At 69.4% G+C, this 56,081-nt stretch carries 56 protein-coding genes and 1 tRNA gene (2 of these 57 cut by a window edge); 26 read left to right on the top strand and 31 right to left on the bottom strand.

Features of this window, described 5'->3' with window-relative positions:
- On the bottom strand, positions 1-614 hold the start of the coding sequence (gene ilvA / locus IU448_RS22405; protein WP_195057924.1) for a threonine ammonia-lyase IlvA. The gene continues 742 nt to the left of window position 1, outside the view; the window shows 614 of its 1,356 coding nt (coding positions 1-614); its start codon is at positions 612-614; its stop codon lies off the left edge, out of view.
- Positions 615-702: 88 nt separating this feature from the next.
- Positions 703-1,137, bottom strand: coding sequence for a nitroreductase family deazaflavin-dependent oxidoreductase (locus tag IU448_RS22400; RefSeq protein ID WP_195057645.1), 435 nt, complete (start codon positions 1,135-1,137; stop codon positions 703-705).
- Between the two features lie 131 nt (positions 1,138-1,268).
- Between IU448_RS22400 and IU448_RS22395 the strand changes: the two genes are divergently transcribed.
- Positions 1,269-1,496 carry a hypothetical protein gene (locus IU448_RS22395; RefSeq protein WP_195057644.1) on the top strand — a complete coding sequence of 76 codons (228 nt, stop codon included), beginning with the start codon at positions 1,269-1,271 and terminating at the stop codon, positions 1,494-1,496.
- A gap of 145 nt (positions 1,497-1,641) precedes the next feature.
- Positions 1,642-3,042 carry an amidase gene (locus IU448_RS22390; RefSeq protein WP_195057643.1) on the top strand — a complete coding sequence of 467 codons (1,401 nt, stop codon included), beginning with the start codon at positions 1,642-1,644 and terminating at the stop codon, positions 3,040-3,042.
- An 18-nt stretch (positions 3,043-3,060) separates the two neighbouring features.
- On the opposite strand, the gene treY is transcribed toward IU448_RS22390, so the two are convergent.
- Together treY and IU448_RS22380 are read right to left on the bottom strand one after the other, a co-directional pair.
- Positions 3,061-5,463, bottom strand: a complete 2,403-nt coding sequence (treY, locus tag IU448_RS22385; RefSeq protein WP_195057642.1) for a malto-oligosyltrehalose synthase — start codon at positions 5,461-5,463, stop codon at positions 3,061-3,063.
- Positions 5,464-5,688: 225 nt separating this feature from the next.
- Entirely contained in the window at positions 5,689-6,231 is a 543-nt protein-coding gene (locus IU448_RS22380; protein WP_195057641.1) for a cupin domain-containing protein, read from the bottom strand.
- 29 nt (positions 6,232-6,260) lie between these two features.
- On the opposite strand from IU448_RS22380, the gene IU448_RS22375 reads away from it, so the two are divergent.
- Both IU448_RS22375 and IU448_RS22370 read left to right on the top strand, forming a co-directional pair.
- Entirely contained in the window at positions 6,261-6,728 is a 468-nt protein-coding gene (locus IU448_RS22375; RefSeq protein WP_195057640.1) for a MarR family winged helix-turn-helix transcriptional regulator, read from the top strand.
- 350 nt (positions 6,729-7,078) lie between these two features.
- A complete protein-coding gene (locus tag IU448_RS22370) occupies positions 7,079-8,377 on the top strand; it encodes an adenosylmethionine--8-amino-7-oxononanoate transaminase (RefSeq protein ID WP_280457079.1) in 1,299 nt (432 codons plus the stop codon).
- A 509-nt stretch (positions 8,378-8,886) separates the two neighbouring features.
- Here IU448_RS22370 and IU448_RS22365 read toward each other — a convergent pair.
- From IU448_RS22365 to IU448_RS22340, 6 genes are all read right to left on the bottom strand, one after another.
- Complete coding sequence (locus IU448_RS22365) at positions 8,887-11,136, bottom strand: DUF2339 domain-containing protein (RefSeq protein WP_228813926.1); 2,250 nt, start codon at positions 11,134-11,136, stop codon at positions 8,887-8,889.
- 534 nt (positions 11,137-11,670) lie between these two features.
- Positions 11,671-12,336: a response regulator gene (locus IU448_RS22360; protein WP_195057638.1), complete on the bottom strand. Its 666-nt coding sequence runs from the start codon at positions 12,334-12,336 to the stop codon at positions 11,671-11,673.
- Between the two features lie 254 nt (positions 12,337-12,590).
- On the bottom strand, positions 12,591-13,307 hold the full coding sequence (locus IU448_RS22355; protein ID WP_324188675.1) for a GNAT family N-acetyltransferase: 717 nt from the start codon (positions 13,305-13,307) through the stop codon (positions 12,591-12,593).
- A 140-nt stretch (positions 13,308-13,447) separates the two neighbouring features.
- On the bottom strand, positions 13,448-13,885 hold the full coding sequence (locus tag IU448_RS22350) for a DoxX family protein (RefSeq protein ID WP_195057637.1): 438 nt from the start codon (positions 13,883-13,885) through the stop codon (positions 13,448-13,450).
- Positions 13,886-13,958: 73 nt separating this feature from the next.
- A complete protein-coding gene (locus tag IU448_RS22345; RefSeq protein ID WP_324188674.1) occupies positions 13,959-14,348 on the bottom strand; it encodes a DUF5946 family protein in 390 nt (129 codons plus the stop codon).
- Positions 14,349-14,468: 120 nt separating this feature from the next.
- On the bottom strand, positions 14,469-15,404 hold the full coding sequence (locus tag IU448_RS22340) for an alpha/beta fold hydrolase (protein ID WP_228813924.1): 936 nt from the start codon (positions 15,402-15,404) through the stop codon (positions 14,469-14,471).
- 89 nt (positions 15,405-15,493) lie between these two features.
- Here IU448_RS22340 and IU448_RS22335 point away from each other — a divergent pair, with 89 nt between their 5' ends.
- Complete coding sequence (locus IU448_RS22335) at positions 15,494-15,823, top strand: hypothetical protein (protein ID WP_228813922.1); 330 nt, start codon at positions 15,494-15,496, stop codon at positions 15,821-15,823.
- 41 nt (positions 15,824-15,864) lie between these two features.
- Here IU448_RS22335 and macS read toward each other — a convergent pair whose 3' ends face one another.
- The 4 genes from macS to IU448_RS22315 all read right to left on the bottom strand — a co-directional run bounded on the left by macS (position 15,865) and on the right by IU448_RS22315 (position 19,679).
- Positions 15,865-17,079, bottom strand: coding sequence for a MacS family sensor histidine kinase (macS, locus tag IU448_RS22330; protein WP_195057635.1), 1,215 nt, complete (start codon positions 17,077-17,079; stop codon positions 15,865-15,867).
- Positions 17,080-17,088: 9 nt separating this feature from the next.
- Positions 17,089-17,820: a dethiobiotin synthase gene (bioD, locus tag IU448_RS22325; protein ID WP_195057634.1), complete on the bottom strand. Its 732-nt coding sequence runs from the start codon at positions 17,818-17,820 to the stop codon at positions 17,089-17,091.
- Complete coding sequence (locus IU448_RS22320; RefSeq protein WP_195057633.1) at positions 17,817-18,983, bottom strand: 8-amino-7-oxononanoate synthase; 1,167 nt, start codon at positions 18,981-18,983, stop codon at positions 17,817-17,819. Before IU448_RS22320 ends, bioD begins: the two co-directional genes overlap by 4 nt.
- Before the next feature lie 108 nt (positions 18,984-19,091).
- Positions 19,092-19,679: a TetR/AcrR family transcriptional regulator C-terminal domain-containing protein gene (locus IU448_RS22315; RefSeq protein ID WP_195057632.1), complete on the bottom strand. Its 588-nt coding sequence runs from the start codon at positions 19,677-19,679 to the stop codon at positions 19,092-19,094.
- Between the two features lie 147 nt (positions 19,680-19,826).
- Here IU448_RS22315 and bioB point away from each other — a divergent pair, with 147 nt between their 5' ends.
- The 4 genes from bioB to IU448_RS22295 all read left to right on the top strand — a co-directional run bounded on the left by bioB (position 19,827) and on the right by IU448_RS22295 (position 22,541).
- Complete coding sequence (gene bioB, locus IU448_RS22310; protein WP_195057631.1) at positions 19,827-20,855, top strand: biotin synthase BioB; 1,029 nt, start codon at positions 19,827-19,829, stop codon at positions 20,853-20,855.
- Positions 20,856-20,887: 32 nt separating this feature from the next.
- The gene (locus tag IU448_RS22305; protein ID WP_195057630.1) at positions 20,888-21,115 is read left to right on the top strand and encodes a hypothetical protein; all 228 of its coding nucleotides are present in this window, start codon (positions 20,888-20,890) and stop codon (positions 21,113-21,115) included.
- Positions 21,115-21,852, top strand: coding sequence for a DUF2567 domain-containing protein (locus IU448_RS22300; protein ID WP_195057629.1), 738 nt, complete (start codon positions 21,115-21,117; stop codon positions 21,850-21,852). The genes IU448_RS22305 and IU448_RS22300 overlap by 1 nt, the downstream gene beginning before the upstream one ends.
- 158 nt (positions 21,853-22,010) lie before the next feature.
- Positions 22,011-22,541, top strand: a complete 531-nt coding sequence (locus tag IU448_RS22295; protein ID WP_195057628.1) for a DUF1353 domain-containing protein — start codon at positions 22,011-22,013, stop codon at positions 22,539-22,541.
- A gap of 24 nt (positions 22,542-22,565) precedes the next feature.
- Here IU448_RS22295 and IU448_RS22290 read toward each other — a convergent pair.
- Both IU448_RS22290 and IU448_RS22285 read right to left on the bottom strand, forming a co-directional pair.
- Positions 22,566-22,636, bottom strand: a tRNA-Gln gene (locus IU448_RS22290).
- Positions 22,637-22,735: 99 nt separating this feature from the next.
- Positions 22,736-23,497, bottom strand: coding sequence for an NUDIX domain-containing protein (locus tag IU448_RS22285; protein WP_195057627.1), 762 nt, complete (start codon positions 23,495-23,497; stop codon positions 22,736-22,738).
- 61 nt (positions 23,498-23,558) lie between these two features.
- On the opposite strand from IU448_RS22285, the gene nadA reads away from it, so the two are divergent.
- From nadA to nadC, 3 genes are all read left to right on the top strand, one after another.
- A complete protein-coding gene (gene nadA / locus IU448_RS22280) occupies positions 23,559-24,614 on the top strand; it encodes a quinolinate synthase NadA (RefSeq protein WP_195057626.1) in 1,056 nt (351 codons plus the stop codon).
- 492 nt (positions 24,615-25,106) lie between these two features.
- Entirely contained in the window at positions 25,107-26,915 is a 1,809-nt protein-coding gene (locus IU448_RS22275; protein WP_195057625.1) for an L-aspartate oxidase, read from the top strand.
- Between the two features lie 100 nt (positions 26,916-27,015).
- A complete protein-coding gene (gene nadC / locus IU448_RS22270) occupies positions 27,016-27,876 on the top strand; it encodes a carboxylating nicotinate-nucleotide diphosphorylase (protein ID WP_195057624.1) in 861 nt (286 codons plus the stop codon).
- 118 nt (positions 27,877-27,994) lie between these two features.
- On the opposite strand, the gene IU448_RS22265 is transcribed toward nadC, so the two are convergent.
- From IU448_RS22265 to IU448_RS22255, 3 genes are all read right to left on the bottom strand, one after another.
- Positions 27,995-28,492 (bottom strand): DUF4254 domain-containing protein, encoded by a 498-nt coding sequence (locus tag IU448_RS22265; protein ID WP_195057623.1) that lies wholly within the window; start codon positions 28,490-28,492, stop codon positions 27,995-27,997.
- 424 nt (positions 28,493-28,916) lie between these two features.
- Positions 28,917-30,920, bottom strand: coding sequence for a helix-turn-helix domain-containing protein (locus tag IU448_RS22260; protein WP_195057622.1), 2,004 nt, complete (start codon positions 30,918-30,920; stop codon positions 28,917-28,919).
- Between the two features lie 16 nt (positions 30,921-30,936).
- The gene (locus tag IU448_RS22255; RefSeq protein WP_195057621.1) at positions 30,937-31,830 is read right to left on the bottom strand and encodes an SMP-30/gluconolactonase/LRE family protein; all 894 of its coding nucleotides are present in this window, start codon (positions 31,828-31,830) and stop codon (positions 30,937-30,939) included.
- Between the two features lie 234 nt (positions 31,831-32,064).
- Here IU448_RS22255 and IU448_RS22250 point away from each other — a divergent pair, with 234 nt between their 5' ends.
- Entirely contained in the window at positions 32,065-32,928 is an 864-nt protein-coding gene (locus IU448_RS22250) for an arylamine N-acetyltransferase family protein (RefSeq protein WP_195057620.1), read from the top strand.
- A 305-nt stretch (positions 32,929-33,233) separates the two neighbouring features.
- Positions 33,234-33,698: a MarR family winged helix-turn-helix transcriptional regulator gene (locus tag IU448_RS22245; protein WP_195057619.1), complete on the top strand. Its 465-nt coding sequence runs from the start codon at positions 33,234-33,236 to the stop codon at positions 33,696-33,698.
- Between the two features lie 10 nt (positions 33,699-33,708).
- On the opposite strand, the gene IU448_RS22240 is transcribed toward IU448_RS22245, so the two are convergent.
- The gene (locus IU448_RS22240; RefSeq protein WP_195057618.1) at positions 33,709-34,347 is read right to left on the bottom strand and encodes a GNAT family N-acetyltransferase; all 639 of its coding nucleotides are present in this window, start codon (positions 34,345-34,347) and stop codon (positions 33,709-33,711) included.
- A gap of 34 nt (positions 34,348-34,381) precedes the next feature.
- Positions 34,382-35,560: a winged helix DNA-binding domain-containing protein gene (locus IU448_RS22235; protein ID WP_195057617.1), complete on the bottom strand. Its 1,179-nt coding sequence runs from the start codon at positions 35,558-35,560 to the stop codon at positions 34,382-34,384.
- A 364-nt stretch (positions 35,561-35,924) separates the two neighbouring features.
- On the opposite strand from IU448_RS22235, the gene IU448_RS22230 reads away from it, so the two are divergent.
- Positions 35,925-36,899 carry an alpha/beta hydrolase family protein gene (locus IU448_RS22230; RefSeq protein ID WP_195057616.1) on the top strand — a complete coding sequence of 325 codons (975 nt, stop codon included), beginning with the start codon at positions 35,925-35,927 and terminating at the stop codon, positions 36,897-36,899.
- A gap of 266 nt (positions 36,900-37,165) precedes the next feature.
- Here the strand turns inward: IU448_RS22230 and hisH are convergent, their stop codons facing one another.
- The 7 genes from hisH to IU448_RS22195 form a co-directional block, all read right to left on the bottom strand.
- Positions 37,166-37,795 carry an imidazole glycerol phosphate synthase subunit HisH gene (hisH, locus tag IU448_RS22225; RefSeq protein WP_195057615.1) on the bottom strand — a complete coding sequence of 210 codons (630 nt, stop codon included), beginning with the start codon at positions 37,793-37,795 and terminating at the stop codon, positions 37,166-37,168.
- On the bottom strand, positions 37,792-38,427 hold the full coding sequence (hisB, locus tag IU448_RS22220; RefSeq protein ID WP_195057614.1) for an imidazoleglycerol-phosphate dehydratase HisB: 636 nt from the start codon (positions 38,425-38,427) through the stop codon (positions 37,792-37,794). Before hisB ends, hisH begins: the two co-directional genes overlap by 4 nt.
- A 20-nt stretch (positions 38,428-38,447) precedes the next feature.
- Complete coding sequence (locus IU448_RS22215; RefSeq protein ID WP_195057613.1) at positions 38,448-39,596, bottom strand: histidinol-phosphate transaminase; 1,149 nt, start codon at positions 39,594-39,596, stop codon at positions 38,448-38,450.
- Entirely contained in the window at positions 39,593-40,930 is a 1,338-nt protein-coding gene (hisD, locus tag IU448_RS22210) for a histidinol dehydrogenase (RefSeq protein WP_195057612.1), read from the bottom strand. The genes IU448_RS22215 and hisD overlap by 4 nt, the downstream gene beginning before the upstream one ends.
- An 84-nt stretch (positions 40,931-41,014) precedes the next feature.
- Positions 41,015-41,446, bottom strand: a complete 432-nt coding sequence (locus IU448_RS22205) for a hypothetical protein (protein WP_195057611.1) — start codon at positions 41,444-41,446, stop codon at positions 41,015-41,017.
- Positions 41,447-41,485: 39 nt separating this feature from the next.
- Positions 41,486-42,088 carry a maleylpyruvate isomerase family mycothiol-dependent enzyme gene (locus IU448_RS22200; RefSeq protein WP_228813919.1) on the bottom strand — a complete coding sequence of 201 codons (603 nt, stop codon included), beginning with the start codon at positions 42,086-42,088 and terminating at the stop codon, positions 41,486-41,488.
- 46 nt (positions 42,089-42,134) lie between these two features.
- The gene (locus tag IU448_RS22195; protein ID WP_324188672.1) at positions 42,135-43,724 is read right to left on the bottom strand and encodes a serine/threonine-protein kinase; all 1,590 of its coding nucleotides are present in this window, start codon (positions 43,722-43,724) and stop codon (positions 42,135-42,137) included.
- A 196-nt stretch (positions 43,725-43,920) separates the two neighbouring features.
- Here IU448_RS22195 and priA point away from each other — a divergent pair, with 196 nt between their 5' ends.
- The 4 genes from priA to hisI all read left to right on the top strand — a co-directional run bounded on the left by priA (position 43,921) and on the right by hisI (position 46,756).
- A complete protein-coding gene (gene priA, locus IU448_RS22190) occupies positions 43,921-44,652 on the top strand; it encodes a bifunctional 1-(5-phosphoribosyl)-5-((5-phosphoribosylamino)methylideneamino)imidazole-4-carboxamide isomerase/phosphoribosylanthranilate isomerase PriA (protein ID WP_195057610.1) in 732 nt (243 codons plus the stop codon).
- Between the two features lie 100 nt (positions 44,653-44,752).
- Positions 44,753-45,634 (top strand): inositol monophosphatase family protein, encoded by an 882-nt coding sequence (locus IU448_RS22185; RefSeq protein WP_195057609.1) that lies wholly within the window; start codon positions 44,753-44,755, stop codon positions 45,632-45,634.
- Positions 45,631-46,404: an imidazole glycerol phosphate synthase subunit HisF gene (gene hisF / locus IU448_RS22180; protein WP_195057608.1), complete on the top strand. Its 774-nt coding sequence runs from the start codon at positions 45,631-45,633 to the stop codon at positions 46,402-46,404. Before IU448_RS22185 ends, hisF begins: the two co-directional genes overlap by 4 nt.
- A 1-nt stretch (position 46,405) precedes the next feature.
- Positions 46,406-46,756: a phosphoribosyl-AMP cyclohydrolase gene (hisI, locus tag IU448_RS22175; RefSeq protein WP_195057607.1), complete on the top strand. Its 351-nt coding sequence runs from the start codon at positions 46,406-46,408 to the stop codon at positions 46,754-46,756.
- A 379-nt stretch (positions 46,757-47,135) separates the two neighbouring features.
- Here the strand turns inward: hisI and IU448_RS22170 are convergent, their stop codons facing one another.
- Complete coding sequence (locus tag IU448_RS22170) at positions 47,136-48,002, bottom strand: sigma-70 family RNA polymerase sigma factor (protein WP_228814022.1); 867 nt, start codon at positions 48,000-48,002, stop codon at positions 47,136-47,138.
- A gap of 91 nt (positions 48,003-48,093) precedes the next feature.
- On the opposite strand from IU448_RS22170, the gene IU448_RS22165 reads away from it, so the two are divergent.
- Complete coding sequence (locus IU448_RS22165; protein WP_195057605.1) at positions 48,094-48,384, top strand: hypothetical protein; 291 nt, start codon at positions 48,094-48,096, stop codon at positions 48,382-48,384.
- The gene (locus IU448_RS22160; protein WP_195057604.1) at positions 48,381-48,749 is read left to right on the top strand and encodes a DoxX family protein; all 369 of its coding nucleotides are present in this window, start codon (positions 48,381-48,383) and stop codon (positions 48,747-48,749) included. Before IU448_RS22165 ends, IU448_RS22160 begins: the two co-directional genes overlap by 4 nt.
- 153 nt (positions 48,750-48,902) lie before the next feature.
- Here IU448_RS22160 and IU448_RS22155 read toward each other — a convergent pair whose 3' ends face one another.
- Positions 48,903-49,370 carry a MarR family winged helix-turn-helix transcriptional regulator gene (locus IU448_RS22155; protein ID WP_195057603.1) on the bottom strand — a complete coding sequence of 156 codons (468 nt, stop codon included), beginning with the start codon at positions 49,368-49,370 and terminating at the stop codon, positions 48,903-48,905.
- A 146-nt stretch (positions 49,371-49,516) separates the two neighbouring features.
- The gene (locus IU448_RS22150; protein ID WP_195057602.1) at positions 49,517-49,981 is read right to left on the bottom strand and encodes a peroxiredoxin; all 465 of its coding nucleotides are present in this window, start codon (positions 49,979-49,981) and stop codon (positions 49,517-49,519) included.
- 78 nt (positions 49,982-50,059) lie between these two features.
- Here IU448_RS22150 and IU448_RS22145 point away from each other — a divergent pair, with 78 nt between their 5' ends.
- The 5 genes from IU448_RS22145 to trpA all read left to right on the top strand — a co-directional run.
- On the top strand, positions 50,060-51,640 hold the full coding sequence (locus IU448_RS22145; RefSeq protein WP_195057601.1) for an anthranilate synthase component I: 1,581 nt from the start codon (positions 50,060-50,062) through the stop codon (positions 51,638-51,640).
- Positions 51,637-52,908, top strand: a complete 1,272-nt coding sequence (locus IU448_RS29790) for a TIGR02234 family membrane protein (RefSeq protein WP_416383036.1) — start codon at positions 51,637-51,639, stop codon at positions 52,906-52,908. Before IU448_RS22145 ends, IU448_RS29790 begins: the two co-directional genes overlap by 4 nt.
- Before the next feature lie 272 nt (positions 52,909-53,180).
- Entirely contained in the window at positions 53,181-53,999 is an 819-nt protein-coding gene (gene trpC, locus IU448_RS22135; RefSeq protein ID WP_195057600.1) for an indole-3-glycerol phosphate synthase TrpC, read from the top strand.
- Positions 53,996-55,288, top strand: a complete 1,293-nt coding sequence (gene trpB / locus IU448_RS22130) for a tryptophan synthase subunit beta (protein ID WP_195057599.1) — start codon at positions 53,996-53,998, stop codon at positions 55,286-55,288. Before trpC ends, trpB begins: the two co-directional genes overlap by 4 nt.
- Positions 55,285-56,081, top strand: the 5' portion of a protein-coding gene (gene trpA / locus IU448_RS22125; RefSeq protein WP_195057598.1) for a tryptophan synthase subunit alpha. Its footprint extends 4 nt past the window's final position; 797 of the gene's 801 nt are visible here — the first part of the coding sequence; its start codon is at positions 55,285-55,287; its stop codon lies off the right edge, out of view. The genes trpB and trpA overlap by 4 nt, the downstream gene beginning before the upstream one ends.

The following is a 56,081-nucleotide window of genomic DNA, read 5'->3' as shown; positions in this document are numbered from 1 at the left end:
ATTCCGGCGAGGCATCCGCCGCCGCCGACGGGGACGATCACCAGATCGGGCGGTGTATCGAGCTGGTCCAGGATCTCCGCGGCGATGGTGCCCTGCCCGGCCGCGGTACGGGTGTCGTCGAACGGGGGCACCATGGTGGCGCCGCTGCGCCGGACATCAGCGGCCGCGGCCGCGGCTGCGGCGTCGAAGGTTTCCCCGACCGCGATGAGTTCGACGAACTCACCGCCGTGGACCCGGATCCGGTCGCGTTTCTGCTTGGGCGTGGTGGTCGGCACGTAGATCCGGCCGGTGATCCCCATCGCGCGGCACGCGAACGCCACACCCTGGGCGTGGTTGCCCGCGCTGGCGGTGACCACACCGGCGGCCCGCTCCGGCTCGCTGAGTTGCACGACCAGGTTGTAGGCGCCGCGGAGCTTATAGGACCGCACGACGGTCAGGTCCTCGCGCTTCAGATACACCTGCGCGCCGGTGAGCTGGGACAACCGCGGGCACAGTTGTAGCGGAGTGGGCTCGATAATGTCCGCGATACGCTTGGCCGCAGCGTCGATCTCGTCCGCGGTGAGCGCGGGACGGGCTTCGGGCAGATGGGTCAGCACATCGGGCACCCGCCCCATGGTGCCACCCGCCGCTGTCGCGGACTGCGGCGGGTGGTCTGTACTGGGGTTATCGTTCATTTCACGGTGGGTGGCCGCAGCCCCGGCGTCAGCGCGGTGTGAGCACGAACACCGGGATCTGCCGTTCGGTTTTGCGCTGGTAATCGGCGTAGGGCGGGTACGCGGCGACGGCACGTTCCCACCAGACGGCCTTTTCCGCGCCGAATACTTCGCGGGCGGTGTAGTCCTTGGTCACGGTGCCGTCCTGTAGTTCCACATGCGGTTCGGCGACGATGTTGTGGTACCAGACGGGATGTTTGGGCGCGCCACCCAGCGAGGCGACGACGGCGTACTCGCCCTCGTGCTCGACCCGCATGAGCGCGGTCTTGCGCAGTTTGCCGGTCTTGTTGCCGACGGTGGTCAGCACGATGACGGGCATACCGTTCAAGGTGGTGCCCTCGGTGCCCCCCGAGTTCTCGATCTTCTCGGCCTGTTCGCGAGCCCAATCGGACGTGGACGGTGCGTATTCTCCGGTCAATGGCATACCACGGGAAACGTCGGGGAATCCGGCGATTGTTCCCGGGTCGGGGCGCGGTGGCCACGCCGCCGGGAGACGCCCGCGGAAAAACAAAAGTTCGATGGACCGAACATGGGCTGCACGGGTACCCTTACAGGATGACCGCATCGCAGGCTCTCGAAACCCGCGCTCCCGTACGCGCCGGGGCGGAAGTCGATATCGCGGGGACGCGCTGGCCGGTCTACAAGCTGGAAGCGCTGGGTGCGGGGCTGCTGGCCGTGCTGGTCGTGGCGCTCGTTCTCGGTTCGCTGCAGGCCGGAGTGCTGTTCGGTGCGGCTGTGGGCGCTGGGCGGTGGACCTCGGGGTGGTGGCGTACGGCCCGGTAGTGCCCGCGGTGCCCCGTCGCCGGATTCTCGTGTCGCTCCGGCTCCGCGCAAGCCGTACACGTACTAGTCTGGGCCGAACTGAACCTATGTCCAACTTGGCCCGGTCGATCACCCGCCCGGCCCCGAGGTACACGCGAGCCGAGATATGAGCGATCGAGTACATGCCTTCACCGACGATGTGCTGGGCGACCACGACGCGGTGGCACTGGCCGAGCTGGTCCGCTCCGGGGCGGTCCGTCCCGACGAACTCGCGGCGGCGGCGCGGGCCCGGGCGGAGGCGGTCGATCCGCGGCTGAACGCCATCGCATTCGACTGCCCGGCCCCACGGCACGCGGCAAACGATTCCGGCGCCTGGTACGGCGTCCCCGCCTTTGTGAAGGACAACGCCGATGTGGCGGGGCTGCCCAGCTGTCACGGCAGCGCCGCCATCACCCCGCATCCGGCGGGTAAGGACGACCGTTTCACCGCCCAGTTGCTCAGCACCGGCATCACGGTCCTCGGCAAAACCACCATGCCGGAGTTCGGGTTCACCTCCACCACGGAATTCGAGGCCAGCGATCCCACCCGGAACCCATGGGATACCGGGTACACGGTCGGCGGGTCGTCGGGTGGTTCGGCGGCGATGGTCGCGGCCGGCGTCGTGCCGGTCGCGCATGGTAACGACGGCGGCGGTTCACTGCGCATTCCGGCGGCCTGCGCCGGCCTGGTGTCGTTGAAACCCAGCCGGTTCCGGCATCTCGACAATGCGCAGGCCCGGCAGTTGCCCATCAAACTGGTCTCCGAAGGCGTGCTCACCCGGTCGGTTCGTGATCAGGCCGTCTACCACGCCGCCGCGGAAAAATACTGGCGCAACCCGAAACTCCCGCCCATCGGGATCGTCGAGGGCCCACCGGCGCGCACATTGCGGATCGGTTTGCTCACCACCGCGTGCAACGGCCGCGAACCCGATACCGAGACCGCGGCGGCCGTCCGCAGTACCGCCGAGATCCTCGAGGCGGCCGGGCATTCCATCGAGCCGATGGCCTCCCCGGTCGCGCCGAGCCTGGTGGAGGATTTCCTGCGCTACTGGGGTTTTCTGGCGCAGATGTCGGGAACGACCGGCAAATTGAGCCACGGCCGCAGTTTCGACGCCGCCCGCCTGGACGCTTTCACGAAAGGGCTCGCCGCCTCCTTCCGCCGGAAACTACTGGCGACCCCGGGTTCGCTGTACCGGCTGAACAAAGCCCGCGCCGACTACGACGACGTCCTCACCCGTTACGACGTGATCCTCTCGCCGGTGCTCACCCACACCACACCCGAACTCGGGTATCTCCGCCCGGGTGTGCCGTTCGGCGAATTGATCGACAGGGTCACGAATTTCGTGGGCTATACGCCGATCAACAATGTCACCGGATCGCCGTCGATCGCGGTCCCGGCCGGGCTCACCGATACCGGCCTGCCGATCGGGGTGATGCTCAGCGGTGCCTACGGCGACGAACGGACCCTGCTCGAACTGGCCTTCCTGTTGGAGGCGCAGCGTCCCTTCCCGCGGATCACCGAATCCTGACCGGTCGCGCCGAAGCGCTCAGCGGACCAGCAGCGCGACCGGCAGGCGAGCGAACAGTTTCTCGGTCCGGGCGCGGTTCTGGAAGGTGTGGCCGGTGAGCCGGTCGGTCCACGACCCGGACGGCAGTTCGAGATAGGTATCCCCCCAGCCTGTTTCGCCGATGGCCACACTGTGCCGGGTCACCGCCACGAGGATTTCCGGGTCCGCCCCGGCCCGCCCGCGCCCGTAGGCGACCAGATTGCCGGCGTGTTCTCCGTGCCCGAATACCGGCGTATAGCTGCCGCCGACGAAACATTCCGGCCGTTCCCGGCGCAGCCACAGCGCATACGCCACCACCCACATCTTCGCGGCTCCGGTGATATCCAGGGCCGGGGTGGTGGTGAGAGTGTGCAGCATCGCGATGCGGGAGCCGAAATCCACCGGGCGCCGGTTGTCCGGATCGACCAGGGAGTCCTCCCAGATCTCGCAACCCTGGTAGATATCCGGGATACCCGGCGCGCACAGCTGCAGCAGCTTCTGGGCCAGCGAATCCGACCAGGCGTGCGGTGCCAGATCGTGTGCCAGATCGGTGAGCTGGCGGCCCACCGGGCCGTCGATCACCTGGTCCAGCCAGGTGTGCACCGCGTTCTCGAACTCGAGGTCGGGCTCCTCCCAGGCGGTGTGCAGCCCGGATTCGCGCATCGCCTTTTCGGCGAAGCGGTGCACACGCTCGCGCAGCCCGGGCACCGAGGACGCGGGCCGGCCGTCGGCCGGCCACATCCCGAACATGTTCTGGAGTAGGAACAATGCGGTCGCGCCGTCGGGCGGCGGCAGCTTTTCCAGCCACAGGGTCACCGCCCGCGCCCACATCCGCGGCACCTGGGACAGGATCCCGATCCGCGCCCGCACATCCTCGCCGCGTTTGGTGTCGTGAGTGGACAGGGTGGTCATCGAGGCGGGCCAGCGCAGCGCACGCGAGGCGTTGGCGAGATGGAATTCGTTGACCGTACGACCGAAACGGGCCGGATTCCCACCGAGTTCCTGAAGCGAGACCAGCCGCACCGCGCGGTAGAACAGGATGTCCTCCACGGCCTTCGCGCCGATCGCGGTACTCACCTGATGGAATCGGCTCCATGCGGTCGCGCCCCGGGTCAGCGCCGTCACCAGCACCGACAGCGGTACCCGCAGTTCGGCGTTGCGTTTCTCCACCTCGGCCAGCACCGCGCTGATCATGCCCGCGAGCGGGGTGTAGTCGGCCCGCGCCACCGGCAGGAACGACAGCACCTCGATGGTGGCGTTGGTGAGCGCCATGGTGTCGAAATCCGCGGCGCCCGCATCCTGTTTGATCGCGGCGACCAGACGGCGAATCTCCGGCAGGAGGATACTTTCCGCGACCGCTCGTTTGATGCGATGTTCTTTCTCGCCCACCCAGACGCGGTCGCTGCCGTGGCCGGTGATGTGCCGGGACAGTTCGGTGAGGATCGGCTCGCCCGCGGGTTCGAGCAGGACACCGCCGAAATCGGCGAGGGTGTCATAGCCGGTGGTGCCGTCGATCGGCAGGGTGGGGTCGAGCGGTTCGCGGTTGGCGAGTGTCTTCTCCACCAGCAGTAGCCGGTTCGGGCCGATCAGCCGGCGCAGCCGCTGCAGGTACTCTGTCGGATCGGCCAGTCCGTCGGGATGGTCCACCCGGACGCCGTCGATGAGATCGTGTTCGCACCAGGCCGCCAGCTCGCGGTGAGTGGCCTCGAAAACGTGCGGATCCTCCTGGCGCAGCGCGGCCAGACCGTCGATCGACAGGTAGCGGCGGTAGCCGCAGATCCCGGATTTGCGGCTCACCAGCCGGTAGTGCTGTTTGTCGTGGATGCGCAGCGCATTGTCGCCGTCGGTGCCCGGCGCGATCGGGAAGCGCAGATCGTAGAGTGCCAGCAGCGGTTCGGGCCCGGACCGGTCGACGCTCAGTGCGGCCGGATCGTTCTCGCTGCGCAGCACCGGCAGCGCCAGCCGCCCACCGACACCGTTGCCCGGACTCCAGTCGATATCGAAGAAGGGAGCGAACTGCGAGGTACGGCCGTACTGCAACACATGCCACCACCAGGGATTCTGCTGCGGGTCCGCGACTCCCACATGATTGGGGACCAGATCCATGATCAGTCCCATACCGCGGTTGCGCGCTTCGTCGGCCAGGACCTTCAAGCCGACCGGCCCGCCGAGCGCGGGGGAGACGGCGGTGGGGTCGGTGACGTCGTAGCCGTGTGTGGAACCGCGCGCGGCGGTCATCACCGGCGACAGGTAGATATGGGAGACCCCGAGCTGCTGGAGGTACTCCGCGATCGCCGCGGCCTGTGTGAAGGTGAGGCCGTCCGGTCGCAGCTGTAGCCGGTAGGTGCTGCGGACCGGGGTGAATCGCGGAGTGGGGCGAAAACGCGGCGGGTCTGCGGGCATACGGTTCTCGGTCGGGTCTCGGGGTGGCACGGCGGACGGATGTGGGCTGCGCGCTCTTCGGCGGGGTGCGGGTCACCGTGGATGGTAGGCGTGGCCCCGTGGCCGGGTGAGATCCGGCGATTCGGGAGGGGGTGCCGCACGCTCGGGCAGCGGGTCGGACGCGCGCATGGTCAAAACCCTAGCGCGATTCCGGCGAAGTTCCGCCGGGGGCCGCTGGTCGACTGCTCAGTTCGGCTCGTTCGCCATGGGCAGCCAGCGGGCGTAACCGGTTCGCCGGGCGATAGCGGCGAGGGTTCCGAGAGTGGTGCGTTGCAGCCAGGGGGGTATTCCGGCCAGGTATCCATCCTGTAGTTCCCAGAGCAGGGCGAGTGCCAGCGGATTGCGGGGTATGCCGGAACCGGTGGTGGCGCCGGCCTCGTCCAAGGCGCTCCACAAGGTGAACATCTGCCAATGCCGCAGGGGTGGCCGGATCTCGTGGTCGAGCACGGTATCCGGTGCTTCGTTGTGGAATTCGTGCACCGCGCGCGCGGGGGCTGTGACGGTATCGCCCGGTCGCGCGAGGATCTCGTGGCCGTCGATCCGGAATCGCGCCGCGCCCCGGCGCACCGTCCACTCTTCGGTGAGTGTCGGATGCCAGTGGGGTCCGGCCTGGCGGCCGGGTTCGGGAAGGTCGTGGCGCAGACGCAGATACGGGCCGCGGTGGTCGCTTCCCTGATCGACCAGGGTGACGCGATGGCCGTTGCGGAAGGTGAGGGCCGGGGAGCTCATAGAACAATTAGAAAGGTAACCTTTGTATTATGTCAACGCCCGAATCTCCCTCCCTCCTGAAACTGCTCACCCTTGCCGCCAGAGCAGTCGAGGGCGAATTGAACGCCGAATTGCGGGCCCGGCTGTCCGCCGACCTGCGCCCCGCCCACTATGCGGTATTCCGCTACCTCGACCCGGCCGGATCGAGGGTGGGCGAACTGGCGCAGGCGGCGGGGATGACGCAGCAGTCGATGGGCGAACTCGTGGGGCAGCTGGAAAGTGCGGGGCTGGTGCGCCGGCAGGTGGATCCGGTCGACCGGCGGGCCCGGCAGGTGGTGTGCACCCCGGCGGGCCGGGCCGCGCTGGTGCTGGCCGCGGAGCGGATTGCCGGAATCGAGCGGCGTATCACGTGTGCGGTCGGGGAAGTGGGTATGGCCGAGTTGCTGGATCTGCTCACACGAGTTGTGGGCGTTCTCGGCGCTACGCCGGACGAGAGCGCCGGTGAGCCGCAGCGATAAGCCGTCGGTGCCGAGAACTGCCGGTGTCGTGGCCGACGGCGTCGATCGCGGAGGTGGTCGTTGGTCACCTTGTCCCGGCCGGCTGCCGTCGGCGGGGTGGGCTATGCCCGGCGGGAGGTCCTGGCGTCGGCGGGTCGCGGTGGCCGGGCCCGGTCGTGCGGTCACGGTGTGGCCCCCGGTCGGCCGTCGGCACTCCTGACTCGGGAGTCGTGACCGGCCCGCCACCGGATACCGCAGGCGTGCTCGGGCCGGCCTCGTGCGGGGTCGTCGGAACCGTCGATCGACTTTGGTAACTTGAACGGTGTTCAGGTCGCCCGCGGGTGGCCGCCGTCTCCCGGATGAGGACCTTCGTGACCGTTGCTGCCGCGCCGCTCACCGCGGCGCAGATCTCGGCGCTGGATGCGCGCCACGTGTGGCATCCCTACGGCGGATTCCCGGCCGGCACCGAACCCCTGGTCGTCGCCTCGGCCTCGGGTACCCGGCTCACCCTCGCCGACGGGCGGCAACTCGTCGACGGAATGAGCTCGTGGTGGGCGGCCGTGCACGGCTACCGGCATCCGGTCCTCGATGCGGCACTGGCGGAGCAGGCGGGACGGATGAGCCATGTCATGTTCGGCGGGCTCACCCACGAACCCGCCGTCCGCCTCTGCGAACTCCTGGTGCGGCACACCCCCGCCGGTCTGGACAAGGTGTTCCTCTGCGACTCCGGTTCGGTATCGATCGAGGTCGCGGTGAAGATGTGCCTGCAGTACTGGCGGTCGGTGGGCAAACCCGGCAAACGCCGCCTGCTCACCTGGCGCGGTGGGTATCACGGCGACACCTTCACCCCGATGAGTGTCTGCGATCCCGACGGTGGCATGCACGCGCTGTGGACCGACGTGCTGGCCGAGCAGATCTTCGTCTCCGCGCCGCCCCGGGAGTACCGGCCGGACTACGTGCGTGAACTGGAAGAGACCGTCGCCCGCAATGCCGCCGGACTCGCCGCCGTGATCGTGGAGCCCGTGGTACAGGGCGCCGGCGGGATGCGCTGGCACGACCCCCGCTACCTGGCCGATCTGCGCCGGCTCTGCGACGAACACGGGGTGCTGCTGATATTCGACGAGATCGCCACCGGATTCGGCCGCACCGGAACACTGTTCGCGGCCGACCACGCCGCGGTGTCACCCGATGTCATGTGCGTGGGGAAGGCACTCACCGGCGGCTATCTGACACTCGCCGCGGCACTGTGCACCACCGAACTCGCCGAAACAATCAGCGCGGCCCACGGCGGTCTCATGCACGGACCGACCTTCATGGGCAACCCGCTGGCCTGCGCGGTCGCGGTCGCCTCCATCGAACTGCTGCTCTCCCGGGATTGGCGCGGTGAGGTCGCGCGGCTGGAGCACGGGCTGCGCGCCGGGCTGGCACCGGCCCGCGAGCTTGCGGGAGTCATCGACGTGCGGGTACTCGGCGGGATCGGGGTTATCCAGCTCGACCGCCCGGTGGATATGCGCGCGGCCACGGCCGCGGCTGTCGACGCCGGCGCCTGGATCCGGCCGTTCCGCGATCTCGTCTACGCCATGCCGCCGTTCATCAGCGATCCCGCGGACCTCGGCACCGTCACACGCGCGATGGTCGCCGCGGCGCGCACCGGGGACGTGCGATCGTGAGGGAACACCTCGATACCGGCCGGGCGGCGTACCCCGGCTTCCAGCTTGACACCGGGTGCGGGAGGCGAGACCTCGTGCCGGGTGAGGAGCAGTACGGCCGGCGGCCCGCAAGCGCTGCCGCCGGCTCGTCGAGCCCGCGTGCCGGTGGCTGGCGTTCGTCGCGACGGGGCTGCCGATTTCGGTTCGCGCCCGGCTTCGCTTCGGGCGTCTGTACCGGGCAGCGCCGGCGGAGGTCGTGGATCACTGGTTCCGTCGTGCCGAGACGCCGGTGGCCATGGGAGTGACGTGCCGGTAGCTGTCACAAGGTAGCCGAGGAGGGACAAGGGCGATGCGGTGGCGAAAGCGTGCGCCCGTCGCTCACGAGATGGGCCCCACACAGCCGCGCGAATCGCGGCGGCCACGGCCCACGAAACGGCCGCCGCTGCGGACCCGGAGGGGAGTGCGCAGCGGCGGCCGCGGCCGGGCCGGGCCCGGAAAACGGTCTGCGGACCGTCCGAGGCGGGGTCGTGCTACGCGGCCCCGGACTCCCGCGACCCCGTTTCGGCGAATGCCCGGGCATAGCGTGTTCCGGCGACCAGCAACAGGATTCCGACCATCAGGAAGGCCGCTACCCGGATCAGGCCGTCCAGCGTCGCCAGGTCGAACAGGAACAGTTTCGCCAGGGCCGCGGCGGTGACCAGCAGCCCGGAACCCAGCGCGACCTTCACCGTGGCCGAGGCCTCCGCACCCAGATGCCGCAGGCCGTACAGGAGGGCGGCCAGCGCTGCGGCCATCCAGACGATGGTGGATACGCAGTGGCCGACGATGAATCCGTCCGCGGCGCCGGCGGCGACACCCAGCGCGACCGCCGCCGTGGTCACCAGGTAGAGGGCCGCCCCGCTGGCACCGATCCACAGCAGGGTGATCACCGATTCGTCGGTGGTCGTGCCGAATATCCGGCGCAGTGTCCACAGCGCCACCGCGAGTACACCCAGGCCCGCGATCGCGGCCGCGGCGGTCGGAGCACTCAGCTCTTCGACGGCCCGACGGGAAACGGACAGGGTTTCCGGATCGGCGACGGTGAACAGGCCGATACCGCCGAGTACCGCATAGCAGCTGCCGAACAGCGCCGCGACTCGGTTCCGCGCCTGGCCTGCGACGCCCAGATAGCACGCGGCCACGAGCAGGAGCCCGAACGGCAAGGTGGACCCGGTGGTGACGCCCCAGACGGCTTCCAGTGCAGCGAAGGAGCCGCCGGTGCCGGCCACGATCGCGGTATGGCCCGGGATGCGGGCGATATCACGCAGTTTCGGGACCAGCGCGGTCGCGGCTACCGCCAGCAGAACCACCGCGTAACCCGCGGACAGGATGGTCGCGGCCGGCCGGTCGACCAGGGCGGGTGCGGCGAGCAGCGGTGTGATGGCCAGCGCGCAGGTCAGGCTCGCGACGAGATCGCCCGGCCGCTGCCGTGTCACCAGGATCGCGCCGACCAGGCCGGCCGCCGCCACCGCCGTCGCCGCCGCGAGGACCAGCGTCCTGCGGTCGCCGGGCTGTTCGATCACGAACGCCAGAATCGTGAGGTGGATGGCCAGCACCGCGGGCACTGTGCGCACCAGATGGAGGAACGGCCAGTCGTACCGCATCTGCACCGGGACGCAGGTCACCTGCAGCACGATCAAGAAGGCGAGCAGGGCGAGTTCGGTCGTGACGAACGGCGCGAGCACCGCAGCTCCCGCCACCACCAGCACGGCCAGCGGTTGTGACCGCCACTGCACCGCCAGCCCGACCCCGGCCGCCGCGATACCGAGGGCAGCAGCGAATCCGGGCACCGGGTGCAACCAGTCGTAGATCGTGGTCATCGCCACGACGTCGAGGTAAGCGCCCGCGAACCCGGTGGCCGCGAGCGCGATCGCGCCCACCCGGCCGCCGGGCCGCCGGAACACACGCATCCCGGCGCCCACCAGCGCGACGGAGAGAACCCCGCCGGCGACCACCCGCGGCACCGGTCCGAAGATCCCGGCCTGCGCCGCGAGAACCAGCAGCATCACGACACCGATGAGCGTGACCGCCACCCCGGCGACCGCGAGCAACCGGCTGATGACGCCCTCCCGCTGCCACCACGGCGGGGACGGTGGGCCGGAGCCGGGGACATCGCCGCGCGGCGGGACCGGGCCGCGCGGCGGGGGAGTGGTACGCGGGGGCGGAACCTGGCTCATCGCGTGCCGGTACATTCCGGCTGTCGTGGTGGGCCGGCCGTGCTGCCACGCAGCGCCGGGTGGCTGTGTCCACGGGGCGCGCGGTTCCGGTGCCGGCTGTGCGTGTGTGCTCGCCGGAGTCGCTGTGGTCGCCGGTGCGGGTGGTGCAGCCCCGGCGCCGGACGCGGCCTCTCCCGCAGAAGAGGCCGGGTCCGGCTGGGCCGGTGTGTGCACCCCGCCGACGCCCACACCGGACGACGGCACCCTGCCCGGCGGAGCGCCGGATGATGCCGCGGTCTGTTCCGTTGCATGACCGATGCCTGCCGCCACCCCGCCGGGCTGATGACCGGTGCCGGTCGTTGCGCACTCGGGCAGATCGCTCTCGCCGGGAACCGGCCGGGGCGAGGCCGCGGTACCCGGCGAATCGGTGCGCGCCGACGCCACCGACTGCACCTGCCGGTGCAGGGAGGCAAGGTCGCGGCCCAGGGTGTTCATCTGTCCGCCGAGTGCGGTGAATTCACCGGCAAGGGAGTCGAACTCGCCGGACAGGCGGGCAACCAGCGCCGGGTCGATCGAAGTCGTCATACTTCGATGGTCGGCCGTGCGGTTTCTCCGCGGATGAGTAGGAATACTCGCCCCGAACCCGGGATCTACCCGTCTTCGCCGGTCGCCCCGTTATCGGTCGTGCCGCAGGGGGACAGCGCCCGGTACCGGACGAACAGACAACGGCCCCGAGCTCGGCCGCCGGGCCGGGCCCGCAGGGGGCCATCGGCCGACGGCCGGGGGACCGGCCCGTGGGTGCGGAGCGCGCGCAGCGCCTGTGAGCCGGGCCGCATGGGCGGCGGACGAGTTCGGTCGAACAAGAACCCGCCGGAGCATGGGCCGGCCGGAGCCGGCGTTGCCCGCCCGGGCCGCCGCAGTAGCGCGCCACCCCGTAACGGTCCTGCCGACCGGGTCACGTCGCCGACCGCATCTCCGGCTAACCCCGGAAGTCCTCGACCTCCGGGCACCGGCGCGCAACCGGTACCAACCGGCCCGGCCATGCCGGCTTCGAGCTGTCGCCACCGGAATCGCGGCCGAGCCTATCCGGCCGGTCCCGGTCGTAGCCCGGAGGCAGAGTCAATCGTCGAGGCCCTGTTCGATCACATAGCGGGTCAGCTCCACTCGGTTCGCCAGCTGGAGTTTGCGCAGAGTCGCCTGCACATGGTTCTCGACCGTGCGATGGCTCAGGTGCAGGCGGGTGGCGATCTGCTTGGCGGACAGACCCTTCGCCACCATGCGCAGCACCTCGGTTTCGCGTTCGGTCAGCGCGGGACGTTCCGGGGTCCCGGGATCGCTGGGCGCGGTGGCCATCCGCCGGTACTCACCCAGCACCAAACCGGCCAGCCCCGGGGTGAACACCGCCTGACCGGCGGCCGTATCGTGAACCGCGGCGAAAAGTTCGGCCGCGGAAGCACTTTTGACGAGATACCCGCTGGCCCCGGCCTTCACCGCGTCGAGTACATCGTGTCGTTCGTCGGAGGCGGAGAGCACCAGCACCCGGCTGTCCGGGGAAACCCGCAGTACGTCGGCCGTCGCCCGGGCGCCGTTGCCGTCGGGGAGTTGCATATCCATCAGCACCACCCGCGGCCGGACCGCGGCGGCCCGCCGGACCGCGGTCGCGGTGTCCTCGGCCGTCGCCACCACCCGGAACCCGGCCGCTTCGAGGTCGCGGGCCACCCCTTCGCGCCAGATCGGGTGATCGTCGACCACCATCACCGAAACAGCCGTCGCCTCGTCCGTCATCTCACCGCTCCCTCCGAGGCAGGCCACCGCATACATCCGGCACTGCCGGAATCCGCCGGTGCGGGACAGCCCGGTACAGATTTCCACGCCAGTTTGCCTGTGCCGCCGCGCGCGGGAAACCGGAACGGGTCATGTTGCCGAAAAACTATCACCGATGGCACCGGAGTCCCGCGTTGCGATTCCGGCGGATTCCCTGTCGTTCAGCGCGGGTCGAACCGGTGCGCGCCGCGGCCCGGACAGAGCGCATCCGGGTGTCAGGGGACGCGGAAACCGCGGAAGGTCACGTGCGTACGCGTGTGGAACCCGAGCTTCTCGTACAGGCCGATCGCACCGGTATTGGTCTCCACCACGTGCAGAAACGGCCGTTCCCCGCGTGCCACGATCCGCGTGACGAGTTCGCCGATCAACCGAGCCGCATACCCGTTTCCCCGCGCCTCGGGTGCCGTGCAGACCGCGCTGATCTCGGTCCATCCCGGTGGCCGGAGCCGTTCCCCGGCCATCGCCACCAGCCGGCCGTGGGCGCGGATACCCAGGTAGGTGCCGAGTTCGTGGGTGCGCGCCCGGAACGGCCCCGGCTGGGTCCGGGCGACCAGATCGAGCATCTCGGGCACGTTCTCCGTGCCCAGCCCCACCACTTCGGCGCCGGACCCGGGTTGCTCGGGCGCACTCGCCGGGCCGACCATCTGGCGGCCGTCGAGGGCGAAAACCGGTTCCCAGTCTGCGGGCGGTCGCGCCGGGCAACTGAACATATCCGCGAGCTCACCCCGCCCGACCAGCCGAGCAAGATCGGCCCATGCCTGCTCGTCCGGTTCGATGCCCACCGCGGCGAACGATGCGACCTCCGGCAGATAGATCCCCGCCCGTCCGGTCCACCGGCCCAAGTGCGCATGCTGGCCACGCAGCGATTCACCCACCGGATCGTCCAACTCGACGGCGGAGTCCACAGTCACGCTGTAACCCTCGTTGTCCACACCGCGAGTATGCCGGTCGGGGTCGGGGGCCGTGATCGCCCGGGCTGTCGCCGGGCGCGGCCGGGCAGCGAGCGATCCGGGAAACGCACGATCGGCGATCGGTGGACGTCCACCGATCGCCGGCCGCGCTCATGGAGTTGTCATCGGGACAGCATGGTGCGCAGATCGGCGACGCCGGCGCGGCGTTCGTAGGCGATCCAGGCGAAGATCGCGGCCAGCACCAGGGGGAAGATCGCCATCGAAGGCTTGTCGGCGATGAACGCCTGGGTCCCGGCGGCGAGCACGGTGAGCACGGACAGCCCCGCGGCGGCGAGGGCAGTGAGCCGCGGCACCATCAGGCCGATACCGCCCGCGACTTCGACGACTCCGATGAAGACGAGCAGTGCGAACGGGATCGCCAGGTTCTCGGAAGTGTTCTCGGACAGGGTGTTCGGGATCACCAGCTTCGGCCCGCCCGAGGCGATGATGAAGAACAGGCCGAGCAGGATCTGGAGAGTCCACAGGACGCGGTTGCGGATCTTGCCGGGACGGGCGGGGGCGTCGGCGGAGAAGGTGGCGGCGGGGTCGGCGGTGGTCATTTCTCGTCCTTCTGGTCGGTCGCGCCGGGTCGGTAGCGCGTTCAACCGATAGGACGGGGCGGCGCCGGTGGAGTCATCGCTGCCGGCGAAGTTTTTTCCGGGTCCGCCGCGGACCGGAGGTCGGACGAGACGTCAGCCATGCCCGGACAGTGGCCTCGGCCAGGTGGTGCATCCGGTCGCCGTAGGCTCGGCAACCGTCCCCGGTGAACCCGCCGTCGGCGTCTCGGAGATCGTGGACACTGAGCGGGAAGCCGGCCGGGAAGCCGGATTCCGGAAGCGCAGCATACGAATTCAGCGGTCCCAGATCGTAGCCGCTGCCGTCTTTGTTGCGGGCGATCTGATGCCGGGCGAGCCGGTTCGTCGCCGCGATACCTCGATCGGCATAGAACTGCAGCATCCGGAACTGTCCGTCGGCGTACCGCGGCACCATATGCGGCCGATGCTGGAGAACGAACGTGCACACCAAGGGGGGCGTGCCAGTTGTACATCTCGGGGTCGCCCTGTTCGACCGCCAGCGCTTCGTGCCAGGTATCGATGCACGGTGCTGCCGCCCCGCATACGCACCGCCCGCTGCCGGATCCGTTCACGGAAGCCGATGATATCCGTCGGTGCACGGTCGGCCGGAGGTCGAAATCGATTGTGCCGGGGTAGCCGGCGCAGACGCGAGGAGCTGCCGGAGGATTTCGCCGCCGTGTGTCCACAGCAGCGCGGCCCCGCTGTCCGGTAGATAGTGCCGGGTTGCGCCCGGGATTCGGGCGGCGAGGGTGGCGCCGTGGTCGGGGGAATGGGTCGAGTTGCCGTCCTGCCCGCCGTACCAGAGGTGAACGCGGGCGGTGAGTTCCTCTACACGGAACGGCCAGCGCGCGAAATGCAAGACCGTATCGCGCGCATAACCCGCCGGACCCTGCGCGAAACCGGAATCGAGCGCACGACCGAACGCGGCGGCGAAGTCCGGTTGCAGATAGACCGCGCGATCGGCCTCGGAGCTGCCCTCGACGCTCAGCCGCCACAGCGTTTCGGCGCTTCCGAAGTGCGCGAAATCGCGTTCGGCGCGGGCCGGATCGGTGGCCACCAGATCGACCAGCCGCCGAACGTCGTCCGGCAGAGGCATTGCGGGGTGAGCGAGTTCGTCACCGCCGGAGACGATCGCCACCGCGGCAGTGATCCCGCGCGCAGCCAGAGCGAGGGCGAACGGGGCTCCCTGGGAGAAACCGACGACAGCGGGTTCGGCCACGCCCAGTCGGCCGATATCGTCGGCCCAGTCCAGGAGCGTGCGCCCCGGCATTGCGGTGGATTCCCCCGAGCCGGGCCGCTCCACCGAGATCAGCCGGATGTCCAGCTCGGCCAGTGCGGCGAAGCCGAATCCGAGCGTACGCCCCCAGCCGGCGCCGGGGCAGAACAATACCGGCCGGCCATCCGCCGGGCCCCATTCCGCCCACGCCAGCCGGCGCCCATCCGGCAACCCTGTCGACCCGACCCGCTCCGGAGCCTCCATCCGCACCATGTCCATGCCGGTCATGATCGGCACATCCCTTCGGCGGAACAATCGTTTTTCGCAAATTCGTTGGAAATACCAATCAATATGTTGTGCCGGCGTAACCAATGTTGGTGGGTCGGGTATCTCGACGGCGCTTTCTCACCGATATCTCGCTGTACTGGCTGACCGCCACCGCGGCGTCCTCGGCACGGCTGCACCGGGAGCCGGCACGGGGGCATACGCCGTACTCGGTGCCGGTGGGAGCGGCGGTTTTAGCCAACGACATCACCCAATCGGTGCGGACGCCGGCCGAGCGGCCATACGACATCCGGCACTGGTCGGAATTCGATCGCGGCGGTCATTTCGCGGCGATGGAAGTGCCGGAGTTGCTCACCGCCGATATCCGGGACTTCTTCCATTCCCTCGTCGGCGAAACTGCCGAGCCGCGTCGGCCCCGGTGATGCGGCGGCACTGCAGTTCTCCAACCGCAGGACGCGCTGCTTCACCGTAGGCCGCGAGGATTGTCGCGACCGCGCGGGATGTGGAACTCCCATTCCGTACCTTCGCCGACGAGTTCGGCGGTGAGCAGTTCAGCCGTGCCGCCGAGGGCGGCGATCCGTCCGGTTATCGAGCGGGATACCCCCATCCGGCCCTCGTTCTCCGCTTCGGCCAGCCGCCCGGGAGGTATGCCGACGCCGTCGTCGCGGACGCTGACCACCAGATCGGAGCCGGTGTCCTCCAGGAGCACGTAGGCGCGGGCGTCGGGTCCCGCGTGCAGTTCGACATTGGTCAGGGCGGCGGCGACCGCGGCGGTGATCTCCTCGGCCGTCCAGCGGCCGACGGGTACGGGATCGCCGGGAGTGGAGACGACCACCCTGGGGGTGCTGTGCGCCGTCAGCAGCGGACGCAGGTCGACCGCGGTATCGCCGGCGGTCGAGTGGGCGGCCTGTTCGGAGATGAGCCGCCGCAGCGCGACCTCCTGCTCAGCGGCCCGCTCGGCCAATTCTCCAGCTGGACCGCCTATTTCATTGCCGCGCCGGCTGATGTAGGAGAGGATCTGTAGAACGCCGTCGTGCACCTGGCGGGCCAGCCGTTCCCGTTCCTCGGCGGCGGCGGTGAGCCGTACCGCGCGCTGTAGCTGCTCTTGGGCGCGCCGGGCGGTATTGGCCGCCAGGCCGAGCGCCAAACCGACCGACACGAGAACCGGCGCCGTCGCGTCGGCCCACACATCCTCGCCCCACTGCTGTCGCATGGTGATGATGGTGGCCGCGACGAGCAGGCCCGACCCGACTCCGGTCAGCGGTCCGCGCAGGATGGCGGCGGAGATGACCGCGTTCGCCGACCACATGGTGGTGGGCAGCGGTTGGTGCCCGTGGTACCAGTCGTATTCGGCGACCAGGGGAGTGGCCGCGATCAGTCCGATTACCACGAGATGGTCGCCCACGACGACCAGCGTGCGGGTGCGTGCGGTATCCGGAGTGTGCCACTGGGTCAGCAGCAGGGCGGAAACGCCGGACCAGATCACCATGAGGGCGATGAAGAACCAGCTCAGCAGCCGATGGTCGTAGTACTGCACGGATGCGATCTGCTGTCCCACCGCGTACAGCAGTGTGACCAGCCGGAACGCCTGGACCGCGCGCCACAGGGGTGCGGTGGCGGCGTCGGCCGGGTCGGGGGCGCGATTCGGCAATTCCCGCGGGGACCTGGTCGTGGCCATACCCGCACTTTAAGCAGAGGTCGTGATCCGCTCCGGCCGAACGTCGTGATCGCCCGCGGCGACCCCGAGATACTGCCGCGCCCACTGTCCGGTGAACCAGCCGGGCGCAGCCGCGCGGAACTGCGGTGGTGGCAACGAGCCCGCCCCGGCGGGGACGATGCCGGCGAGTTCGGCGCCGGTTACCCGCGGCAGGTCGGTGCGATTGGTCCGGGCGGCCAGATCGGGATGTCGTGGCCAGGATCCCACCACCAGGCCGGCGCATCGCACGCCGGCCTGCTCCAGGGCGCCGGTGGTGAGTGCGCTGTGGTTGAGTGTGCCCAGGTCCGGCGCGGCTACCACCAGCACCGGCGCCGCGAGTTCTCGGGCCAGGTCGAGGAGGGTGAAGGCGCCCAGCCGCACCAGCAGTCCGCCGGCGCCTTCGACCAGGGTCAACTCGGCGGAATCGAAATCGGCTATGGCGGCGGCTGTTTCGGTGAGTGTGAGCAGACCCGCGCCGCACCGCCGGGCGGCGGTGTCGGGGGCGAGCGGGTCGGGGTAGCGGGCCAGTTCGAGTGTCCTGGTCACCCCGGAGAGCGCGGTGATCGTGGCGAGGTCGCCGGGTTCGGTGGCCCCGACGCCGGTCTGTGCGGGTTTACAGACCGCGACGGTGCGCCCGGCGGCGTGTGCGGTGGCGGCCAGGGCCGCGGTGGTGACGGTTTTCCCGACTTCGGTGGAGGTTCCGGTGACGAACAGCAAGGTCATACGGGGACCGCCGCGATATTCCGGGCGTGCGCCAGCACCGGGATCAGGACCTGCGCGAGGGTGTCCAGATCGGCGGGAGTCAGATCGGCGCGGGCGGTCAGGCGCAGCCGGGAGGTGCCCTCGGGTACCGACGGGGGTCGGAAACAACCCACCTCCACGCCGTGTTCTCGGCAGCCGCGGGCGGCGTCGTGGGCGAGTTGCGGGTCGCCGAGGACCACCGGGACGACCGCCGAATCGGGTGCGGGCACTCCGGCGATCCGGGCGATATCGGCGGCGCGGTCCAGTACTCGCGGTCCGAGTCCGGGATCGCGGCGCAGGATCCGGAGGGCGGCGCGGGCGGCGCCGACGGCGGCGGGTGCCAGCCCGGTATCGAAGATCATCGTGCGGGCGGTGTCGATCAGATGGGCGCGTACTCGTTCGCTGCCCAGTACCGCACCACCCTGGGCGGCCAGAGCTTTGGACAGGGTTACGGTGACGATCACATCTGGTCGGCCAGCGAGCCCGGCCTCCTCGCACAGACCCCGCCCGCCGCGGCCGCGGACGCCGAGCCCGTGCGCTTCGTCGACGAGCAGCAGCGCGCTGTGGTCCCGGGTCACGCGGTGCAGTTCGGCCAGTGGCGCCAGATCGCCGTCGGCGCTGAACACCGAATCGGTGAGCACCAGGGCGCGTTCCTCGGTGCGGTCGGCCAGTAACCGGGCGACGGCCGCGGTGTCCCGGTGCGGTGCGATCGCCACCCGGGCCCGGGAGAGCCGGCAGGCGTCCACCAGGGAGGCATGGCATCCGGCGTCGGAGACGATCAATGAGCCCCGGCCCGCCAGCGCTGTCACCGCGCCGAGGTTGGCGGTGTAACCGGAGGAGAACACCAGGGCGGCCGGGAACCCGGTGAACTCGGCCAGTTCCGTTTCCAGCAGTTCGTGATCGGCGGTGGTGCCGGTGACCAGCCGCGAGCCGGTCGAGCCGGCTCCCCAGCGGTGGATTGCCTCGATCGCTCCGGCGCGGACTTCCGGGTGCCGGGTCAGGCCCAGGTAATCGTTGGAGGCCAGGTCCAGCGTCGGTGCGTCCGTGGTGCGCGGGCGTAGCCGCCGCCGCAATCCGGCGGTTACGCGCGCCGCCGCGTGGTCGTCGAGCCAGGCCAATGGGTCCGAGGTCACGCCAGGCACCATACTTGAACGCTGTTCAAGCTTGCCGGCGGGTTCGGGCGATCTGTGGAAGACGACGGGGCGCGTGCGGGGGGATCGTCGCTGTCGCCGACCGGTCCGGTTCGCCGCCGGTCAGCGGATTTCGGCACCCAATTGATGCCGGATACCCGCGGTGAACAATTGCAGACCGAAATCGAATCGGGCCGTCGGATCGGGGTCTTCGGCAGGCTCGGCGGAATCGGGTGCGGGCAGTGCCCCGGCCGAATCCATCTGCATCCGGGACTGTTCGTCGACGGTGTGGCCGAGTACGTAGTAGAGCAGCGTGTAAGCGGCGAGTTCGGCCTGCTCGCGGGGCATACCGGCACGGATCACGGCGCCGGCGATCCGCTCCCGGCCCTTGCTCGTGGTGAGGCGTGAAGCGTAGGTGGCGGAGACCAGTTCCGCGCCGTCGCGGTAAGTGAGCAGACAATCGCGCAACCGGTGCGCCAATTCGCTCAGGGCGCCGGACCAGTCGCTCGCGCCGACGGGTCGTTCCATCGGTGCCAGGATCCGGTCGGCGACGGCGCCGAGTAGCGCCTGCTTGTTGGGGAAGTGCCAGTACAGCGCGCCGGGCTGAACGTGCAGCGAACCCGCGAGCCGGCGCATGGTCAGGTCGGCGAGCCCGTACTGGTCGAGGATGGTGAGGGCTCCGTCCACGACATCGTCTCGGTGTAGCTGCACAGTCCGTCCTCCCGCTGCCTTCGGTCCACCACTGACGCTACCCCAGCCTGAACGCTGTTCAATCTTTGCCGCTACCCTGTCCTGAACGCTGTTCAAGTCCGGTGTGCCGGTCCGTCACCGGACACCTCCCGACGAAGGGATACGCCAGTGACCCAGGCCCCTGTCACCACCGAGATACCGGCCGCCGATGTGCTTGCCGTCGCGCGGGACCAGGTGCTCGAGCGCGGTATCGGGCTGTCCCGAGAGCAGACCTTGGACGTTCTGCGCCTCGGTGACGACCGGCTCGAGCAGTTGCTCGAACTCGCCCACGAGGTCCGCATGAAATGGTGCGGTCCGGACGTGGAGGTCGAGGGCATCATCAGCCTCAAGACCGGCGGCTGCCCGGAGGACTGCCATTTCTGCTCACAATCGGGTCTGTTCGCCTCCCCCGTCCGGGCGGCCTGGCTCGATATCCCGAGCCTGGTCGAAGCGGCCAAACAGACCGCCAAGACCGGGGCCACCGAGTTCTGCATCGTCGCCGCCGTCCGCGGCCCGGACGAACGGCTGATGGCGCAGGTGGCCGCGGGGGTCGAGGCGATTCGCAACGAGGTCGACATCCAGGTCGCGTGTTCGCTCGGGATGCTCACCCAGGACCAGGTCGACCGGCTCGCCGCGATGGGCGTGCACCGCTACAACCACAACCTGGAAACCGCGCGCTCCCACTTCCCGAACGTGGTCACGACCCACACCTGGGAAGAACGCTGGGACACCCTGCGGATGGTCCGGGACGCCGGTATGGAGGTCTGCTGCGGTGGAATTCTGGGCATGGGCGAAACCCTGGAACAACGCGCCGAATTCGCCGCCGACCTGGCCGCACTCGAACCCGACGAGGTACCGCTGAACTTCCTCAACCCCCGCCCGGGCACGCCGTTCGGCGATCTCGAGGTCCTGCCCGCCGCGGACGCGCTGCGCGCCGTGGCCGCCTTCCGGCTCGCGCTGCCCCGGACAATTCTGCGCTTCGCCGGCGGCCGCGAGATCACCCTCGGCGATCTCGGCGCCCGCCAGGGCATCCTGGGCGGTATCAACGCCGTGATCGTCGGCAACTATCTGACCACCCTCGGCCGCCCGGCCGAACAGGACATCGACCTGCTGGGTGAACTCCAGATGCCGATCAAGGCACTCAACGAGACATTCTGATCGGCGGCGCCAACCGCGGAAGGCAGGGCCGGATGAGTACTGTCGGCGATATGGACGAGCGTTACAACCCGTTCACGGGCACGCGGGTGGTGCCCGGGCACGATGAGCCGGCCTCCCGGGCCGTGGCCCTGGGCCTGGAACCGCCGAGGTTCTGCGCGCAGTGCGGGCGCCGGATGGTGGTGCAGATCGATCCGGGTGGCTGGCGGGCCCGATGCTCGCGGCACGGGGTCCTCGATTCCGCGTCCGCGGAGCGGCGGTAGTGGTGCCGGGGTCACGCGGAGGGGGAACGCGCAAGGAAAGCCGCGGCGGCGCGCGCAAGGAGCTGCGTGCCGCCGCGCTGCTGCTGGCCGCGGTGATCGTGCTGAGCGGGACGGCGGGTGTGGTCTGGGGGCTGGTGGCGCCGACCGAGCTGGTGCTGGTCGTCGAGCCGGGCCGGGGCGCCACGCTGGTCGGGGAGAGCCTGCACCGGTTCGATGCCCTGGCGATGTTCGCGGGTCTGGGCGCGGTGACCGGGGTGTTGTCGGCGGCCGCGGGCTGGCGGTGGCGGCGGATGCGCGGACCCACCCAGCTCATCGGGCTGCTGCTGGGTTCGGCGGCGGGCGCGTGGGTGATGGCGTGGGCCGGGGAAACGGTCAACGCGTGGGACAATCCGCGGCCCGGCGATCCGCCGGTGGGGCAGATCGTCTCGTTGCCGGTCGGCCTCGAAAGCCCACTCGCGCTGCTCGTCCAGCCGCTGGTAGCGGCGCTGGTCATCCTGATCCTGGCGGGGCTCAGCACAACCGAGGATCTCGGTACCGGATTCATGAGCCCGTTCGGGGAATCGCGTCCCCAGCCGTATGCGGAGTTTGCGCATACGGAATACGACCCGTCCTGCTATCCAGGCGATCCTTCCGCCCGGGTCCCGGCGCGGGGTCCCGCGGCGCCGGCCCGTGACGGCGGCGAAGCAGCGTTGTCGCCGCAGGAATCGCCGCCGCCCGGACCTTCGCTGTCCAAATAGCGCGTCCCCGGAAACGCGACGGCGCAACAGTTCTCGTCCGGCGCACGCTGCGCGCACCGCCGGTCTCGCGCAGCGGTACCGCGTACTGCTCGCCGCGCGGTCCCGGTCTTCCGGCCGTAGGCTGACTACGTTCGGGAGGACGACAGGGAGAAGACGTCGTGGGGTTCACCAGTTCGCTCGTGGTCGAGGAGATCGACGGGAAGTTCTGGAAAGTCCGGGAGCCGCTGACCTATCAGGGTGCGGACGAAGAATTCGAGGTACCGGCCGGTTTCCGCACCGATTTCGCCTCGGTGCCGCGGCCGTTGGTCTGGCTGATCCCGCGGTACGGGGTGTATACGCGGGCGGCGATCCTGCACGACTACCTGCGGCGCACCGAACGGGTCGGTGCGGCCGACGCCGACGGGATTTTCCGGCGGACGCTACGAGAATGCGATGTTTCGCGGCCGCGGCGCTGGATGATGTGGGCGGCGGTGCGGCTGGGCAGCCGGTTGCGCGGGATATCGCCCACCGCGTTCGCGGTCTTCGTGGTGATCGCGGTGCTGTCGATCGTGTTCGTGGCGATACCGACCGTGGTGGTCACCATCTTTCTGGTGCTGTTCTGGTTCATCGAGTTGCTCGCCTGGCCCGCGGACCGGTTCGCGCCGCCGCAGCGCCGTACCCGGGTCCCGCGACCGCAGATGCGGACCTGACGATTGCGGTGCGCGCAACAGCTGCTCGGGTACCAGGATTCGAACCTGGACCAACGGAGCCAAAATCCGGTGAGCTGCCGTTACTCCATACCCGATGGTGCGCAACGCAGAACGTAACCGGGTCGGCCCGGTGAACGCATCCGGTTTTCCGGTGGCGCGCCCTTCCGCGTAATGCGGTGGGCAGGGGCGGGTGTTCAGGCGCGGGGGCGCAAGGCCGCGAACTCGTCGGTGACCCGCAGTCCCGAATCGGTGAAGCGGTAGACCGATGCGGGCCGGCCGCCGGTGCGGCCCGGGGCAGCGGTCTCGCCGGTCGGCGTGATTACTTTGCGCCGGGTCAGCACGCGCTGCAGGTTGGTGGTGTCCACGTCGTAACCGAGGGCGGCGCAGTAGATTTCACGCAGGGTGGACATGGTGAACCGGTCCGGGGCCAAGGCGAAGGAAATATTGGTGTAGGACAGTTTCGCGGCCAGGCGGGTGCGGGCGTGGTCGACGACGGTTCCGTGGTCGAACGACATCTCCGGGAGTGCGGACACCGGATGCCAGCGTGTATCGGAGGGGAGTCGCGGGTCGGCGGTGAGGGGCACCAGTCCGAGGTACGCCGAGGCGATCCGGCGGGGGCCCGGAACTCGGTCCGGGGCGCTGAACACCGAGAGCTGCTCGAGGTGGTCGACCTGCCGTACATCGACTTTCTCGGCGAGCTGGCGGCGGGCCGATGTGTCCAGATCCTCGTCGTTGCGTAGCCGGCCGCCCGGTAGCGACCAGGTGCCCTGCTGCGGGTCGAGGGCGCGCTGCCACAGCAGGACGGCGAGTTCACTGCGCTGTCCCGGCGGGCGGCGGTCGGTCATCCCGTCGTGACCGCGCTCACCTGCGGCGATATCGGCAGGGAAGCGGCGAACCTGGAACACCGCGGTGAGCGATTCATGGATGGTGCTAAACTGGTCCACGTTTTCGATCATAAGTCGAAAACCTGGTTCAGGCGAATCGGCAGGGCTGCCGAGCGCGAAGGAAGGAGCGACCATGGCGACGATGGGAGCAGAATTGGCCCCGGCGCCGGGTACCGCACTGCGGGAGCGGATCGTCGACGGGCCCTCGGGCTATACCGGAGTGGAGGCCACACCGGAATGGGCCGCCGAGGTGAAACGCCTGGCGCGGCAACGCAATGCGACCATTCTCGCGCACAACTACCAACTCCCGGAGATCCAGGACGTGGCCGATCACGTCGGTGATTCGCTGGCGCTGTCCCGGATCGCGGCCGAGGCCCCCGAAGCCACGATCGTGTTCTGCGGTGTCCACTTCATGGCCGAAACCGCCAAAATCCTCAGCCCCGAGAAAACCGTGCTGATCCCGGATCAGCGGGCGGGCTGTTCGCTGGCCGATTCGATCACCGCCGAGGAACTGCGCGATTGGAAAGCCGAGCATCCCGAAGCGGTGGTGGTGTCCTATGTCAACACCACCGCGGCCGTGAAGGGCCTGACGGATATCTGCTGCACGTCCTCCAATGCCGTGGACGTCGTGGCCTCGATCGACCCGGACCGGGAAGTGCTGTTCCTGCCCGATCAGTTCCTGGGCGCGCACGTGAAACGGGAAACCGGCCGCGAGAACATGCATATCTGGATGGGGGAATGCCACGTCCACGCCGGTATCAACGGTGACGAACTCAACGACCAGGCGCGGGCGCACCCCGACGCCGAACTGTTCGTGCACCCCGAATGCGGCTGCGCGACCTCGGCACTCTACCTGGCCGGAGAAGGCGAGTTCCCGGCCGACCGGGTGCACATCCTGTCCACCGGCGGCATGATCGATGCCGCCCGTGCCGCGAAATCCAACCAGGTACTGGTGGCGACCGAGGTCGGTATGCTGCACCAGTTGCGCAAGGCCGCCCCCGGGATCGATTTCCAGGCCGTGAACGACCGTGCCGCCTGCAAATACATGAAGATGATCACCCCGGCCGCGCTGCTGCGCTGCCTGGAGCAGAACCGGGACGAGGTACACGTCGATCCGGAAACGGCGGGCCGGGCCCGGAATTCGGTGCAGCGCATGATCGAGATCGGGAATCCCGGCGGCGGGGAATGATCCCGGAAACCGCTGCATACACCGGTGGCCGCTGCCGACCGCCGGCCGACGGAAACGCCGGTGCGCTCGGTGCACGGAACCGGTGGGAACGCTCGCCGAGGCAGGCGCTCCCGGAGGCCGGCCACGCAGTGGGAGCGCACGGTCGCGCCGGAAGGGCGGACCACAGCCGGCGGTCGGACCGGTCGGCAGGCCCGTTGGCCGGTTCCGCCGGGCGAGCGGGCTGCTGCGCCGGGCAGGTCGGTCGGTTCACCAGATGAGTGGACGGGTTCGCGCAGCGACAGTGCCGGTTCGCGGAGCGTGGATCCCGGTTCGAGCTACCGGCCGGCCGAACCGGTGGGAACCGCCGTCGCATGCGCATTCCAGGGACTTGGATAACGGTGTTACCAGCTGCGTTCCAGCAGCCGACAGCGGCGCGCGACCTCGCTGCCGCCGTGATCTCGCCGCTCGGCGGATCAGCGCGAACAACCGGACGGATGGCCGGCGGAGGACACGATGACTTGTGAACGGTGGATCCCCGGGTGGGAAGAACGCGCCGATCTCGTGGTGATCGGCGGCGGCGTTGCCGGGCTCACCGCCGCCCGCGCCGCCGCGCGCCGCGGTATGCGGGTGCTGATCCTGAGCAAGGGCGGCCCCAGCGACACCGCCACCCAGTACGCGCAGGGCGGGATCGCGGTGGTCGCGCCGCAGGGTGATTCGGTCGAGTCCCATGTCGCGGATACGGTCGCGGCCGGCGGTGGATTGTGCGACCCCGACGCGGTGCGCTCGATCGTCGAAGCGGGGCCGGCCGCGGTCGCCGCCCTCACCGATCTCGGTGCGGTCTTCGACCTGGGACGCGACGGTCAGGTCTCGCGAACCCGAGAAGGCGGGCACAGCACCCGGCGCATCATCCACGCCGGCGGCGACGCGACGGGCGCGGAAGTGCAGCGGGCGCTGTCGGCGGCGGGATTGCCGGTGCTGTTCGGGACGGCCGTCCTCGACGTCGTCACCGATGAGTCCGGTGTGCAGGGGGTTGTCGCTGTTTCGGGCCGGGGCATCGGTGTCGTGCACGCCCCGGCAGTGCTCCTGGCCACCGGCGGCCTCGGGCAGCTGTACGCGCTGAGCACCAATCCCGCCGGGGCGACCGCGGACGGCGTGGCGCTGGCGCTGTGGGCGGGCGCGGCGGTGGCGGATCTGGAATTCGTGCAGTTCCACCCCACAGTTCTGTACTCACCCGGCGGTATCGGCCGGCAGCCGCTGATCAGCGAGGCAGTCCGCGGCGAGGGGGCCGTGCTGGTCGATTCCCGCGGCCGATCGGTGACCGCCGGGGTCCACCCGCGCCGTGATCTGGCGCCGCGCGATGTGGTGTCCCGGGCGATCGCCGCCCGGCTGCGGGAATCGGGCGAGGATCACGTCTACCTCGATGCCCGCGGAATCCCCGATTTCGCCGCCCGGTTCCCCACGATCACCACCTCCTGCCGGGTCGCCGGAATCGACCCCCGCCGCGACCTGATCCCGGTGGCGCCCGCCGCGCACTATCAGTGCGGAGGCGTGGTCACCGACCTGCACGGGCGGACCGGTGTCCCCGGGTTGTACGCGGCCGGGGAAGTCGCGCGAACGGGGTTGCACGGTGCGAACCGGCTCGCCTCCAACAGCCTGCTCGAGGGTCTGGTGATGGGGGAACGCGCCGGTCTGGCGGCGTTCGAGCGGCTGGGGGAACCGGCACTGGTGGACGACCGGTTCGTGGCGGACCGTCCCGCGCTTGCGCGGGCGCTGGTCCAGCCGACGATGACCGAACATGCCTCGGTGGTACGCGACGGTGGAGGTCTCGCCCGGGCCGCGGCCGTCCTCGAGAACACCATCGGCCGGGGCAGGTTCCGTGCCGCGGGTATCGAGGCAGAATCGCCGGCAACCCTGCCGGCATCTCCCGTGTCGCTGCCGTCCCCGGAATCCGGCCACCGCCCGTCGGCTTCGCCGGCGGAGCTGATCGGGCGCTTCGAAGATTCCGCACTCACCGTCACGGCCCGCGCCGTACTGCTCGCGGCCGCAGCACGCATCGAGAGCCGTGGCTGCCACACCCGCGCAGACCATCCGGTGCCGTCGGAGAATTCGGCCCGGTCCATCGTGATACGCCTCGACGGTGCGGGCGCTCCGTACGTCGCCGCGGATGCCGCGGTAGCGCCGGGAGGTATTGCTGACAGGCGGGGCAGGGACTTCGCCACAGGTAGCAACACTGGCGCACCGGTCGATACCGGCGAGGCCGTGCGCTCCCGAGTTCCCGCGCGCTCGGCCGCCGGAACCGACTCATCGGATACGCCGTCGTGAACGGCTCGGACGGATACCGGAATGCGACTCTCGCACACAGGTCTCGGACCTGCGCGGCAGCCGTTCTCGGTCGGCGCACAGTCGAAATGAGGAGTACAGAATGACTTTGGACCACGCCCTGGATCCCGATGCGATCCGCGGTCTCATCCGGACCGCGCTGGATGAGGATCTGCGCTACGGCCCCGATATCACCACCGTCGCCACGGTTCCCGCGGATGCCGCGGTGAAGGCCGCGGTGGTGGCGCGGCAGCCGGGCACGGTCGCCGGTATCGATATCGGGCTGCTGGTGCTGGACGAAGTGATCGGCGCCGACGGCTACGAGATCACCGAACGCATCCCCGACGGCACCCGTATCGTGCCCGGCGACACTGTCCTCGGTGTCGTCGCGCCGACCCGCGGCCTGCTCACCGCCGAACGCACCATGCTCAACCTGCTGTGCCATCTCTCCGGTATCGCCACCGCGACCGCCTCCTGGGTGGATGCCGTAGCCGGGACGAACTGCCGGATCCGGGACAGCCGGAAGACCCTGCCCGGCCTGCGGGCCCTGCAGAAATACGCGGTCCGCGCGGGCGGCGGCGTCAACCACCGCATGGGCCTGGGCGACGCCGCGCTGATCAAGGACAACCACGTCGTCGCCGCGGGCTCGGTGGTGAACGCCCTGCGTGCCGTCCGTGCCGCCGCTCCCGATATCGACTGCGAGGTGGAGGTCGACAACCTCGACCAGCTCGACGCGGTCCTGTCCGAGCAGGTCGAGCTGGTCCTGCTGGACAATTTCCCCCTGTGGCAGACCCAGGCCGCCGTCCAGCGCCGCAACGCGGTCGCCCCGCAAACCGAACTCGAATCCTCCGGCGGTCTCACCCTCGACATGGCCGCCGACTACGCCCGCACCGGCGTCGACTACCTCGCCGTAGGCGCCCTGACCCACTCCGTGCGGGTCCTGGACCTCGGTCTCGATATGTAGTGGCCCCGGTCGGTCGGCCGCTACCCGAACGGGCGTGGGCGTGCCCGGGCGCGCGGCGGTCGCACTGTGCATCGTTCGGCGACTTCGCCGCGCGCCACCGGTGTGCCTGCGGGCGCGGCTAGGAGGCCAGGGACGGCAGGCGGTCCTGTACCGTCCGCACATCGGCCAGCAGATTGTTGTAGCCGCCGACCAGTTCGGCCAGCCGGAGCCAATTCATCTGGGTTGTACGTCGGCTCGTCGGCGCCGCAACGGAGTCGCGGTTGGCTCGGGCCCATGCGTCCGCGAGTCGATCGATTACGCGCCCGAGCGATTCGGGACGGATGACCGGTTCGTTGCGGTGGATCGGCAGTTGCCGGATCGACCACTCGTCGATCTCGTCCATCAGTTCGGCGCGGCGCCGATCGAGATCGGCGAGCCGTGCGTGGCCGGTTCCGCTGTTGCGGCAGATGTGCAGGTTCACCAGGCAGCGGGCTGTCCGATAGAGCTCGTGATCCCGGAATCTGAGGCCCTGGAAAACTCCCAGCAACTGGACGGCGGTGGGGAGTTCGCCTGGTCGCGGGGGCTTCACCGCGGACAGTTGATACTCCGCCGATAGATGTGTGTCCTCCTGCAGCATCACATAGCTCCTGGTCTCAGTTGTTATACCCCACAAAAAAGTTCGCTACAGAGGGACTGTAATCGACAACATGCGATCTGGCTATAGAAACGCAATAATGCGTCCTCAAAATTTCACCGACCTGACGCAGATCATGGCAAACATGCAGCTATTTTCCGGTTCTCATCCGGTGACAGGTGATTGTTGTTCGCGGACCCTGGATTTCATCGCGCCCGGCCTGCGTGGTGGCCGCCCGGAGCGCCGGGTCCTCGGAGCGCCGGAATTGCCCAGTGAGCGCGGCGGACTCGCATTCGAGACTTTCGAACTCCCCGCCGGGCTGCCGTCGCCGCTCAATGTGTGGAGCGAAACTTCGCGGCACTCGAATGGTGAGTCGCCCTCCACGCTAGAGCGTGCCGATTTGTCCCGCCATGTTGGGATAACCCAGTTATCGCAGGGATTGATGTGGCGATTCCCCATATCCGGTTTCGTGGGTGCGGCCGTTGAGATGCCGTAGCTCGTCGAGCCGGACAGCCGTGGAAATCCGGAAGAGCCGTTGGTCGCTGCGCCAATCCGCACCGAGCAGTGCTCTGATTCGATCGAGACGTTGCAGAATGGTGTTGGGGTGATACCCCAACGCGCGCGCGGTTTTCGCCGGACTCGCGCCGTTACCGACGAAAGCGCGCAAAGTGGCCGTCAGGTCGGTGTTGTGTGCGGCGTCGTAGTCGAGTACCGGCCCGATCGAGGCAGCGATGAATCGATGCAGACCTCGCGGATCATGGGCGAACAGAATCGAAAAGATCTCGTACTCCGCGGTATCGACCACGGCATCGGTGACCCGCAGGGCGTCGAGCAGGCGAACGGTGCGCAGCGCCGCCTCGAACGCTACCGGCAGCTCTTCCGGGTCGTGTGACCTCGGCGGAACTATCGCCAGCACCGGTGTACCCAGATTCTCGATCAGCGCGGTGCGGATATCGGCGCCCGACGCCAGTGGCGTATGCGAATGAGTGACAACGACAATGGTTCCCGCGATCTCGGCGACCAGTGTGCCGTCCGGGTACCGTGCCGCCAGGTGCCGCATGGCAGTGGCCCGGATTTCCGGGGGCAGTACCAAGGCGACGACCGTGTTCAGATTCGCGAGGGTGATGCCGTGGTAGCGCAGCCGCCGTTCCAGATCGTGACGTCGCTCGGGAGCCGTGTCCAGCAGATCGCCCACCAGTTCGGCCCGGGTCCGGCGATATGCCTCGTCGGCGGCATTGTGCTGCAGCGTCAGCAGGGCGCACACCTGAGCCGCCCGTTCGATCGTCGTCGCGTCCTGCGGTCTCAGCGCGGGCTTTCCGTGGCCGAGTAGGAGAGCGCCGAAATAGCCGGCACCGGCGGTGATCGCCGCGACGGCCTCGACCGGTGACCCGGTATCCGGCAGGAGCACACACCGCCCGGACGTGCGGCTGCGTTCGAGCGCCGACCGGACCGTCGCCGAATACCCGAGCGGACCGTCCGGAACCGGTGTACTTCCGGACTGTGCGGTGGTTTTCAGCTCCGGGTCGACGATCGTGATCGTCCGCCCGAGTGCTCCCGCCATGGTCCTGGCGACATCGGGAAAGCCGCCACCGACCAGAACTGTCTGAATCAATTGCTGATGAACGGCGTTCGCGCGGTCATCAGCCCGCAGCCGCTCGCTGAGCCGGGTGAGTGCCTGCCTGGTGTGCTGTTCGGATTCCTGCAGCAGTTCGCGAATCTCGGCGGTGCGGACCACCACCGAGGCATGGTCGGCCAACGCCGACAGCAGTGCGATCTCCTCCGCGGTGAAAACGTGCTCGTACCGGGTCGCGGCGAAAAGCACTCCCAATACTGCGCGGTCGGCAAGTAAAGGCACGCCGAGAATGGAAACGATTCCTTCGGCCGCCACCGCCTCGTCGATCGCCCGATCATGTGGATCGCAGGCGTAGTCGCCGTACCGATGGGTCCACTGCGCGGTCCGTGACGCGACGACCCCCGAGGCCAGCCCCATTCCCGGCGGCACCCGCAGATGCTGGAAGCCGTGCGTCACCGCGCCCACCGATTTGCGAACGTGGAGCTCACAGGTCTGCGGGTCGAACTCGGAGAGGTAGGTGACGTCGCTGCCCATCATCTCGTGCGCCCGGCTCACCAACCGAGTCAGCACGGTATCCCGGTCCCGCGACTCCGCGAGCTCGCGGGCACTCGCGAACAGCACCGTCAGCTCGTGCTCCCGCCTGCGCAGCCGCGACAACTCACCGTGGAGCCGGCCCAGCACCCGGCGCAGTTCCAGCCGTTCCCGGTGTCCGCCGCCGATATTCTCGACTTCCATCGCGATATCGCCGTCGTCTATTTCTCCGCCGACAATGCCGGCCAACAGCAGGCCGATCGAAGCGGCCGGTGAAATACCTTCGGGCACACCGATACTCTGCCCGATCAGCGCGGTGGTGTGCACGCCCCCATCCCGCGAATCACGCCTGCCTGCCGGGTACTGCGACCCGCACCGTCTCCAACCGGCCGGTTCGTTCCCGGGCCGCGATATTCGGGTTGGAAGTCTGTGCCGTGCAACACACCAGTGTCTGCGCGCCGGCGCCGGTGAATCCGACCGCGAAGCAGGGCTGTGATGTGGCGACCGCATCGGTGGCGACCCCGCGGGTCACGTCGAACCGCACCACGCGGCCGCCGGCCGGATCGGATACCCACACCCCGTCCTCGGCGTCCACACAGATTCCATCGGGCCGGATCGGCTCACCACCGACGCCGGCGGACGACAGATCGATGACGGTCCTGCGCTGTGTGAGCGCGGCGTTCCCGGCGATCGTGAAACCGGTGAGGCACGCCCCCGCGGTTTCGGCGACGACCAGGGTGCCGTCCGTCAGCTGCGCAGTGCCGTTCGGGAACCGCAATCCCGTAGCCGCGATACCGGCCCGGCCCGCGCCGGTGACGGCGATGATCTCCGCGGTGGGCGGATTCGCTTCGGGCCCGAACAGCGGATCGGCTTCGGGGTGCGCGGCGAGTTCGGCATAGAAATCGAATCCGAAGGTGCCCACCCAGGCGCGTCCGGCGGAGTCGACGAACATATCGTTGGCGGCGCCCCGAGCCAGCCGGCCGAGATCGGCATAGCACTGCGTAGACCCGTCGGCGCCGACGGCCAGGACCCGCTTGTCCCGCATCGATACGACCAGATGTGTGCCGTCGGGCAGCCAGCCCATACCCGACGGTTGGCCCGGCACCCTGGCCGCCACGGTGACAGCGAAGGACCTCGGATCCACCTGCAGCAGCTCGTGGGCGTAGAAGTCCGAGACATACAGTTGACCGTCCGGTCCCGTTGCCGGTGATTCCGCGAAATGAAGGCCGGAGGTCACCACCGTGGTCGACGAGGAAATCAGTGGTGTTCCTGTTCTGATCGGGCCGGGGCACCAGGCGGGATACGGACCGTCGCGGTGGCGCCGGTCATCGGCACCGTTGCGATTCGGGACGAGTTTACCGCCGGAATCGTTGCGGTAAACACGCTCCCGAGGTGGTCGAGACTGCTCGGTGGAACAGATGCCACATCCGGATGGTTGCTCGTATCGACACCGGGTGAAACGAGGAGTGACATGCCGAAGCCTGCCGACGCGGCGTACCACTGGAACGGCGACCGGCTGGATCTGGAGCTGTATCTGGCCAGAATCGGCTACTCCGGTCCGCGCACCCCCACACTGCCGGTGCTGCGGGCCTTGGTCGGTGCCCATACCACCGCTGTTCCGTTCGAGAACCTGGAGGCGGTACTTGGGCGGCCGGTGCCGCTGGACCTGGAAACCCTGCAGGACAAGCTTTTGCGGCAGCGTCGGGGTGGCTACTGCTACGAGAATGTGACCGTGTTCGCGGCGCTGCTGGAACGGTTCGGGTTCGGGGTGACCGGGTTGTCCGGGCGGGTCACGATGGGAGCAGACGGGGTGCGTCCGGCCACCCACGCGCTGCTGCGGGTCACCACCACCGACGACGACCGGATATGGCTGGTCGATGTCGGGTTCGGGGCGGGTCCGGCCGAACCCTATGCGCTTGTCGACAGCCCGGCGGAGTTCAGACTCGGGCACTGGCGGTTCCGGCTCGCCCGTGAATTCGGTGAACTCGAGACCGAACAGTGGGTGCTGCACCAGTTCGCGAAGGACGGGTGGGTGGACCGCTACACCTTCACCCTGGCCCCGCAGTACCGGGTGGATTACGAGGTCGGCAACCATTTCGTCGCGACCTCGCCGCGATCGCCGTTCACCCGGCGGCCGTTCGTGCAGCGATTCCATCCGGATGTCCACCACATCCTCGACGGCCGCGTCCTGACCACCGAACACCCCGACGGCTCCAGCCGGTCACGGGAACTGGAGCTTGCGGAGCTGCCGGAAACGCTGGCGAAGGTATTCGATATCGAAATTCCCGATCAGGACGCAGCGGCGTTGCTTCGCGCTCCGTGGGCATCGAGCTGACTGCTGATGCCGGCGTCCGGTGCTCCGGCTCGTGGCGGGATGAGCCGGAGCACTGTCGCCGCATCGGTTCCGGGCTTCGCTGACCGTCATGGGATAGTTCAGCAGGGTCAAATCGATGCCCGCGATGATCGCTGCGGGTAGGGGCGGTACGTATCCGGAGGCGCGTTCGCGCGTGCGGTTGCCGAAGTCGGCGGTTGATGGAACCCGTTGCGCAGACGAGGTTTCCTGCCTCGGCCGCGCCGGTTCCGTGCAACGCCGGTACGTGTTCTGCGGGTGCGCCGTCGGCCGGTTGCTAGATTGCCGATATGGAAGCCGCGCACCAGGGGGCCGCGAGCAGGCTGCATAGTCTGCCGACGCGACTGATCAACCAAACCGCGCTACTCGCCGATCGGGCGACCGAACAGGCGATGGCGGGTACGGGTTCGCGCCGATATCACTATGCGGTACTGACGACGCTGCACGAAGGCGGTGCATCCAGCCAGGCCGAACTCGGGCGCCGCACCGGAATCGACCGTAGCGATATCGTCGCCGTCCTGAACGACCTGGTGGCCCGGGGGTTCGTGGAACGCGCCACCGATCCGGGCGATCGGCGGCGCAATATCGTGAACCTGGCCGAGCCGGGGCGCGATCACCTTCGCGAATTGGACCGCCGGCTGGACCTCGCACAGCAGGACCTGCTCGCGGCCCTGTCGGCCGCGGAACGCCGTACCCTGGTCGCCCTGCTCGGCCGGATACTCGACGATCACGCGACCCGGGCCGCCGGCAAGTAGTCCCGGCCGGTCAGCAGCTGCGGACCATTGTCTGCTGGTGGACCCGTTTGCCCTGATAACGCATTCCCGGCACCGGCGGTGTCGTGCCGTGCGGGGCGAAACCCATCCGTTCGAAGAACCGGACCGCCCGGGTGTTCTCGACCAGCGTTTGTAAATAGCAGCCGGGCGAACCCATCGACCGGAGCCGATCGAACCAATGCTCCATCAGTCCATCCGCCGCGCCGGTGCCGCGCGCCTCGGGCACGACATTGATATGCAGATGAGCGGGCCAGCGTGGATCGTGGATCTCTCCGGCGGACGGTGCGCGGCGCAGCGCCGCGCTCGCGGCATCGAATGCGCTGCGGGCGAAGAACAGGGCCGGGCGGCGGCGCAGAACCAGGCGATACCTTCGGACGGCGTCCGCGATCCGTTGATCCTCGCTCGGGAAGGACTCGGTGTCCACGCACCCGGTGAGGTAACCGAGCAGTTCGCCGTCGGATTCGGCCAGGAACAACGACTCGGGTTCGCGATCCATATAGGGCTCGAGATATATCAGCGACTCGGATTCCTGATGGCCCCAGAGAGTTTCGGTCGGCGAACCCTGACCGGCCCGCACCGCCAGCCGCCGCAGGGCGGGTCGATCCTGCTCCCGGAACGTTCGGATTCGCATGGCGCCAACCTATCCCGCTACACCGTGACGCAGGTCAGCTGGTGAGTTCCCGTTCCAGGGGAGTACGGAAGCGGGGGACCGGACGGAGTTCGCCGTACCAGCCGGCCGCGCGTTCGGCCTCGGCCGCGACGAGCGCGCGGGCATCGGCGCCGATATCCTCCAGCAGCCGGGTCACGATCTCGCCGTCCTTGCGCTGCGCCCAGCCGCCGACGATACGGCCGTCGAACCAGATACTCGGCCCGATATTGCCGTTGCGGTCGAACAACTGCGCCTTGTGCCCGCCCAGGTACCAGTCGCGGGACTGCCAGCCCATAGGGGTGGGGTCGAGGGCGGGCAGCAGGGCCGCCCAGGGTTGCGGGGCGGGAACCGGGTCGAGATCGTCGGCGAGCAGCAACCCGGCGGTGCCGTCGAGATCGACTTCCACCGTGTCGAGCCGGGCCAGGGTTTTACGAACCTGACCCAGCGTCCAGCCCGTCCACCATTTGATATCGCCGATCGGTGCCGGGCCGAACGTCCGTAGCCAGCGGCGTACCAGTTCGGTGCGGGCCTCGTCGGCGTCCATTCGGTCGATCGGCGCGGACAGCCACGATTCCGCGGGAGCCCACGAGTACTGGCTACTGGACCAGCCGCCGCCCGGCCGGGCGCGGACGATCCGGCCTTCGGTGCCGAGCAGGAGCAGCACCCAGGTGGTGATGGAGGTGGGTTTGGAGTACGACTTCCCCGGACTCGTATTCACCTGGGTGCGCAGCGCGGGGACATCCTTGCTCAGCTGGGCGCCGGTGGCGCTGCCCCGGGCCAGGAGCGCGCGATGGGTGTCCTCGGCGACGGCCGCCAGCCAGCCTGCCGGATCGCCGTCGCCGATACCGGCGTCGGCCAGGTATTTGGCATAGGTGCGGAGCTGCTTGGCCGCCAAATCGGTAGCGCAGGAGGCATGCAGGACCGGTGCGAGCTCCACCGGCACCACGAACATGGTGCGTCGCATCGCGAGCATCCGCAGCAGCGAGCGGTCCTCGTACAATGCGCATTCCACCTGCGTGGGACCGATGGCCGTGCCCCGTGCGGCCACCGAGAGATGAACGGTGGCCGGATCGGTGGCGTGCAGCACCACCAGCGAGCGCGTGATCTCGGCGACTTCGCCGCTGCGGTATTCGGCCGCCAGCCGATGCCGGATCCCCAGCCGCGCCCGCCGCTGCTCCGTGGTGAATGCGTACATGGAGCGGATGCTAGCGGTGCCCACCGACATCCGCGGCCGGCGGCGGCCGGCGCCTGGGATACGCCACCCATCACCACCGGTGGGGTGAGCGGCAGCCTGCGAACCAGCCGTGCCGGGCCCGGCCGCCGGGCCGGTTCCCGCACCCGGACGGCCGTGTCCGGCGTTCCCCGGGGTCGCGCCCGCGCGAGAATCAGCGGGTCACCCGGATCAGGGCGAGCGCTCGGAGCCGGGGCAGGTGCCGGCACCGCGGCCCGGCCCCCGAGGTGGCGCCACACCGTTCCCACGTAGCGTTGTTGCGGCGAATTGCCGACGGGCCCAGTCAGGTTCCCGCTCTCCCGGCCTCGGGCGTGGAAATATTTCTGTTATGAGCAGACGCGCACTGAGCTATCTGGCCGGGTTGCTGCTTCCGGCGTTGACAGCGACCCTGCTGGCCGCCGCCCCCGCGGCCGCGACCGACGCCTGCTCGGTGCATACACGCCCGATCGCGATACCTGTCGATGGGGAACAGGCCACCGGCCTGGTGTACGAACCGCAGGGCTGCGCGGTCGGCAACGCCCTGGTGGTGGCCGCGCACGGGCACAACGGGTCCGCGGCTCAGTATTCCGAGTACCTGGTCTCGATCGCGGCCCGCACCGCGACCCCGATCCTGTCGATGGATCTGCGCGGCAGCCCCCGATGGCCGACCGGCGACTGGAATCTGTGGGCCGGCTGGCGCGATCTGGTGGCTGCCACCCAGTGGTACAAGGCAGAGAACCCCCGAGTGGCGCGCACCGTGCTGTGGGGTTGGAGCCAGGGGGCCATGACCACCGGCCTGGCTGCCGCGTACGGTCCCGCCGGTTTGTTCGACTTCTGGGTCGACACCTTCGGCCCATCGGATCTGTTCACCCATTTCCAGGGTCCCGCCGCCGACTATCCCGCGCTGCAGGCCCAGATCCAGCGCGATGCCGGTGGTTGCGTTCCGGCCGCCTGCCCGCTGGCCTACGCCGAACGTTCGCCCGCACTCCAGGCCGGGCGGATGAACATCCGGCACGCTTTCCTCGTCCACGGTACCGCCGACGAGGTGGTGCCTTACTCGGCCAGTATGCAGATGCGGGCCGCGCTCATGCTGGCCGGTAAACCGAGCACCATGTACTCGATCGTCAGCGGACGCACGCTGGACGGTGCGGTGGAACCGGGCCGCCACAATGTCGGCCCGGCGCTGTTCGAAGCGGGCTGCGTGGTCGAACGCCTGCTCCTGGGCAGCGAACCCCTCGACGGCAACCGCGACTTCCTGGTCGATGTCGCCGCCGGAGTCGTCGCCGCGCCACCGGCCCCGCCCGGCGCCAAATGCGCGGCCTGACCGTCCATGCGGCTCAGACCACCGAATACCCGCCGCGCACGCCGAGCACCCGGCCGGTGATCCCGGAATCCGGACGGGGGCCGGTGCGATCACCCATCCGGCCACATCCGTGCGACGGCCCCGCCGGCCCAAGGGTATCGGCGTGGCTTCCCGGGATTTCACCCGTTCGTGCTTCGGCAGCGGTGATCCCGGCGGTGAACCGCTTTACTCTCCGTAGACCCCGGCGCGAACACACGCCCGGGCAAGACGGCCGGGCGCGTGCCGGATCAGAGCGATTTCACCCAGTTGGACAGCAGGTGGGCACCCGCGTCCCCCGACTTTTCGGGATGGAACTGGGTGGCCGCGAGCGCGCCGTTCTCCACCGCGGCCAGGAAGCGGCTGCCGTGTTCGGTCCAGGTGAGCTTCGCAGCGGCGAGGTGGTCGCTGGGGGGCAGTTCCCAGGACCGGGCGGCGTAGGTGTGGACGAAATAGAAACGGGTGCCTGCGTCCATACCGGCGAACAGCACACTGTCCGCGGGCGTTTCGACGGTGTTCCAGCCCATATGCGGCAGGACGGGAGCGTCGAGTTTGTCGACGGTGCCGGGCCATTCCCCGCAGCCTTCGGTTTCCACGCCGAATTCCACCCCGCGGTCGAACAGGATCTGCATACCCACGCAGATTCCGAGTACCGGGCGCCCCCCGGCCAGCCGCTGGCCGATGATGCGTTCGCCGCGCACCTCCCGCAGGCCGGCCATACAGGCCGCGAACGCGCCGACGCCCGGAACCACCAGGCCGTCCGCCGCGAGCGCCGCCTTGTGATCGGCGGTCACCTCGACCTGCGCGCCCGCCCGGACCAGGGCGCGTTCGGCGGAATGCAGGTTGCCGGAGCCGTAGTCCAGCAGAACAACCGAGTTCACAACGACCCCTTGGTGGACGGCACCACACCCTGTGTCCGCGGGTCCGGTTCGACAGCGGCGCGCAGAGCCCGCGCGACTGCCTTGTATTCGGCCTCGGTGACATGATGCTGATCGCGGCCGTAGAGCACCCGCACGTGCAGCGCGATCCGGGCGTTGAGCGCGATGGATTCGAAGACGTGCCGGTTGAGCACGGTCGAATACGGTGCACCCGGATCGTTGCGGCCGCGTACCGGGGAGCCGGGGATCACCGCGTGCAGCAGATGGTCGGGTTCGCCGGTGTGCACGCAGTAGGGGCGGCCGGAGACGTCGACGGCGGCGTGCGCCAGGGTTTCGTCCATCGGGATGTAGGCGTCGCCGAACCGGCGGATGCCTTTCTTGTCGCCGAGTGCCTGCCCGAGTGCCTGCCCGAAAACGATGGCGGTGTCCTCGACCGTGTGGTGCGCCTCGATCTCGATATCGCCGTCGGCCCGCACCGTGAGGTCGAAACTGGCGTGGGTGCCGAGCGCGGTGAGCATATGGTCGTAGAACGGGACACCGGTGGAGATATCGGTCTGCCCGGTGCCGTCCAGGTTCAGTTCCACCACGATGCTGGATTCTTTGGTGGTGCGCTCCACTCGCGCGGTTCGGTTCATGCTCACTTCCGGTTGTCGCTTCAGTTCTGCGCGGTCAGTTCGGTGGCGGCCAGTTTCGCGCTGACCCGCAGGAATTCGTCGTTCTCGGCGGCCAGCCCGATGGTGGCGCGCAGATGGCCGCCGATCCCGACGTCCCGGATGAGGACTCCCTCGTCCAGGTAGTGCTGCCAAGCGCGGGGCGCGTCGCGGAACGTTCCGAACAGCAGGAAGTTCGCGTCGCTGGGCACCACCCGGAACCCGAGGGCGGTCAGTTCCCGGGCCACCCGGTCGCGCTGGGCGGACAGTTCCGCGACACTCGCCAAAGTTTCGTCGGCATGCCGCAAGGCGGCGCGGGCGGCGGCCTGGGTGACCACCGACAGGTGGTAGGGCAACCGCACCAGCAGTAGTGCGTCGATCACCGCGGGGGCCGCGACGAGATAGCCGAGCCGGCCTCCGGCGAAGGCGAACGCCTTGCTCATGGTGCGGCTGACCACCAGTTTCGCCGGATAGCTGTCGATCAGGCCGATTGCGCTGGGCTGGGCGGAGAACTCCCCGTAGGCCTCGTCGACGATGACGATCCCGGGGGCGGCCTCGAGGATCCGGGCCAGCTCCGCCGCCGGGATACTGTGCCCGGTCGGGTTGTTGGGGCTGGTCACGAACACCACGTCGGGCCGGCGTTCGGCGATGGCGGCCACGGCGGCATCGATATCGATGGACAAATCGGCGGACCGTTTCGCCTCCACCCATTCGGTGTCGATGCCCTCCGAGATGATCGGATGCATCGAATACGACGGGACGAAACCCAGTGCCCGCCGGCCCGGGCCGCCGAACGCCTGCAGCAACTGCTGCAGGATCTCGTTGGACCCGTTGGCCGCCCAGACATTCGCCGCGCCCACCGCGATACCGGTCTGGCGGGTGAGGTAGGCGGCGAGATCGGTGCGCAATCCCACCGCGTCGCGGTCGGGATAGCGGTGCAGATCGGCGGCCGCGGCGCGCACCGCCTCGGCCACATCCGCCACCAGCGAAGGCGTCGGCGGGTGCGGGTTCTCGTTGGTGTTGAGCTGGACCGGAACGCTGAGTTGCGGTGCGCCGTACGGTGATTTACCGCGCAGGTTCTCGCGCAACGGCAGGGCGTCGAGCCCGATCCCGGCCCCGGGCACGGGGGCGCCGTCGGGGACCTCCGCGCTCATGACAGCGCCTCGAACCGGGCACGCACGGCCTGCCCGTGGGCGGGCAGATCCTCGGCGTCGGCCAGCGCCACCACATGTCCCGCGACATCCTTCAACGCCGCCTCGGTGTACTCCACGACGTGGATACCGCGCAGGAAGGTCTGCACGCTCAGCCCGGAGGAATGCCGGGCGCAGCCGGCGGTGGGCAGCACGTGATTGGAGCCGGCGCAGTAGTCGCCGAGGCTCACCGGGGCGTACGGGCCGACGAAGATCGCGCCCGCGCTACGCACCCGGGCGGCGACCGCGGTGGCCTGCGCGGTCTGGATCTCCAGGTGTTCGGCGGCGTAGGCGTTCACCACCCGCAGCCCCTGATCGATATCGTCGACCAGCACCGTGCCGGACTGGGTGCCGGTGAGGGCCGCGGTGACCCGCTCGGCGTGTTTCACAACGGCCAGCTGCGTGGTCAGCGCCGCGTCCACCGCGTCGGCGAGGGCGGGACTGTCGGTGACCAGCACGCTCGCCGCCAGCACATCGTGTTCGGCCTGGCTGATGAGGTCGGCGGCCACATGGACCGGGTCGGCGGTGGCGTCGGCCAGGATCGCGATCTCGGTGGGACCGGCTTCGGCGTCGATCCCGACCAGCCCACGGCACAGCCGTTTGGCGGCGGTGACATAGATATTGCCCGGACCGGTGATCAGGTCGACCGGGGCCAGATCGGCGCCGTCGGTATCGGAACCTCCGTAGGACAGCAGGGCGACCGCCTGCGCTCCGCCGACGGCCCACACCTCCTCGACCCCCAGGAGCCGGGCGGCGGCCAGTACGGTCGGATGCGGCAGCCCGCCGAACTGTTCCTGCGGCGGCGAGGCCACCACCAGCGAGTCCACTCCGGCCGCCTGCGCGGGCACGACGTTCATCACGACGCTGGACGGATAGACGGCGTTACCGCCGGGCACATACAGCCCGACCCGCTCCACCGGCACCCAGCGTTCGGTGACGGTACCGCCCGGGACCACCTCGGTGGTGGTATCGGTGCGCCGCTGATCCGCGTGCACCGCGCGGGTGCGCGCGATCGCCACCTCGAGCGCCGCCCGCACCGCCGGGTCCAGGCCGTCGAGGGCGGCAGCCAGTTCCGCGGCCGGGACGCGCACGGTCGCGGGGGTCACCCCGTCGAATTTCGCGCCGTATTCCAGGGCCGCGGCCGCGCCGCGGTCACGAACCGCCTCCACCACCGGCCGCACCCGATGCAGCACCGAGTCCACATCGACCCCGCCGCGCGGCAGCGCGGTGCGCAGCTGCGCGGTGGTGGGCGTGCGGCCGCGCAGATCTACGCGGGCGAGCTCGATACGGGATGTCATGGTGGTATCGGTCCTTGTGCAGCGGCTGAATACGACAGCACCAGGGTATCGGGCCGATACCAGTGGTTATCCGCGTGGTCCGGCTCAGGCGATCCGGGTGTAGACGATATCCATCTGGTGTTCCCAGGTGCGCGGGTCCAATTCGGCATCCGAACGTTCCCAGGTGGCCCGGAATATGTTTCCGGTCTCATCGAGATTTCCGGTCAGTCGCTGGGAATCGCCGGGGGCGTCGCGCCAGATCCGCCACAGCGGCCCGGTGAGCGCGCCGTTGTAGATCCGCCGGGCCCCGGCGCCGTCGTGTTGCAGGACCTTCAGTCGTTCCGGGTAGGCGTCATCGGTACCGACGACCCAGATGCGGTCGATCGCCGGCTCGGGCACAGTCAGCCGGACCAGCAGGAAGGCGTCGCCGTCCAGCCATTCGATGGTGGTCCGGCCGACCATATCGGGGATCTGCTCGGAGGTCGTCTTCCACTCGCCGACCATCGCCGCCATCGCGACGAGTGCCGAATCGGTCATCTGCGCGTCTCCCATCGGTGAAGCGAGCTTCCGGATGTTTCAGCTGCAGCGGCGACGCAGTTCCCCGACGCCTTCGCCGTCGAGTTCGTCGAGGACCACGGTCCGGCCCACCATCGCCAACGCTAGCGCTTCACCGCGCCCGCGGACGGCAGGCCCCGTTCCCTTGACCCAGTCGAAATCTGTCGCGACGAACTGTAACCCTCTGGTGAGGCGCCCGGGGCGCGCGAACGGGTCCGGATGGTCCAGTACGGCCTTCACCCGGTCGGCGGGGATTTCCCGAAGCCGGCCCAGGGGGCGCCGGATGTCCTGCTGGTGGACCAGCAGATCGGCCAGACCCAGCCGCGGCCAGAGCCGCGACACCGTGCGCGGAGCGGATTCGAATTCGGCCAGCAGCTCCGCCGGTGTCCGGTGCGACCCCTGCGCGGCCATGGCGTTGTTGACGCCGTCGATCGAGAACCGGTTCCGCACGGCGATCCCGGCGTACTCGGTGAGTGGGATCGCGTCGTAACGCAGGTGTCCGATCAGTTCCCGCACTCGCCAGCCGGTGCACAGTGTCGGCGCATCCCATTCCGCGTCCGGCAAACTCCGCAGCAGGGCAGTGAACTCGGCTCGCTCGGCGGCGAGCATCCCCCGAATATCCATGCCGCACACCATAGCCCGGCCGCGGGCGGCGGGTTCGGGTTACGGGTCAGTGGGTATCGCTGTCGATCAGCAGCGTGCCGCCGGAATTCACCACCCGCAGTACCGGGTTGCGGGTCTGACCGCCGTAACTGAGGTTGTTCACCCGCATATCCACCGAACCGTCGGGATTGTTGCCCTTGAAAGCCTCGATCCGGCTGAAACTCTGCACGGTCCGGGTCGACCAGTACTGTTCGAACTCCTGCCGGCTGCCGTAGGCCTGCTGGGCGGCCGGGGTCAGTAGCGACCAGGAACCCGCGGGATTCATGTAGAACTGCTCGAGCAGCTGACCCGCCTGTACCCATTCGACCTGCCCGGTGCTCGGCGTGGAGCCCAGCGCGGGGGCGGTCGTGGCCGTGGTACCGGGCGTCCGCGGCGCGCTGGAGGTCACCGAGGTGTCGGCGCGGGCCGATCCGCCGTCGTCGGAATCGGAGGAACCCAGCCACAGCACGCCGCCGACCACCGCGGCCCCGGCGATACCGCCGATCAGCACCGCCCGCCGGACGCCACCGCTGCTGCCGGAACCGCCGGCGACGGGCTGCGTGGTGGTGGGCGGATGGTTCGGGGCCCGCTGCGGCGCGCGATCGTCCGATTCGCCGTGGTCGCTGTCCGGCCGGGGCTGTGACCGCCGGCGCGGAGCGGGGGCCGCGCCCGCGCCGCGGGTGCGGCCCGGGGCCGGCGTTTCCATCGTGCTGACGGCGGCGCCGCCGGCGTGCCCGTTGCGGTCGAACGCTTCGCGTGCGGGCACGAACCCGGCGTGCTCGGCGCTTGCGCCCGGGTATCCGGCGAACTGGGCCAGCTGTTCGCGGGCCTCCTGCATGGTGGGCCGCAGCCGCGGATCGGCCTCCAGCAGATCGAGCAGGAAATCGGTGGCCGGCCCGGCGTTCTGCGGTTCGCTGACCTGGCCGTTGGCCGCGGCATACAGCACCTTGAGCGGGTTACCCGACCCGAACGGCGGTTCGCCCTCGAGGGCGTGGAACAGCGTCGCGCCCAGGGCGAAGACATCCGCGGCGGGGGTGGGGTCGGCTCCGCGGGCCACCTCGGGGGCCAGGTAGGCGGCGGTCCCGCAGATCAACCCGGTCTCGGTGAGGGTCACATCGCCCGTGGCTCGTGAAATACCGAAATCGGTGATCTTGACGGTGCCGTGATCGTCGAGCAGGATATTTCCCGGCTTCACGTCGCGATGCACGATCCCGGCCTGATGGGCCGCGATGAGCGCCGCGGCGACCTGTTCTCCGATCCGTGCCACCTGCGGCAACGGCAACGGCCCCTGGGAGGACAGCACCTGCGCCAGGCTGCGCGACTTCATGTACTCCATCACCAGGCACGGATCGCCGCCGTGTTCGGTGATATCGAACACCACGATGGCATTCGGATGCTGGAACCGGGCCGCGTTGCGCGCCTCGCGTGTCGCGCGCTGCCGCAGCACATCGCGCTCGGCGGGCGGCAGACTGGGCTTTATATGGATCTGCTTGATCGCCACCGACCGTTGCAGACGTTCGTCGACGGCACGCCAGACAACGCCTGTGCCGCCGCTACCAATCTGCTCGACCAGGCGGTAGTGATCCGCGATCAACTGACCGGTATCGATGGCGCCCACTCCGAACTTTCTCGAATCGTGACCTGACGCGTCGGTGACCTCTCACGCGTTCGGGACGAGTGTAGCGGGCACCCCGACCGGCCCAGTGGGTGATATCACCCAACGCTCGTCGCCCCCCGTTGCCGAGTGCGCGGGCCTGCCGACTCGCCACCGGGCGCGCGGCGCGGGCGAACACCGGGCTACTAGGCTGTTGCGCGTGAGTCTTGTGTTGCTGCCCGCTGTCGATGTCGCCAATGGAGAGGCCGTCCGCCTGGTACAGGGCGCGGCGGGCAGCGAAACCAGTTACGGTTCGCCGCGCGATGCCGCCCTCGCCTGGCAGGACGCGGGCGCCGAATGGGTGCATCTGGTGGATCTCGACGCGGCGTTCGGCCGCGGGTCCAACCGGGAGCTGCTGGCACAGGTGGTCGGCGAACTCGATGTCGCCGTCGAACTGTCCGGCGGTATCCGTGACGACGAATCGCTGAAGGCCGCGATGGCCACCGGTTGCGCCCGGGTCAACCTGGGCACCGCCGCGCTGGAAGATCCGCAGTGGTGCGCCCGGGCGATCGCCGAGTACGGCGACCGGGTCGCGGTCGGGCTGGACGTCCGGATCGTCGACGGCGACTACCGGCTGCGCGGCCGCGGCTGGGTCAGCGACGGCGGGGATCTGTGGGAGGTCCTGGAACGGCTGGAACGGGACGGCTGCTCGCGCTATGTCGTCACCGATGTCACCAAGGACGGCACCCTCACCGGCCCGAACCTGGATCTGCTGCGCGAGGTGTGCATGGCCACGGAGGCGCCGGTGATCGCCTCGGGCGGCGTCTCGGCCCTCGACGATCTGACCGCGATCGCCGAACTGGTGCCCGACGGTGTCGAAGGCGCGATCGTGGGAAAGGCGCTGTACGCGGGCCGGTTCACCCTGCCCGAGGCGCTGGCCGCCGTCCGTTGACCGCATGCGGGGTCGCCCCGGCCGGATTCGGGCGCCGGGACGCATCGGCCGGAGGCGAGCACGCCCGCACACCGACCGCGACAAACCGGGAGCCGAAGCGATGACCAGGGCGGAAACCGAACTGACGGGACTGCTGAACACGGCGGCCGAGATACTCGACGGGGTCGGCGACCGATTCCTCGAGGGGCGCGGCGCCCCCAGCGCGGTGGCCAAGGGATCGCGGGATTTCGCCACCGAACTGGACCTGGAACTCGAGCGCACCATCTCCGGGCAACTCCTGGCACGCACCGGTATCGAGGTGCACGGTGAGGAATTCGGCGGGCCGTCGCTCACCGGCGGCACCGCGTGGGTGCTGGACCCGATCGACGGCACCTTCAACTATTCGACCGGTCACCCGCTCACCGGCACCCTGCTCGCCTTGATCCGCGACGGGGAGCCGGTCCTCGGGCTGGCCTGGTTCCCGCCGCTGGATCGCCGGTACGCCGCCATCGCCGGCGGACCGCTACTGGTCGACGGCATCGCCCGGCCGCCACTGCCCGCCGGTGTGCTCGATGAGGCCATGATCGGGTTCGGCGCCTTCAACATCGAATCCACCGGGCGGGTACCGGGCCTGTTCCGGCACCGGGTCCTCGGTGCGCTCAGCCGGTTGTCGTCCCGGGTGCGGATGCACGGCTCGACCGGGGTCGACCTCGCCTTCACCGCCGACGGCACGCTCGGCGGTGCGATCGTGTTCGGTCACCACCCGTGGGACAACGCGGCGGGCGCGCTGATGGTGCGGTGCGCGGGCGGGGTCGTCACCGATCTCGAAGGCGCGGACTGGACCATCGAATCCGGTTCGGTGCTGGCGGCGGCGCCCGGAGTGCACGCCGAACTACTGGAAATGATCGCCGCGACCCGCGGCACCGGATTCGCCGCGCCCGGCAGTGATCGCGATACCGGTGCGGACAATGCCGCCTCCGGCGGCGGTGAGGAACGCTCATGACCCTGGCAACACGCGTCATCCCCTGCCTCGACGTCGATGCCGGGCGGGTGGTCAAGGGCGTCAACTTCCAGAATCTGCGCGATGCCGGCGATCCGGTCCAGCTCGCCGCCGCCTACGACGCCCAAGGCGCCGACGAACTCACCTTCCTCGACGTCACCGCCTCCAGCGGCGACCGCGCCACCATGTTCGACGTGGTCACCCGGACCGCCGAGCAGATCTTCATCCCGCTCACCGTCGGCGGCGGAGTGCGCACCGTCGACGATGTGGACCGGCTGCTGCGCGCCGGTGCGGACAAGGTGTCGGTGAACACCGCCGCGATCGCCCGCCCCGAGGTGCTGCACGAGATGTCGCAGCGGTTCGGGTCGCAGTGCATCGTGCTGTCGGTCGATGCCCGCACCGTGCCGGACGGCGAACCCGATACCCCGTCGGGCTGGGAGGTCACCACGCACGGCGGGCGCCGGGGCACCGGGATCGACGCGGTCGAATGGGCGGTGCGCGGGGCCGAGCTCGGCGTGGGGGAAATCCTGCTCAATTCGATGGACGCCGACGGCACCAAGGCGGGTTTCGACCTGCCGATGATCCGCGCCGTGCGCGCCGCCGTCTCGATTCCGGTGATCGCCTCGGGCGGCGCGGGCGCGGTCGAACATTTCGCGCCCGCCGTGCAGGCCGGTGCGGACGCTGTACTGGCCGCGAGCGTTTTCCATTTCGGCGACCTGACCATCCCGCAGGTCAAGGACGCCCTGCGCGAAGCCGATCTGGTGGTGCGCTGAGATGGCACTGGATCCGGCGATCGCGGCCCGGCTCAAACGTAACGACGCCGGGCTGGTGGCCGCGGTGGCCCAGGAACGCGCCACGGGCGCGGTACTGATGATGGCGTGGATGGACGACGAGGCGCTGGCCCGCACGCTCGAAACCCGGCGCGCCACGTACTACTCGCGCTCTCGGCAGCAGTACTGGGTGAAAGGCGAGACGTCCGGGCATACGCAGTACGTGCACGAGGTCCGGCTGGACTGCGACGGCGATACGGTCCTGCTGGTGGTGGATCAGCGGGGCGCGGCCTGCCACACCGGCACCCACACCTGTTTCGACACCGACGTGCTGCTCCCTTCCGAACAGGTGTGACGACCGGCCGGTTGCAACAGTGGGCGGTGCTGCCGAGTATCTCGGAACAGTGCACCGGTGGGCCGATAGCGAACGACGGACCGACCCGGACCGGTGGTATCGGCGGTGCATTCTTCGAGATTCCGGACCGGGAATCGTCCTGGTATTCCTGCCCAGCCGGACGACCGGCGGCCGCGGGCCGACGCCGGGAAGCGACGGTGCCGCGCCGTGCCGCGCCCCGGCGATGCGCTGCATCTGTCCGCGGCCCAGTTCGAGCAGCAGCGCCCCCAGTTGCGGTGATCGTCGGGAAGTGCCGCCGAAAGTGCCGGGAGTCCACTTCGTCGGCGGTCGGGTCGAGGATGTCGCTGGTGGCCACACACGCACGGTGGGCGTGCGGTGGTCAATCGGTCGATAGCGCGCTGCGGGTACAGCGGATTATCTCGATTCCGTGGATGAGCCGGTCCTCGATCCGGAACCGGATGATCGCGTAGGGGTGCCCGCCGGGTGCGATCACCGCAGCTGGGCCGCCGGCCAGGAGAAGGGTCGCGGTGACGGCGATGCGGTCGGCGAACACCCGCGTCTCCTCGGCCACTGCCGTGGCGCCGCGGACTTCGGTGGACGCACCCACCGGAAGCAGGCGTGGATCGGCGATCCGGACGGTGTCGGGAGCCAGCAGGGTGACCAGTCGAGCGATATCGCCACCGCGCGCGGCAGCCAGGAAAGCCTCGACGATCTCGAGGTGCCCGGCGATATCGAGCGATCCGGAGGCGCTGGCAGACCCGGTACCGGTGCCGTATTCGCCCGGCCGCGCCGCGCGTAGCCGGCCGCGGGCCCGGCTGGCCAGTTTCTTCGCTGCCGCCGGGGTCCCGTCGAGTACCGCGGCGACCTGGTCGAACGGCACCGCGAAGAGATCGTGCAGCACATAGGCCACCCGCTGGGCGGGCGAGAGCTCGCCCAGCAATACGAGCAACGCCCGGGATACGTCCTCGCGGCGGAGGAACATTTCATCGGCGCCGGCCTGTTCACCGATGTCGTCGAGCAGTAGCGGCAGTTCACCGCGCCGCTCCCGGGCGCGCAGCAGATCCAGGCACAGCCGGGCTGTCACGGTGGTGAACCAGGCATCCGGTTCGGCCACCTCCGACAGGTCGGCCGTGTGCACCCTGGTCCATGCGGTCTGCACCGCATCCTCGGCGTCCTGGTACGAGCCGACGATCCGGTAGGCGAGCGAAAGCAGCCGCGGCCGGGCCGCCTCGAATTTCTCGACCATTTCCACGGGGAGGTCACCTTTCGTGCGTGACGGACGTCAGAAGGGGTGAGTGATGACATCCACGACATTGCACGCCTTCGAGGAGACAGATATGAGCGTACAGATTCTCCGGTTCACCACTACCCCGGAGCGGATACCAGAGGTCGAGGAGGCCATCGCGAAGTTGTTTGCCGCAGTGGACGCTGCCGGTCCCGAAGGGATCGACTACACCGCGATGCGGGTGGGCCCGGACGGCGAGTTCATGCTGGTTCTCCGGCTCAGCGACGCCAACCCGCTCCTGGACATCCCGGCGGCCCAGGAATTCCGGGCACGGCTGGCCGAGTGGGCAGGTGGCCCGGCCGCGCCGCGGCCCGCCGTTGTGCTGGGCCGGTACACCCGGTGACCGGCGCGCTCGATATCGCTCTGTTTGTCGCGACCGTGGCTTGTGTGCTGGCGAATGCCGCCGAGGTCGTCGCGAAGGCCGTGCGCGCGCCGTTCATGGTGCAGAATGCCGCCGAAGCCGGTGTGGCGCCGAAGTGGATCCCGTACCTGGCGGTAATCGAAGGTGCCGGTGTGGCCGGGTTGGTCGCGGGACTCTTCGGCTGGGAATCCATAGGGTTCGCCGCAGCGGTCGGGTTGGTTCTGTTCTTCGTGGTAGCGGTCGGCGTCCACGTACGGGCGCGGGTATTCCACAACATCGCGTTCCCGGCGGGTTTCCTGGTGCTGGCGCTGGCCGCCACTGCCCACTTCGCCTGGCCGGCGGGCTGAATCAGGGGCTGTTCACGCACCACGGGGGTCGGCCTGGGGCGCGACGGAGTAGGCACGAGGCGTGCCACCCCGGCATGGTGCCGGGTGCAGGGTCTCCCTCCGTCGGCGCCTGCCCGGCGAGTGAAGGGTTTGCTGCCCGGTAATCGTCCGCGGCTATTGGGCGGTCCGGCCGAGGACCGTACTCAGATGGGTGGCGAGCGTATTGCCCAGATCCGCCATGGCCGCTGTCTGCTCGGCGTCGAGTCCGTCGAAGACCAGCCGGCGCACCACATCCATGTATCCGGGCGCGGCCTCCACGACCTTCTGGTGTCCCTCGTCGGTGAGTTCGGCCAGCACACCGCGACGCCCGGTGGTCGCGGCCCGGGTGGCCCAGCCCATGCGTTCGAGTTTGGAGACCACATGGGAAAGCCTCGATAGCGATGAATTTGCTCGGTGGGCGAGCTCGCTCATCTGCAGCCGCCGGTCCGGCGCTTCCGAGAGCAGGGTCAGTACCCAATACTCGAAATGAGTCACGCCGGACTCACGCTGCAGGTCGGTGTCCAATGCCCCCGGCAAGCGGTTCAGCACTGCGACCACCGCGCGCCAGGCCCGTCCCTCGACCGGGTTCAGCCACTCCGTCACAAATCCGCCTTCTCTCCGGCCCGGTGACGATTCCGGCAAGTGTCACCGAGCTACCGGAGAAAAGTTTGCCACGACTTCGCTCGAACTTGTGTCACCTCGGAAACGAAGGTGAGGCCATTCACAGCGAGTGAGCGCGGTGGCAGCCGCTACGCGCTTTTTCGCGCACGCAGAAAATCCAGTGCGCGGTCGGCGTGTACATTCGCGCGCAGTTCGCTGCTGATCTCGCTGAGAATCCGGCGGTCGGTGTCGATGACGAAGGTATGGCGTTTCACCGGCATGAGCTTGCCCAGCAGACCGCGTTTGACCCCGTAACTCTGCGCGACCGACCCGTCGGCATCCGAGAGCAGCGGGTACTCCAGCCGCTGCGCCCCCGCGAACCCGGCTTGCACGTCCACGGCATCGGCGCTGATCCCCGCACAGCTCGCGCCCAGCGCGGCGAACTCGGCGGTGAGATCGCGGAAATGACAGGCCTCGGCCGTGCACACCGGCGTATTCGCGGCGGGATAGAAGAACAACACCAGCGGTCCGCCGGCCAGGAGGGAATCGAGGGAACGGGGGGCGCCGGTCTGATCCGGAAGTTCGAATGCCGGGGCGAGCTGGCCGATCTGCATACCCGGACACTACCGCCGGCGGCGGGTCTCACGGGGTGCATCGAGCATGCCGGATGCCCGGCTGGAATGATGGTTCGAATGCACGGCGCGACCACTCCCGCGACTACAAGCCGCGAACGATTCCACGAACTCGCCGCCGAACACCGGGTCGTCCCGGTGACCCGGAAGGTGCTGGCCGATTCGGAGACCCCGCTGTCGGCCTACCGCAAGCTGGGCGGCGACCGAGCGGGCACGTTCCTGTTCGAATCCGCGGAGAACGGCCGTTCCTGGTCGCGCTGGTCGTTCATCGGCGCGGGCAGCCCCTCGGCGCTCACCTCGGTGGGCGGCGTCGCCACCTGGCTCGGCACCACCCCCGCCGGAGCGCCCGCCGGTGGCGATCCGCTGGACGCGCTGCGCGAAACCCTCGAGTTGCTGCGCACGGAACGGCTGCCCGGCCTGCCGCCGCTGACCGGCGGGATGGTCGGCTACCTCGGTTACGACGCGGTGCGCCGGATGGAACGGCTACCCGAATACGCCGACGACGATCTGCACCTACCCGAGATGGTGCTGCTGCTGGCCACGGATCTGGCAGCGTTCGACCACCACGAAGGCGCGATCACCCTGATCGCCAACGCCGTCAACTGGAACGGCACCGCCGAGAACGTGGACGCCGCCTACGACGACGCCCTCGCCCGGCTCGACCGGATGACCGCCGCGCTGGCCGCGCCCGCAGTTTCCACCGTATCCGTTTTCGACCAGCCCGAACCCGATTACCGGCGCGCCCGGACACCGGAAGAGTACGGTGCCGGGGTCCGCCGGCTGGTCTCGGAGATCGAAGCCGGTGAAGCCTTCCAAGTGGTTCTGTCGCAGCGTTTCGAAATGGACTACGGTGGCACCCCCATCGACCTCTACCGGATGTTGCGTGCGGCCAACCCGAGCCCGTACATGTTCCTGCTGCACATCCCGGACGGCGACGGAAACACCGCGTTCTCGATCGTCGGATCCAGCCCGGAAGCGCTGGTGGCCGTACAGGACGGGGTCGCGACCACGCACCCGATCGCGGGCACCCGCTGGCGCGGAGCCACCGAAGAGGACGATCTGCTGCTCGAGAAGGGCCTGCTCGCCGACGAGAAGGAGAACGCCGAACATCTCATGCTCGTCGATCTCGGGCGTAACGATCTGGGCCGGGTCTGCGTACCCGGTACGGTGCGGGTCACCGAGTACCGCCACGTCGAGCGCTACAGCCATGTGATGCATCTGGTCTCCACGGTGACGGGCCGGCTGGCCCCGGGCAAGATCGCACTCGACGCGGTCCGGGCCTGTTTCCCGGCGGGCACACTGTCCGGCGCGCCCAAGGTGCGGGCCATGCAGTTGATCGAGGAACTCGAACCCACCCGGCGCGGCGTGTACGGCGGCGTGGTCGGCTACCTCGATTTCGCCGGGGACGCCGATACCGCCATCGCCATCCGCACCGCCCTGCTCAAGGACGGCACCGCTTACGTCCAGGCCGGCGCGGGCGTGGTGGCCGATTCCGAGGCCGAATACGAGGACACCGAATCCCGGAACAAGGCGATGGCGGTGCTGCGTGCGGTCGCCGCCGCCGAAACGGTACGTGCCTTCGGTGACGAGGAGGCAGCCGAACGGGAATCGGTGGCCGCGGCCTCCGGAGGGGGCGTATGACAGCCGGCGACCCCGCCCGCCGCCCGCCCACCGAGAACTCCGGCGGCGCTGCCCGGAGCGGCAGCCCGGCGGCCGGTGAGCCCGCAGACACCGGTGCCGAAGCCCGTGCGCCGAGGAGTGAGGCCGCCACCGGCGCCGACCCGGACACCAGCGATCCCGCCCGCGGAGCGCCTGCCGCCGACACAGCAGGCGCGGACGCCGTTCGGCCGGCCGGAACCGGTACCGCCGGCGTCGGCGCGGAGGTTGTTTCGCCTTTGGACAGCGCGACAGCGCGGGTAGAAGCGGCGGACGGCGGCCGCGACGTTCGGTCGCCCGGGACGGCTCGCTCCGATGGCGAGCGGGCTGATCCCGCTACCGGGGCGGCTGCGGGCACCGGTCCCGCCGATACCGGGGCGTCCCCTTCCGGTGCCGGCCGCGTCCAGCCGGGCCTGGTTCCGGGCGAGACGGGCACGCCGGAATCCATGGCGGACAGCGCGGCCGCCGGACACCCCGTCGCGGCCGGTACCGGTGATTCCGCGGCCCCGGACGTTGCGGCCGGCGCAGTGCCCGGTGCATCGCCGGTCACGCGACCCCGGCCGATCGACTGGGGTGACGAGGAGATCACACCGCCCGCCGGAACGGGTGGGGCATCGACCGGACGGCAACCGGTGGCCGCGCTGGTGCTGCTCGCCGTCGGCGCCGCCGCGCTGTGGGGCTCCTCCCGGCTCACCTGGGTGACAGTGACTTCCGAGGACGGTTTGACCGAGCCGCGCACCGACGAACTCAACGGCGGGGTCTGGTTCGGTGCGCTGACGCCGCTGGCGCTCGTGCTGCTGGCCGCCATCGCCGCTGTCCTGGCGACCAAGGGCTGGGTGCGCCGGCTGGTCGGTGTGGTGGTCGCCCTGATCGCCGCCGTGACCGCGGTGCCGGCACTGGCATTGCTGACCGGGTCCGGGGCCACCGGACAGCGGGCCGCGGACCTGGCCGGGCTCCCGGGCCGGGCGCAGGTGCAAGAGTTGGTGACCTCGCCCGTCCCGGCCGTACTGACGCTGTGCGGTGCGTTGGCCGCGTTCGGTGCGGGACTGTTACTGGCTCGGATGCCGGCCGGCACCAGGCAGCTGTCCGGAAAGTACGACAATCCGGCGACCAGGAAGGCCGCAGCCACCCACGCCGTGCAGCAGCGTGGGGCCGGCGACGTGCTGCCGGAGCGGGTGCTGTGGGACGCTCTGGACGCCGGTACCGACCCGACCGAAGCGGCCGACCCGACCGGCTCCGCCGGCCCCCGCTGACTCGGGTGCCCGGGCCGATGCACCCGGGCCGGTTACGCCGGCCGATCCCGCGGACCCGGCCGCCGGAGCTACCGGAAACCGCACCACACACCGCCCCGGCGCCCCGCGACCGGGCGATAACCCTTAGCAGGCCGGTCGGGACCGGGTGACCGGCCCCCGGCGTCGAGGTGTCGCGGCCTGCCATTTACTCTTGGACAGCATCGGTGAGACAGCGCCTGGGGGAATCCTGCAGGCAGTAATTTGCGTGTCTCCCCAGAAAGGATTCGAGCCAGATGACGGTACTCGACTCGATTCTCGACGGGGTCCGCTCGGATGTAGCCGCCCGGGAAGCCGTGCTGGACTTCCCGGCGGTGAAGGCAGCGGCCGCCGCCGCGCCTCCGCCGCTCGATGCGAAGGCGCACCTTCTCGAGGACGGCATCGGTGTGATCGCCGAGGTCAAGCGGGCCAGTCCGTCGAAGGGGGCGCTCGCCGATATCGGTGACCCCGCGAGCCTCGCCAAGGCCTACGAGGACGGCGGCGCCCGGATCATCAGCGTGCTCACCGAGGGCCGGCGTTTCCACGGGTCGCTGGACGATCTGGACGCTGTCCGCGCCACGGTCGATATTCCGGTGCTGCGCAAAGATTTCGTCGTCGGCCCCTATCAGATCCACGAGGCGCGGGCGCACGGCGCCGATGTGATCCTGCTGATCGTCGCCGCCCTGGAACAGGACACGCTGGCATCGCTCATCGATCGCACCGAATCGCTCGGGATGACCGCGCTCGTCGAGGTGCACACCGAGGAGGAGGCCGACCGGGCGCTCACCGCCGGTGCGAGCGTGATCGGGGTGAACGCGCGCAATCTGAAAACTCTCGAGGTCGATCGGGACTGCTTCGCCCGGATCGCGCCGGGGCTACCCACGGAGGTCGTGCGGATCGCCGAATCCGGAGTCCGTGGTACCGCCGATCTGCTCGCCTATGCCGGCGCCGGTGCGGACGCGGTGCTCGTCGGCGAGGGCCTGGTCACCAGTGGTGATCCGCGGGCGGCGGTATCGGAGCTGGTCACCGCCGGCACGCACCCGTCCTGCCCGAAACCGGCCCGGCGGGGGCGATGATGACGGCGTCCGGATCGTCCACCGACCATGCGCTGCCCGCCGCGAGTCGCGGGGTGGCGCAGCGTAGCGAGCACGAACCCGACGAGGGCGGCCATTTCGGCGTCTACGGCGGCCGGCATGTGCCCGAGGCGCTGATGGCGGTGATCGAGGAGGTCACGGCCGAATACGACAAGGTTCGCCTGGATCCCGATTTCCTCGCCGAACTCGATCGGTTGCAGCGTGATTACACCGGTCGTCCCTCGCCGGTCTTCGAATGCGCCCGGCTGGCCGAGCACGCCGGTGGCGCGCGGATCCTGCTGAAGCGCGAGGATCTGAACCACACCGGCTCCCACAAGATCAACAACGTGCTGGGGCAGGCGCTGCTCGCCAAGCGGATGGGCAAGACCCGGATCATCGCCGAAACCGGCGCCGGGCAGCACGGGGTGGCCACGGCCACCGCCTGCGCCCTGCTCGGACTGCGCTGCATCATCTACATGGGTGCGGTCGATACCGCCCGGCAGGCGCTGAACGTGGCCCGGATGCGGCTGCTCGGGGCCGAGGTCGTCTCGGTGACCCTCGGGTCGCAGACGCTCAAGGACGCGATCAACGAGGCCCTGCGCGACTGGGTCACCAACGCCGACGACACCTACTACTGTTTCGGCACCGCCGCCGGACCCCATCCGTTCCCGATGATGGTCCGCGATTTCCAGCGCGTCGTCGGAATGGAGGCCCGGGCCCAGGTCCAGAGTCTGACCGGCCGGCTGCCCGATGCCGTCGCCGCCTGCGTGGGCGGGGGATCCAACGCGATCGGTATCTTCCATGCCTTCATCGACGATCCGGGTGTCCGCCTCGTCGGCTACGAGGCCGCCGGTGACGGCGTGGAAACCGGCCGGCACGCGGCCACCTTCGCCGGTGGTTCCCCCGGCGCCTTCCAGGGGGCCTACTCGTACCTGCTGCAGGACGAGGACGGACAGACCATCGAATCGCATTCGATCTCGGCCGGCCTGGACTATCCGGGTGTGGGCCCCGAGCACGCGTTCCTCAAGGATATCGGCCGGGCCGAGTACCTACCGGTCACCGATACCGCCGCGATGGATGCGCTGCTGCTGCTCAGCCGGACCGAGGGCATCATCCCGGCCATCGAATCCGCGCATGCGGTCGCCGGGGCGCTCGAATTGGGCCGGGAACTGGGCGAGGGCGCGATCATCCTGGTGAACCTGTCCGGGCGCGGTGACAAGGATATGGACACCGCCGCCCGCTGGTTCGGGCTCTTCGACGATCCGGACACCGGCAAGGAGAACGGTCAGTGAGTTCCGAATCCCGGCTCGGCGCCACCTTCGCCGCCTGCAAGACCGATAACCGCGCCGCACTCATCGGCTACCTGCCCGCCGGCTACCCGGACCTCGAGGGTTCGCGCAAAGTCGTGCGGGCAATGGTCGAATCCGGTTGCGATATCGTCGAAATCGGCGTCGCCTATTCCGATCCGGTGATGGACGGCCCGACCATCCAGGCCGCCGCCGATCAGGCGCTCCGCGGCGGGGTCCGGGTCCGTGATGTGTTCTCCGTGGTCGAAGCGGTGACCGGCGCCGGCGCCCAGGCGGTGGTGATGAGCTACTGGAATCCGGTGCTCAAATACGGCGTCGACCGGTTCGCCCGCGACCTCGCCGCCGCCGGTGGCGCCGGTATCATCACCCCGAACCTCATTCCCGAGGAAGCCGCCGACTGGTTCAGCGCCTCCGCCGCGCACAACCTCGACCGGATCTTCCTGGTGGCGCCGTCGTCCACCGAGGAACGCCTGGCCGCGACCCTCGACGCCAGCTCCGGTTTCGTCTACGCCGCCTCGACCATGGGGGTCACCGGCGCCCGGGACGCGGTGTCGACCATGGCTCCCGCCCTGTGCGCCCGCATTCGCGAGCACAGCGATATTCCCATCGGCGTCGGCCTCGGGGTCCGCTCCGGTGCGCAGGCGGCCGAAATCGCGGCCTATGCCGACGGGGTAATCGTCGGATCCGCGCTGGTCAGTGCCGCGGCGCAGGGGCTGGACGAGGTGCGGGCCCTGACCGCGGAATTGGCCGGCGGCGTCCGGTCTGCCACCGTTACCTC

Source organism: Nocardia flavorosea, assembly GCF_015477805.1.
Taxonomy (GTDB): Bacteria; Actinomycetota; Actinomycetes; order Mycobacteriales; family Mycobacteriaceae; genus Nocardia; species Nocardia flavorosea_A.
The sequence above is the reverse complement of the archived record's forward strand: the minus strand, read 5'-3'. Positions and strand labels throughout refer to the sequence as shown.

Bases quoted from the DNA above. Each gene is read 5' to 3' on its own strand.
- IU448_RS22400 (WP_195057645.1), bottom strand. From the start codon at position 1,137: ATGCCATTGACCGGAGAATACGCACCGTCCACGTCCGATTGGGCTCGC.
- IU448_RS22395 (WP_195057644.1), top strand. From the start codon at position 1,269: ATGACCGCATCGCAGGCTCTCGAAACCCGCGCTCCCGTACGCGCCGGG.
- IU448_RS22390 (WP_195057643.1), top strand. From the start codon at position 1,642: ATGAGCGATCGAGTACATGCCTTCACCGACGATGTGCTGGGCGACCAC.
- treY (WP_195057642.1), bottom strand. From the start codon at position 5,463: ATGCCCGCAGACCCGCCGCGTTTTCGCCCCACTCCGCGATTCACCCCG.
- IU448_RS22380 (WP_195057641.1), bottom strand. From the start codon at position 6,231: ATGAGCTCCCCGGCCCTCACCTTCCGCAACGGCCATCGCGTCACCCTG.
- IU448_RS22375 (WP_195057640.1), top strand. From the start codon at position 6,261: ATGTCAACGCCCGAATCTCCCTCCCTCCTGAAACTGCTCACCCTTGCC.
- IU448_RS22365 (WP_228813926.1), bottom strand. From the start codon at position 11,136: ATGACGACTTCGATCGACCCGGCGCTGGTTGCCCGCCTGTCCGGCGAG.
- IU448_RS22360 (WP_195057638.1), bottom strand. From the start codon at position 12,336: ATGACGGACGAGGCGACGGCTGTTTCGGTGATGGTGGTCGACGATCAC.
- IU448_RS22350 (WP_195057637.1), bottom strand. From the start codon at position 13,885: ATGACCACCGCCGACCCCGCCGCCACCTTCTCCGCCGACGCCCCCGCC.
- IU448_RS22340 (WP_228813924.1), bottom strand. From the start codon at position 15,404: ATGACCGGCATGGACATGGTGCGGATGGAGGCTCCGGAGCGGGTCGGG.
- macS (WP_195057635.1), bottom strand. From the start codon at position 17,079: ATGGCCACGACCAGGTCCCCGCGGGAATTGCCGAATCGCGCCCCCGAC.
- bioD (WP_195057634.1), bottom strand. From the start codon at position 17,820: ATGACCTTGCTGTTCGTCACCGGAACCTCCACCGAAGTCGGGAAAACC.
- IU448_RS22320 (WP_195057633.1), bottom strand. From the start codon at position 18,983: ATGGTGCCTGGCGTGACCTCGGACCCATTGGCCTGGCTCGACGACCAC.
- IU448_RS22305 (WP_195057630.1), top strand. From the start codon at position 20,888: ATGAGTACTGTCGGCGATATGGACGAGCGTTACAACCCGTTCACGGGC.
- IU448_RS22285 (WP_195057627.1), bottom strand. From the start codon at position 23,497: ATGATCGAAAACGTGGACCAGTTTAGCACCATCCATGAATCGCTCACC.
- nadA (WP_195057626.1), top strand. From the start codon at position 23,559: ATGGCGACGATGGGAGCAGAATTGGCCCCGGCGCCGGGTACCGCACTG.
- IU448_RS22275 (WP_195057625.1), top strand. From the start codon at position 25,107: ATGACTTGTGAACGGTGGATCCCCGGGTGGGAAGAACGCGCCGATCTC.
- nadC (WP_195057624.1), top strand. From the start codon at position 27,016: ATGACTTTGGACCACGCCCTGGATCCCGATGCGATCCGCGGTCTCATC.
- IU448_RS22265 (WP_195057623.1), bottom strand. From the start codon at position 28,492: ATGCTGCAGGAGGACACACATCTATCGGCGGAGTATCAACTGTCCGCG.
- IU448_RS22250 (WP_195057620.1), top strand. From the start codon at position 32,065: ATGCCGAAGCCTGCCGACGCGGCGTACCACTGGAACGGCGACCGGCTG.
- IU448_RS22245 (WP_195057619.1), top strand. From the start codon at position 33,234: ATGGAAGCCGCGCACCAGGGGGCCGCGAGCAGGCTGCATAGTCTGCCG.
- IU448_RS22240 (WP_195057618.1), bottom strand. From the start codon at position 34,347: ATGCGAATCCGAACGTTCCGGGAGCAGGATCGACCCGCCCTGCGGCGG.
- IU448_RS22235 (WP_195057617.1), bottom strand. From the start codon at position 35,560: ATGTACGCATTCACCACGGAGCAGCGGCGGGCGCGGCTGGGGATCCGG.
- IU448_RS22230 (WP_195057616.1), top strand. From the start codon at position 35,925: ATGAGCAGACGCGCACTGAGCTATCTGGCCGGGTTGCTGCTTCCGGCG.
- hisB (WP_195057614.1), bottom strand. From the start codon at position 38,427: ATGAACCGAACCGCGCGAGTGGAGCGCACCACCAAAGAATCCAGCATC.
- IU448_RS22215 (WP_195057613.1), bottom strand. From the start codon at position 39,596: ATGAGCGCGGAGGTCCCCGACGGCGCCCCCGTGCCCGGGGCCGGGATC.
- hisD (WP_195057612.1), bottom strand. From the start codon at position 40,930: ATGACATCCCGTATCGAGCTCGCCCGCGTAGATCTGCGCGGCCGCACG.
- IU448_RS22205 (WP_195057611.1), bottom strand. From the start codon at position 41,446: ATGACCGATTCGGCACTCGTCGCGATGGCGGCGATGGTCGGCGAGTGG.
- IU448_RS22200 (WP_228813919.1), bottom strand. From the start codon at position 42,088: ATGGATATTCGGGGGATGCTCGCCGCCGAGCGAGCCGAGTTCACTGCC.
- IU448_RS22185 (WP_195057609.1), top strand. From the start codon at position 44,753: ATGACCAGGGCGGAAACCGAACTGACGGGACTGCTGAACACGGCGGCC.
- hisF (WP_195057608.1), top strand. From the start codon at position 45,631: ATGACCCTGGCAACACGCGTCATCCCCTGCCTCGACGTCGATGCCGGG.
- hisI (WP_195057607.1), top strand. From the start codon at position 46,406: ATGGCACTGGATCCGGCGATCGCGGCCCGGCTCAAACGTAACGACGCC.
- IU448_RS22170 (WP_228814022.1), bottom strand. From the start codon at position 48,002: ATGGTCGAGAAATTCGAGGCGGCCCGGCCGCGGCTGCTTTCGCTCGCC.
- IU448_RS22165 (WP_195057605.1), top strand. From the start codon at position 48,094: ATGAGCGTACAGATTCTCCGGTTCACCACTACCCCGGAGCGGATACCA.
- IU448_RS22150 (WP_195057602.1), bottom strand. From the start codon at position 49,981: ATGCAGATCGGCCAGCTCGCCCCGGCATTCGAACTTCCGGATCAGACC.
- IU448_RS22145 (WP_195057601.1), top strand. From the start codon at position 50,060: ATGCACGGCGCGACCACTCCCGCGACTACAAGCCGCGAACGATTCCAC.
- IU448_RS29790 (WP_416383036.1), top strand. From the start codon at position 51,637: ATGACAGCCGGCGACCCCGCCCGCCGCCCGCCCACCGAGAACTCCGGC.
- trpC (WP_195057600.1), top strand. From the start codon at position 53,181: ATGACGGTACTCGACTCGATTCTCGACGGGGTCCGCTCGGATGTAGCC.
- trpB (WP_195057599.1), top strand. From the start codon at position 53,996: ATGATGACGGCGTCCGGATCGTCCACCGACCATGCGCTGCCCGCCGCG.